Below are 57,671 nucleotides of genomic sequence, written 5' to 3'. Positions count from 1 at the left end.
CTCGACTGCAAAAAAACCGATGAGCTTGGCGCGCTCGCACGAGGTCGCCCGTTTGCCGCCTACACCCTCGACCAACTGCCGGGCAAAACCGTGCGGATGAAGATCGATTTGGCGGCGGAAGAGAGGCCTGCCATCGGCAAGACCTGGGTCAAAGTACCTAACGGCTGGAAGCGCTGCCTGGGCGACAACTTCGAGGACCAATACGCCTTCTGCTTCGGTAACCACACCGATTTCAGCACCTTCCAGATGGTTGATGGCCGCATCTGCACCATCTATCCCGGCTGCACGGAATAAGGAATGTTCCACATGACGTCACTTGAAAAAGGGTTGCACAGCTACCTCACCGGGCCTCGCTTGCGATGCATGGCGGTGCTGGGGAGTTGCTTCGCTCTTATTGTTGGCTGCAAGAGCAGTCCGCCCGACAGCTTCACCTTCACGGCAGATCTGCCGACGGGGTTCGCCTATGAAGCCATCGCCAAATACGTGCCCGCCAAAGGAGAAACCTGCACCGTCCCGGACGGACGAAATACTGCGGTTGGCTACAACCTGAAGTGGCGTGAGCACTACGAGCCGGTTTCAGAAATTGCGCTCCACCGGACGGTCAAAGGTTGTCCGTTGGTGATCTGGAAGATTGATATTGAGATTAGAGCTGCATACGGCAAGGGCTGGAGTGACATCAATGGTGACAGCGCAGTGGTCGCTGTACGCGAGGAACTGGAAGCCCGTTACAAGGGCGCCTTTAACGATGAGGCTGAAAGCAGCTTTTACGGCCAGTGTCAGTGGCTGTTCCGCACCTCGGGCAAGCCTCGCATCCTGCGAAAACTCCTCGACTGCAAAAAAACCGATGAGCTTGGCGCGCTCGCACGAGGTCGCCCGTTTGCCGCCTACACCCTCGATCAACTGCCGGGCAAAACCGTGCGGATGAAGATCGATTTGGCGGCGGAAGAACGGCCTGCCATCGGCAAGACCTGGGTCAAAGTACCTAACGGCTGGAAGCGTTGCCTGGGCGACAACTTCGAAGACCAGGATGCCTTCTGCTTCGGTAACCACACCGATTTCAGCACCTTCCAGATGGTTGATGGCCGCATCTGCACCATCTATCCCGGCTGCACGGAATAAGGAATGTTCCACATGACGTCACTTGATAAGGACCTGCAATCACCGCTCAACAGCCGCCTGCTGAGCTGCCCGGCACAAGGCAACTGGAGCAGTTTTCAACTGGTCGATGAGTTTGGCTCTGGGGAAGCTTATGGAGGATTGGCCTATGTTGCGGTCGATTCGGAGGGGCAACTATTCAATGGATACCTTGATATCAACGGTGTTGGCAAAGTCGACAACTATTGCGCAGGCCCGATTGCGTTGCGTTTCGAACAGGCTTACGAGGCTCAGGAAAAAGTCTATCTACGCGTAATGGAACGCCCCCACTACCCCCTGAAAATCACCGAACTCCAGGTTCGTGCCGAACAAACCCGTTACCGCAATCCGGACGCCACCCGTAACCGCGAACAACCCGTTACGGACGGCGACGAATACATCCAGGTAGAGGTGCGCCATCTGGTCCGGCATGTCGCTCATCTGCCGCCCGAGGTCTATCGCCACTACCCCGCCAACAGCGGCCTGTCAGCGATCATGGGCAAGCATGCACAGGTCGGCGTCGCCCTGGCCTCGCGCAAACACTCGGTGCTGGAAGTGCGTGCATTGCGGGCCTTGCGCCCGATGCTGTCGACGGCGCCGGAGTTCTGCGCACTCAACCTTTACCAACTGGCATTGATGGCCACCCTGAGTTACTGCCCTTTTGGCCAGAAACCCGCCACCGCGCCGATCAAGGAACCCCGGGTCACCTTCCCCACACAACCCAGCGTGGGCAACTGGTTCGCCGATGCCCTGGCCAAGTCCGACGAGTTGTGGCGCGTCGACGCCGCGCAAAGCACAGCCTATTACCCCCTGTATGAAGACGTGGCGTATTCCAGAAGGCTGGAAATCGTGCCGTTCGATCCGGCGCTGTATGAGGTCAATGATCCGGCTCTTGGAGAGGATCAGGAGCACCCAGAGAAGATCCACTTTCTCGACGACAGACTCCTCGGGAAAGAAGCGACCGACACCCAGGCGTTCATCACTCACAATGACGAACTGATCCTGATTGCAGTGCGTGGAACCTTAGAGATCATTCCTGACGGGTTGCGCGATGCCGATGCATTACAAGTGCCGTTCGAAGAAGGAGAGGGTCAGGTCCACCGCGGTTTCTACCAAGCAGCAAAAAAAGCCGCAGCTTTCGCAATTAGCTATCTAGACCGATTCTACGCCGGCCAAAAACTACTCATCTGCGGCCACAGCCTCGGCGGTGCAATCACCCTGCTGCTCGCGGAAATGCTGCGCCGCAGGTCCGAAGACTACAACATCCAGCTCTACACCTACGGCGCCCCCCGCGCCGGCGACACCGTCTTCATCAAAGCCGCTGCCCCGCTGGTGCATTACCGCATGGTCAACCACAACGACCCGGTGCCCAGCGTGCCGGGCAGCTGGATGAACACCAAGACCGGGGTCTACGGGGCGGGCGCGGCGCTGATGTTTACCAATGTGCCGGTCGGTCTGTCGGTATTCGTCGCGGGCATTACCAACTGGACGGGGGAAGCCTATGCCCACCACGGCACCCTGCATCACGCCATGCCGGTGGAGTTCGGGCGTCAGCAGGTGTCTTCGATCCTGTGGGAGCCGGGCTGCGACACCATCACCCAGCACGCCGCGTGCACCGTCGCGCTGCAGCAGAAAAACGGCCTGCCGGATCGTCCGGGCTTGTTACGGCAAATCTTCAACGCCGGGCATCACTCGATGGTCGGCGGCTATGTCCCGGCGTGCTGGGCAGCCTTGCGCCGTTGGCAGCAGGCCCATGAAGCGAATCGCACGCGGGTCACCGACCGCGAGTTCGAATGGGTGGACGAGGCGCTGCTGCGCATTACCCGGCAATTACGCGCCGCCCGCAAGGATCTGCTGGCCCGGCCAGCGGCCTACGTGCGCACTCAGGAGCGTACGATCGAGGCGATCAGCCACGAAGTCAGCCGCATCGAGACCACCCATGGGCGCCTGAGCGCTCTGCGGTACAGACGGGTCAGGGCCACGGACGTCTATGGCCTGTTCGCCGCACAGCCGGAGCTGCTCGCCGAAAGCGTGCAACGCTGGCGCGCGCACCCGGAAAACCTCAAGGAAGAACAACTGGCGCAGGCACCGGACAACGCCAGCAACGATGCGCTGCTGACCTCACTTTACGGGCATACGATTGGCGCACCGCATACGCTCGATATCGACTCGATCATCTAACGCAACCTCACCTTCAACTGACTGCACATTCCCTTGTAGCGAGCCTGCTCGCGAAAGCGTCCTGTCAGCCAACAACGATGCTGGATGAACCGCCGTCTTCGCGAGCAGGCTCGTTCCCACAGGGTTTGTGCAGGCCTAGCCCTGCGGATACCAGACCAGCCGCTCCGCCGCAGGATTGCTTTGCTCCACCGCGAAACCCAGGGCCAGGTAATGCCGGCGCGCATGCGGGTTGCTGGTCCAGACCACCGTCGCCACCGGGCAGCGGATCTGTTGCGCAGCTTTCTGCACGCCTTGCAGCACAGCGCGGCCAAAACCCTGGCCGCGGGCCTGCGGGACGAAGGCCAGGTACAGCACGCGAATCTCGTTGGGGCCGAAATCGGTGCTGAGGGCACCGATCGCCGTGCCGAGTTTTTCCACCACGTAGTGCATGGCGTTGGGGTAGTTGTCGCCCATGCCCTGTTCCTGCACCTGGAACTGCTGGGCGACCACTTGCTGCACCTGTTCCGGCTCGCCGTCGATCCACTGCAGATCCGGCCGCGCGGTTTGATACAGGCTTTGTAGAAACGGCCCGTCGGTTAGCCGCGAAGGTCGCACCACCAATCCTTCTGCCGCCACTGCTGCGTTGTCCGCCATCGTGCTCTCCGTTAGAAACCGCTTTCCCTGACCCCCAGCGCCGCCATCCGGCGCCACGCCACACCGAGCAACGACTCACCGTTGCCCTGCACCACCACCACGCCGCGCAATGGCTGCACCGGCGTCGCTGGCGCATCGACAGCGCTCAGGCGCACGCCGTACTGCGCCTGCACCGGTTCTGCGCGTTGCTGTTGATCGCGGCGCACGGCGATCGGCCCGTGGTGATCGGAGGTCAGCGCCTCCTGATCGACATAGGCCACGCCGTTGCTGTCGATTTCGTTGAGTTGCACGGCGAGCGCCGGGTGCATTGGATCGTCTGCAATGAAGCGCCCGCTGGCCCCCGGTTTGACTCGCCACAATTCGGATTCGGCCAGATAACCGCGCAACCGTGTGCCGTCTTCAACCACTCGCGCCAGCGCATCATGGGTCGACAGCCAGCGCCCGGGCGTCAGGTTCGGCAGCAGATCACGCACACGACCGGCATGCGGGGCACGCAACAGCAGACGTTCACGCTGAGCGCTCAGGCCGCGATATTGCGCCACCGCTTCGGCCAGTTTCTGCTCGATGATACTGGCGTCGGCGGCGGTTTCGCTGCGGCCGGCCTGACGGCGCATGAGCAATTGCTGGATCTGGATTTCCCGGCGGACGATGACCAGTTTCGAGTCGAGATCCGGGGATTCGAGCTCGATCAGCACATCGCCCTGGGCGACCGTTTGCCCGTCTGCAACCTTTACCGATTTCACCCGCGCCGACGCCGGTGCGTGCAGGGCACTGGCGCGCCCGGCCTCAAGCATCGTCGGCAATTCCACCGAACTGCGCCACGGCACAATCAGCACCAGCAACAGCCCGAGCACCGCGAGACTGCTGAGCAGCACCCGTGGACCGTGTGCCTGTTCGCGGCGGCTCCACCACTGGCGCCACTCACTCATGATCGGCAAGAAGATGAACCACACCAGTTCCACCAGCATCAGGAAGATCCCCAACACCTTGAAGAACAGGTGATAGACCGCCAGCGCGATCCCGAAAAACAACGCCGCACGCCACAGCCACGAGCCATACCCCCAGATCAGCAAACGCCGTTGCATCTTCGGCGACCATGGCTCCGGCGCCGGCGCGCCATAACCGAACAAAAATTCGCGCAAACGCCAGCGACATAAGGCGAAGGCCCGGCCCTGAAGGTTGTCGACTTCCCACAGGTCACTGAGCAGAAAATAGCCATCAAAGCGCATGAACGGATTGAGATTGACCACCAGCGTGGTGATCCACGTGGCGCTGGCGAGCATGAACGCCGCCGTGCGTCCCGGGCCGTCGGGCAACAGCGACCAGGCCAGCAGCGCGATACACGCCAGCAGCAGTTCCGCGAGCACCCCGCCAGCGCCGATCAGCAAGCGCGCGCGACGGTCATTGACCCGCCAGGCATCACTGACATCGGTGTAAAACATCGGCAGCAGCACCATGAACGCCACGCCCATGCTCTGCACCCGACACCCGGCGCGCTTGGCCATGAACGCATGGCCGAATTCGTGGCACAGCTTGGCGAAGAACAAGGCCACGCCAAACGCCAATGCACCGCCGAGGCTGAACAGGTGCGGGAAGGTGCCGACAAAACGCTGCCAGTCCCGCGACACCAGAAACACCCCAAGGCCGAGGGTCGCCGGCAAACCGTAGCGCAACAAACGCGGACCGAAGCGCTCCAGCCACGGCCAGGCACGGTTGAGAAACGCGTCGGGGCGCCACAGCGGAATGCGGAAGAACAGGTATTGATGCAGCAGGACTTGCCACAGGCTCTGCTTCTGCGCCAGAGCCTTGAGCCGGTAGCTGGCGCGCTGCTGATCATCCATGGCGCTGATCAAATCGTGCCCACGGAGAAACCCCAGCAACTGCTCAAGCTCATCGCCGTCCAGCGGCAGGCCCGGCTCGCGATTGGCTGCGCGCAAGACTTGCTCGGCGTCGCCCAGCGACCAGTGCCGCAACAGACGCATCGCCGCCGTACCGAGCTTGAAATAGCGACCGCGCACCGGATCGGCGAGGGTCCAGCGCGGTGAACCGTCCAGGGCCGGCGCCGCGGGCGACAGTTGCAGATCGGCACGCAGGCTCGGCAGGTTCATTTACAGGCCCACGCTCTGGCGCAATCCGGCCAGGGGTCGGCGCAACAGATACAGGGCCAGCGGCGCACGATCGCCAAAGATTTTTGCCGTGCCGCGCAGGCCGATGCGCGGTGGCGCGTCAGCGAAACTGGCGTCGAGCCGATACGCCAGTTGCCCGCCCGCTGTCGGCTGCGCCTCGTAGGCCGAGCGCTCCAGCGTGGCGAGATGGCGCTTGAGCGGATCGCTGTCGAGAAACAGTGAGACTTCAGCACCCGGCGCCAGCGCAATCGCATCACCCACTGCCAGTTCGATACGCAGTTCAGCCTGATTCGGGTCGGCGATCTCCATCAGCCGTTCGCCGGTCTGCACCGGTTTGCCGGTCAGGCGCTCGGCATCGGCGAACACCGCAATCCCGTCGCGTTCGGCACGCACTTCGCTGCGCGCCAGTAACTCGCGGGCGTAATCGCGCTCGGCACGTTTTTGCTCGGCACGGGCGGCGAGCAAATCGACCTTGGCGCTCGACTCGGCATCGGCAAACGAACGTTGTGAATTGGATTTCAACTCCGCTTCGGCCACGCCCAAGGCGCGCTCGGCGACATCGGCCTGGGCCTTGAGCGTGGTGCTTTCAAAACGCAGCAGCACGTCGCCGGTTTTCACCGCCTGATTGGGTTTGACCAGAAACTCGGCAATCACCCCATCCAGCGGCGCCGCCACCACACGGCCGCCCAGCGGCACCACTTCGGCCGGGGCCAGCACCGATTGATGCACCGGGATCAGCAAGCCGAGCAGCAGTACCGCGAGCAGCGCCACCTGACGCTTGCGCGTCCAGCGCAGGCGCCACGGCTTGCGCGGTTGCAACGCCAGCCAGGCATGACTGTAGGTGTCGCCGAGTTGCGACAGCAGGACTTGTTCGGAAGGATTCCACGGCACATCGCGGGCCAGCCACAACCCGCCGAACACTTGTCCGTCGCGATCAATCAGCGGCAACCAGAACACTTGCGCGGCGGACAGGCTGCGCCAGTCAGCCTGAATGCTGTCGTTGAGCAGTTCAGGAGCAATCACCCGTGCCTGCTTCAGCACATCCTGTTTGAACAACTGCGCCACGGCCTGTTCGACAAATGCCACGAACGGCGCATTCGGCTCGACGGCGCTGACGCCGGTCACGGCCTGCACTTTGCCGGCGATCAACAGTGCCGCATGACGGAAGCCGAACAGCGACTGACCGTCATTGACCAGGCTGTAGGCCAGTTGCGAGGTATCGTGAGCGGCGCGGGTCTGGCGTTCGAGGTCGAGAAAGCGGGCGAACACCTGTTCGGCGCCGCCGCTCACCGGGGCGTTCACTTCAGCTCCGGGAAACGTGCGGTGCCGCTCATGCCGGCCAACAAGCCTTTCGCTTCCGGCAGTGTTGCTACCAGCAACAGTGTTTGACTGCCTTCGTCGATACGCGCGCCAAGGCGTTTGACCGTGGCAGCGATCGGCTGCCCGGTTTCATCGGGCACGAAACTGAAGGTCTGGCCGGGCTTGAGCTTCGCCATCCAGCGCGATGGCACCAGCAAATGAATTTCGAGGGTGCGGTTATCCACCACATCGAGCAGCGGCGCGCCGGCCGACACGCTCTCAAAGCGCTGCACCTTGCGCTCGACCACCTGCCCGTCGAACGGCGCGATCACGCTGCAGCGTTTGACCTGCACCTGATACACCTGGGATTGCGCCTGGGTCTCGCTGACCTTGGCCTCGGCCCGCGCCACTTCGAAACGCCCGACGGAATTGAGTGCGGCCAGTTGCCTGTTATGCGCCAGTTCTTCACCGGCACCACGGCTGGCCGCCTGCGCCGCATTGAGTTGCGCCTGATAGGCCGAGCAATCGAAACGTGCCAGCGTGTCGCCCTTTTTGAACGACTCACCCTCGCTGAACGGCAACTCGACAATCCGCCCGGACAATTCGCTGGCCAGCACGGCCTGATCCCGTGCGCGCAACACACCGCGCGCCTCACTGCCGGAAGCCTGCGCAGGCGCTCCGTTATCCAGCAGCGGATCGTCTGCACCGGGCGTTTGCGCCTGAACTGCACACGCCACCAAGGTCAATCCCACAACCCAACCACGAAAACGCCGCATAACCGCTACTCCCTGTCGGATGTGCGGAGTCTACGACAGCAGAGGTTAGCGTCAAGCGAAAGGCCAGCATTGCTCTGAAATGTGATGCTGCAAAAGAGCAGACCGGTTCGAGTTTGTTTAAACGCCGCAGGCTCGCGCTCTTGTCCTGCGAAACGTAGAGACGCTTTCGCTCGCGCAGAAAAGAAAGGAACGGTAGACAAAAGCTCTCCAAGAATAAGGTGCGGCGTATTCTCCATCTGTTCCCGCTTCGCGTCCCCACCCCAAAAAAACCTGCGATCAAGCCGGATTATTGGTAGCGACTGCTGCCGGATACACCGACTCCCATCCCCCACCCAGCGCCTTGTACAACCCGACCATGGCCAGCGAAACGCCGGTCGAACTCTCGACCCACTGCTCCTGCGTCGCCAGCAACGCACCTTGCACGGTGAGGACATTGACGAAATCGACCACGCCTTCGACGTATTGCTGTTGCGCGGTGCGCAGGGCGATCTGGTTCTGGCGTACGGCTTCGGCGAGGCTGTCGCGGCGGCGTTGGCTGGCGTTGTAAGCCGTGAGTTGATCGTCGATTTCATGCCAGGCACGCAGCACGGTTTGCTGGTAGGCGATGGCCGCTTCCTGTTGTTGGGCTTCGCGCAGTTGCAGCATGCCGCGCAGGCGTCCGCCGTCGAACAGCGGCAGGCTGAACTGCGGGCCGATGCCGAACGCGCGTGAGCCCCAGGAGCCGAAATCACTCAGTTGCATGGCTTGCGAGCCGACGTTGCCGGACAGGGTGATACGCGGATAGAAATCGCCCTTGGCCACGCCGATGTTGGCGGTGGCCGCGTGCAGGCGCGCTTCGGCCTGGCGGATGTCCGGGCGACGCTCGGCAAGCTGTGACGGCAGGCCGATGGCGACTTGCAGCGGCGACTGCGGCACGGCGGCGTCTGTGGATAACGCCTTGGCCAAGGCTTGTGGCGGTTCGCCGATCAACAGGCTGATCGCATTGATCAGTTGCGACTGGCGCTGTTCAAGCGCGGGCAGACGCGACTCGATGGCCGCGACTTGCGCGGCGGCTTCGGCGACGTCCAGATCGGTCGCCACACCATCGTTCAGGCGCAGTTGCGAGAGTTTCAGGCTGTGCCGGGCGACATCGAGGTTCTGCTCGGTGACCGCGCGAGTGTTCTGCACGCCGCGCAGCTGGATGTAGTTCTGCGCGGTGTCGGCAAGGACCGCCAGCAACACACCGCGACGGTCGTTTTCGGCGACCTCGAGACTGGCGTCGGCGGCTTCGGTTTCGCGGCGCACGCGGCCCCAGACATCCAGTTCCCAGGCGGCGGAGAAACCGGCGTCCCACAGGTTGAAAGCGGAATCGCCGTTGTGCCCGGACGGATCACTCAAGCCTGCGCCGCTGTTGCGTTTGCGTGCGTAACTGCCGGTGGCGGCGGTGTTCGGATAGCGATCCGCACTGATCACCTGGCGGGCAGCGCGGCTTTGTTGCAAGCGGCTGCTGGCCAGTTGCAGGTCGAGGTTGCTCTTCATCGCCCGCTGCGTGAGGGCCGAGAGCTGCGCATCATGGAAAACGTCCCACCAGCGTTCGGTCAGCGGTTCACTGACTGCCTGGCTGGGGGCGGATCTGGCGGGTTTGGCCCAGTCGGCGATTTGTGTGGCTTCGGGCTTGTGGAAGTCCGGGCCGACGGTGCACGCGCTGAGGCTTACTGTGAGCAAGACACTCAAGCCGAGCTGCTGGCAAGCCTGCTCCCACAGCGATCTCTGTTTGAAGCGAGGATCCTGGACAGCCTGCACAATCCCTGTGGGAGCTGGCTTGCCAGCGATGGCGCCAGCCGATTCAACAACATTCATCGCTGAGTCACCTCGCGCTCCGCCGGCGCCGAACTGCGTGTATCAATGCTCGCCTCCACCGACATCCCCACCCGCAAGCGCTCGGCCAATGGCTGGCCCGGTTCCAGCAGGATTTTCACTGGAATCCGCTGCACGACCTTGGTGAAGTTACCCGTGGCGTTGTCCGGTTTAACCGCCGCAAAGGTCACGCCGGTGGCCGGCGCGATGCTCTCGACGCGTCCACTCAGCGCTTCGCCGCCAAGACTGTCGACGTGCACCTGCACGTCCTGCCCGGGCTGCACGTCGGTCAGTTGGGTTTCCTGAAAGTTGGCGACCACATACGCCTGCTTCAACGGCACCACTGCCAGCAACTTGCTGCCCGGCGTCACATAGGCGCCAACGCGCACCGCGCGCTCCCCGACCATGCCGTCCTGCGGGGCGGTGATGCGCGTGTAGGAGAGTTCGAAACTGGCAATTTCCAGCGCTGCCTGCGCATGTTTCAAACTGCCTTCGGCGGCATCGCGCTGCGCCGTCAGAATCTCCACCTGCTTGCGCTCGGCGGCCAGTTTCGCGCTGGCGGTATCGAGCCGTGCGCTCGCCTGATCAATACGGGTACGCGCCTGTTGCGCGTTCTGCACCGTGCCGGCGCCGACACCGGCCAGATGGTTGTAGCGATTGAGTTCCTGCTGCGCGAAAGCCATTTGCGCCTTGGCCGAGACCACCGAGGCCTGGGCCTGGGCGATCACCGAGGTCTGCCGTTCCAGCGTCGCCCTGGCGTTTTGCAATTGGGCGCGGGCGACCAGGGTCTGCGCGTCGGCGGCCTCGGCGGCGGCGCGCAAATCACGGTCATCGATCAACGCCAGCAACTGCCCGGCCTTGACCTGCTGGTTGTCTTCCACCAGCACGTCCTTGATGAACCCGGCCACGCGCGGCACCACCAGGGTGTAGTCGGCAGAGACGAACGCATCATTGGTGTTCTGCTGAGTACGTTTGCCGAACAGGCCTGGCATCGCCAGATACATCAGCACGCCGACCGCCAGTGCGGCAGCCACGGCCACCGCGAGTTTCTGTTTTGCTTGAGTCGTCATAAAAACCTTCTGTTTCAGTACAGCCGTCAGGTCGGTGCGCGCGGCGGGAAGATCCGCGTCGGCAGCCAGAAAATCAGCAGGATCAGCGCCACTGCGACGCCCGCCATGCACACATAGAGGTCGGACGAAGTCAGCACCACGGCCTGTTCGTGCAGGCGATGGGCGAGCCCCGGATCGCTGCGATCAGCCAGAGGCGAATTGCCAAGGCTGTCGATCAACATGGTCGAGTGGAAATGCAGGCGCGCCGTGGTCAGCGCTTCGATCACACCGGTGGCGACCACCGCCGCCAGGCCTTTCACCGTGTTGAACCACGCGGAGGCGAACGGCCCGTCCTGCGGCTGGATGCTGCCGGTGGACAACATCAACAGCGGCAGCACCGACATCGGCTGACCGAAGATCTGCAACCACTGCAGGAGGTAGAAATTGTCGCGAATCCACTCCGAGGTCAGCAGCGAGCCGCCCAGGGAGGACAGCGTCAACAGGCTCAAGCCGATGCCAAGCACCCAGCGACAATCGACCCAGCGCAGGTTGCACAGCGCCGCCACCAGCGGCAGCGCGAGCAACTGCGGCAAAGCGGCGATCAGCATGATCGGCGCGGTCTGCACCGGGCGATAACCTTGTACCTGCGCCAGATAGCTCGACGGAATCAGCACCACGGCCTGCAACACCACCAGCACCCCGGCGAGGGTCATCAGTGCGAACGACAGGTTGCGGATGCCGAGCATCTGCAGCTTGAAAAACGGAATCGGCTGCGACCACTCATTGATCAGAAACGCCACCAGCAACAGCGAGCCGGCGCCGAGCAAACCGCAGATCAGGTCCGACTCGAACCAGTCCAGCCGGTTGCCCTGGAGCAAGCCGATCACCAGCATGCAGATCGCCGGAAAACCTAGCAGCAGGCCCTTCCAGTTGAACGTCTTGAGGCGCTCCAGGCGCAGCGGGTCCTGCGGAATGCCCCAAGCGATCATGGCCATGGCAATCAGGCACGGCACGATGATTTGCCAGAACGTCCATTGCCAGCCGACGTATTCACTCCATAAGCCGGCCAGCGGCGTGCCGAGGCCCGGGCCGAACGTCGCCGTGAGCGCGTAACCGGCCAGGCCATACAGTTTGAAATTGGCCGGCAAAAAGCGCAGGGCCACGGTCATCAGCATCGGCGGCAACGCGCCACCGGCCAGCCCTTGCAAGGTGCGCATCAACAACAGGCTTTCGTAGTCGGGGGCGAACGGGCACAGCAAGCCGAGCAACGTGAACAGACTGATCGCGCCGAGGGTGAAACGGCGCAGCGAAAAGGTCACCGAGCACCACGGTGCGAACGCCATCGCCGCCACCGAGGTCGCGGCGTAGCAGGCGACCAGCCAGGTGCCTTCGTCGTAGCCAATGTTCAGCGCGCCCCGGATATCGGCGAGCGCGACTTTGGTCACCATCTCGTTAAGACCCGAGACCAGCACAGCCAGCAGCACACCGACCAGACCGGTGATGATCCGCGCGCCGAACAGCGGTGGCGTGGCCGCCGTCGCCGGACTGGCCGCAGCGATGGGCGCCGGAGCCGTCAGGGAAGTCATGAATGCACACTCCGGAGGGAAAAATACCGGAGCATCTTAGTCGGGCTTACTACTGACGAAAATTGACTTATTGGCAGGATATAAGTGCGTCAGACACAACTATTTCACTGTAGGCGTGAGCCTGCTCGCGATGGCGCCGTTTCGGTCGATATTTTCGCCGACTGATACACCGCTGTCGCGAGCAGGCTCACGCCTACAGGGTTCGTGTGGTTTTCGGAATCAGGGCTGGGCGGCCAGCCAGGTTTCGTCGCAACAGGCCTTGAGCGTCTCGCGCAGCCAGCGGTGCGCCGGGTCCTTGTCGAAGCGCGGGTGCCAGGCCTGGGTCAGCATCAGCGTCGGCAACGGGATTGGCAGGTCGAATGAGCGCAGCTTCAGACCCAGTCGGCGCACACTCAGCAGCGCTTCCTTGGGCACCGGCAGGATCAGGTCGGAATCAGGCAAGGCAAACATCGCCGCATGGAAGCTCGGCGCGATCACCGCCACCCGCCGCTCCAGCCCCAAGGCGTTCAGCGCAGTATCAATCGGGCCACGGGCAATGCCACGACGCGACATGCTGATGTGGGAGAAACCGGCATAACGCTCGGCGGTGATTTCGCCGTCGAGCAACGGATGGTCCTCACGCACCAGACCGACAAAATGCGTGGAGAACAGGTTCTGCACTTTGACTTCCGGGGTCACCGGCCGGGTATTGCTGACACTCAGGTCGATCCGCCCTTCGCGCAACGCTTCATCGTCGCCGTCGCCTTCCGGGACAAAGCGTAATTCGCAATGCGGGGCCTGCTGGTCGAGGGTGTCGAACAGTTTTCCACCGTACACACCGACGAAAAAGTCGTTGGCGCGGATGCTGAAGCGGCGGCGCAGAGTGCCCAGTTCGACGGCGTCTGCCGAGCGGAACAGCAGCGCGGCGTGTTCGACCACATCGCGCACCTGCTCGCGTAATTCCAGGGCTTTGGGTGTGGGCACCAGGCCACGGCCGGCGCGCACCAGGATCGGATCGCCGATGGCTTCGCGGATGCGCGTCAGCGTGCGGCTCATGGCCGCCGGGCTGAGGTTCATCCGCCGCGCGGCACCGACCACGCTGCCCTCGTCGAGCAAGGCGTCGAGGGCGACCAGCAGGTTCATGTCCGGCAGTTGCATACTGAGCACTCGTGGCTGATCAGGATTGATCTGCGCGCAATGCTAGCAAACATCTTTTAAGTAAGGAGGCGCCCGACAGGACGCCATCGCTGGCAAGCCAGCTCCCACATTGATTCAGGGAGCTCACAAAGTCTACGGCCACCGCAAAACCTGCGGGAGCTGGCTTGCCAGCGATAGGGCCAGCCGCAACGCCACAGAATTACCGCTGCATCCCCCACCGCTTAACGGTCACCCGCTCCAGCGTATCGAAAACCAGATTCTCAACGAGCAACCCGATCAAAATCACCACCGCCAACCCGGCAAACACCTTGTCGGTGTACAGCTCATTGCGATTCTGAAAGATGTACCAGCCCAACCCACCCTTGCCACTGGTCGCACCAAACACCAGTTCTGCCGCGATCAATGTGCGCCAGGCAAACGCCCAGCCAATTTTCAGCCCGGCAAGAATCGACGGCAGCGCCGCCGGGATCAGAATAAACAGCACCAGTCGCAAACCCTTCAAACCGTAATTGCGCCCAGCCATGCGCAGAGTTTCCGAAACGCCGAGAAACCCGGCATAGGTGTTCAGCGCGAGCGCCCACAGCACCGAATGCACCAGCACGAAGATCAGGCTGTTCTGCCCCAGGCCAAACCACAGCAGCGCCAATGGCAATAAGGCAATCGCGGGCAACGGATTGAACATCGAGGTCATCGTGCTCAGCAGATCACGGCCCAACTGCGTCGATACCGCCAACGTGGTCAGGGCAAATGCCAGCACGATGCCGATCAGATAACCCTTGAGCAACACCACCAGCGATATCCACACCTTGGCCAGCAACTCGCCACTGAGCAGGCCGTCGAACAGCGCATGGCTGGTTTGCAGGAAACTCGGCAGCATCAGGTCATTGTTCTGAATCCGCGCGACCACTTCCCACACGACAGCGAGCACAATCAGGATCAGGCCTTTACGCAGCCAGCCCTGTTGCCACAGCTGCGTGCCGAGGGACAACTCGCGCTCGACCGGCACTTCGGTCAGCGGCTCCAACTTGATTTCGAATTCTTCACGCACGGATGATGAATGGCTCATCGGGTAGTCCTCCTGGCCGCTCAATAAGCGATGCGAATGTCGTTGAAGTCGTGGTCACGCTCGGTTTCCGGCGACTGGCCTTCATCGAACAGCAAGCGATGAATGCGCCGCGCCGATTCCTGAAACGCCACGCCGCCAAGGCTTTGCAGATCGTATTGATGGCTGTGCACTTCAGCGCGCACCCGCCCCGGGTGGGGTGACAGCAGCAGGATGCGATTGCCGACCACCAGTGCCTCTTCGATCGAGTGCGTGACGAACAGCAAGGTGAAGCGCACTTCTTCCCAGAGCAGCAGCAATTCTTCCTGCATCTTGCGCCGGGTCAGTGCATCCAGCGCGGCGAACGGCTCGTCCATCAAGAGGATTTTCGGCTGCATCGCCAGCGCCCGGGCAATCGCCACCCGCGCCTTCATGCCGCCGGACAACGTGTGTGGATAAGCATCGGCGAACGCCGCCAGGCCAACTTTTTCCAAATAGTGCAGCGCGCGTTCTTCGGCTTCTTTCTTCTTCAGAGTGCGCGACGCGAGGAGCGGGAACATCACGTTCTGTTTGACGGTTTTCCACGGTGGCAGCTGATCGAATTCCTGAAACACCACAATCCGGTCAGGGCCCGGTGCATCGACGCGCTGGCCTTGCAGACGGATCTCGCCTTCGCACGGTTGAATGAACCCGGCCACCGCTTTGAGCAGGGTCGATTTGCCGCAACCGGACGGGCCGAGCAGCACGTAGCGATCGGCCGGGTCGATTTCAAAACTGACCTGGTGAGTGGCGCGCACCACGCGTTGCGGCGTGCGGTATTCGAGGCTGACGTTGTCCACTGCCAACAACGCTTCGCTGCGAGCGATCGGGTTGCTGGCCGCGTGGCCTTGCAAGGGAGCGTTCATTATTTGATCAATCTCCGGCGAATCAGAAAGGCGCGTCGCCCTGAATGGTCGTGCGATACAGCTTGCGGCGCAGATGCGCAGGGCAACCGGCGGCGAGGTGGATCAGCGAACGGTTGTCCCAGAACACCATGTCGTGGGGCTGCCACTGGTGGCGGTAGATGTTTTGCGGCAGCACGCTGTGGGCATAGAGCTCGGCGAGCAGCTGCTTGCTCTCGTCTTCCGGCAAACCGACGATGCGCGTGGTGAAACCTTCGCTGACAAACAGCGCCTTGCGGCCGTTTTCCGGGTGGGTACGGACGATCGGGTGCACGACTTCGGCGACCTGGGCCAGTTGCTCCGGGGTCAGCGTCGGACGCCAGTTACCTTCGAATTTGGTCTCGCTGTAGCGCGCCGTGTAGGAGTGCGCGGCCGAGCGACCTGCGACCGCTTTGCGCAGCGCTTCAGGCAGGTGGTCCCAGGCTTTGTGCATGTCGGCGAACAAGGTGTCGCCGCCCTCGGACGGCAGTTCTTGCGCGTGCAGCATCGAGCCAAGGCTCGGCAGCTCTTTGTAGGAGAGGTCGGAGTGCCAGAACTTGCCGGCATCGCCGAGGCCGATGTTCTGGCCGTTTTCGACGATGTTGGAAACGATGAGGATTTCCGGGTGATCCGCCAGCAGGAACTGCTTGAGCACGTGGATCTGCAACACGCCGAAACGGCGGCTGAAGTCGATCTGCTGTTGCGGGGTGATGCGCTGGTCGCGGAACACCACAACGTGGTGATCCAGATGCGCGCGGTGAATGCGGGCGAAGTCCTGGTCGTTGACCGGGCGGGTCAGGTCCAGGCCGATGATTTCGGCACCGACGGCACCGCTGAACGGACGAATCTCGAAGGTTTGCGGCGCGGCAGTCGCGGCGCTTGGGGTGGCAGTAGCTGCGGACATCTTTCAATCTCCCACGCACGACGCGCTCACGGGCGCGCTCGTCGATCAGACACTCACGCTGGATTGCGTGTTGGTTCAGGTCGTGCGGCGCGCCGATTGGTCGGCAGGTACGCAGGGGGATGACTTTAAAGCTATAAGAACTGGAAATTAAATACCGTTAATGAATAACGATATGGCGGATGGTGAGGAATGGACTGGATGGTGAGTGACGATTAGTGTCACTTTTGGGCGTAATGCGGCGATTTATCGGACGCCATCGCTGGCAAGCCAGCTCCCACAGGTTCTGATGTCGATCACATGATCGTGTTCCAACCAAGAACTCTGTGGGAGCTGGCTTGCCAGCGATGAAGCCGGTCAGGCCACTAGAGAATCAACGTTCGTGCAACGCCTCGGCTCGCGCCCGGATGATCGGCTTGAGCAGGTAACTCAACACCGACTTCTTGCCGGTGATGATGTCCACCGACGCGACCATCCCAGGAATGATCAACAGCGGTTTCTCATCGGTACCCAAGTGGCTGCGCTCGGTGCGCACCTTGATGATGTAGTAGGTGGTTTTCTTGTCTTCGTCGGTGATGGTGTCGGCACCGATCTGTTCCAGCTTGGCTTTCAACCCGCCATAGATGGTGTAGTCATAGGCGGTGAACTTGACGATCGCTTCCTGCCCCGGGTGCAGGAAGGCAATGTCCTGCGGACGGATCTTGGCTTCGACCAGCAAGGTGTCATCCAGCGGTACGATTTCGACCATGTCGCTGCCCGGCTGAATCACCCCGCCGATGGTGTTGACCAGCAACTTGTTGACGATGCCGCGCACGGGCGAGGTAACCAGCGTCCGGCTGACCCGATCCTCCAGCGCCTTGCCGGTGGCCTGGGCCTTGTTCAGGTCGGTGCGCGCTTCATTGAGCTGGGTGAGCGCATCGCTGCGGAACTTGCCGCGCGTCTCGTCGATCTTGCGCTGCACTTCCTTGATCGCCGATTCCGCACGCGGGATTGCCAGGGTGGTGGCGTCGAGCTGACCACGGGTTTCCACCTCGGCACGCTTGAGGCGCAAGACTTCTACCGGGGACACCGCGCCCTGCGCCACCAGCGGCTCGGACATGTTGATTTCCTGACGTTGCAAGCCCAGTTGCTGACGATACTGCGCCTGCTTGGAGCTGAACTCGCGCAGCTCTTGCTGACGCTGGATCAACTGCTCCTGCAAACCACCGATCTCGTCGTGCAGTTGCTGGCGGCGGCTGATGTACAGCGACTCTTCGCTTTTCGCCTGGCCCGGCACGGCTTTGAGCACGTCTTCAGGGAAATTCAGCGGACGGTCATCGACCTCGGCACTCAGACGCTCGACGCGCAGCAGCATCGACAGCCGATCGGCCTCGGTTTCGCCGACGTTGGAGGCAAATCGCGTATCGTCGAGGCGAATCAGCGGTGCACCGGCTTCGACAATCTGGCCTTCCTTGACGAACAGCTCGGAGACGATCCCGCCCTCCAGGTTCTGGATTTTCTGGATCTTCGACGACGGAATCGCCTTGCCGTCGCCCTTGGTCACTTCGTCGATCACGGCGAAGTTGGCCCACAGCAGCAGGAAGATAAAGAAGCCGATGATCGCCCAGATGGTCAGACGCACGACGCGTGGGGCGTCTTCGATCAGCGCTTTGTTGACCTCCGGCAGCGGCTGGCCCTGCAACGAAGCAGAGCCCTTGAAGTAGCGACGGATCGAATCCTTGACACCCGACTTAAGCAACACTGATCTGCCCCTTCTTCAACGCTTCCATCACCGCCGCTTTCGGACCGTCAGCGAGAATCTGCCCACGGTCGACCACCAACAGGCGATCCACCAGCGACAGCAGCGACGCCCGGTGCGTCACCAGCACCACGGTCTTGTTTTCTATCACCGCCGCGAGGCGTTGCTTGAGGCGTTCTTCGCCAGTGTTGTCCATGGCGCTGGTGGGCTCGTCCATCAACAGGATCGGTGGATTGAGCAACAGTGCCCGCGCAAGGGCGACGTTCTGCCGCTGGCCGCCGGACAGGTTTTGTCCGCGCTCGCCGACTTGCAGTTCATAACCTTGCGGGTGCAGACGGGCGAACTCGTGGACACCGGCCAGTTCGGCGGCTTGCAGCACCAGTTCGTCCTCGACATAACGTGCGCCGGACACCAGGTTGTCGCGCAGGGTGCCGGACAGCAGCTGGATGTCCTGCGGCACGTAGCCGATGTTGTAGCGCAGTTCGCTGACGTCGATCTGACGGATATCCACACCGTCGACCAGCAACGCGCCGTCGTCCGGCTGATACAGGCCCACCAGCAGTTTCGCCAGCGAACTCTTGCCCGAGCCGCTGCGGCCAATGATGCCGATCTTCTCGCCGGGACGGATCACCAGGTTGATGTTCTTCAGCGCCGGGTTCTGTTGTTCCGGGTAGGTGAAGTTGAGTTGGCGGCATTCGATCGCGCCCTGCAGGACCTTGCGGCTCAGCGGGCGTTCTTCGAAATTGCGCTCCTGTGGCAACTCCATCATCTGATCGACCGAGGTCATGGTCACCCGCGCCTGCTGGTAACGCGTCAGCAGGCCGGACAGCGAGGCCAGCGGGCTGAGGGCGCGGCCACTGAGCATGTAGCAGGCAATCAGACCGCCCATGCTCAGGTTGCCGGCGATGATCTGGTAGACGCCGAAGACGATCATGATCACCCCGGCCAGTTGCTGGATCAGAAGGGTGATGTTCATCGCCAGACCGGAGAGCATTTTCACTCGCAGTTCGAGGCGGCTGAGGGTGCCGATGGTCTGTTCCCACTGGTATTGGCGTTCGCTTTCGGCGTTGTTGACCTTGACTGCGTCGAGGCCGGCGAGGGTTTCGATCAGGCTCGACTGGCGCTCGGCACCGAGGGCCATGGTGCGCTCCATCGTCGCGACCAGCGGCTTCTGCAAGGCATAGCCGATCAGCAGGGCAATCGGGAACGCCAGCACCGGAATCCACACCAGGTGCCCGCCGAGAATGGCGATGACGATGAAGATCAGGATGGTAAACGGCAGGTCGATCAGGCTGGTCAGGGTCAGCGAAGCGAGGAAGTCGCGCAGGCTCTGAAACTCATGGATGTTCTGCGCAAAGCTGCCGACCCGCGCCGGGCGGTATTTCATCGCCATGCCGACAATGCGTTCGAACAGCGTGGCGGAGATGATCAGGTCGGTTTTCTTCCCGGCCAGGTCCAGGCACAGACTGCGCAGGCTCTTGAGGATCAGGTCGAAAATGTAGGCCCCGGTGATGCCCAGTGCGAGCACCCACAGGGTCGCTTCGGCCTGGTTCGGCACCACGCGGTCGTAGACGTTCATCACGAACAGCGGCGCGGCCATGGCGATGATGTTGATCAGGAAACTGGCGGCGATCGCATCGGCGTACAGCCAGCGCGAACGCTTGAGGGTATCGCGGAACCACGAGCGTGCACGCGGGATCAGCGTGCCGTGGTTGACGTCGAATTTGTGCTGCGGCTGGGCGAAGAAGACTTTGCCGGTGTAGTCGTCGGCCAGCAGTTCGCGGCTGACCACCGATTCGCCGCCGTCGCTTTCGCTGAGCAGCACCCTGGCTTCGTTCTCGCCTTGCCAGCCGAGCAGGACGGCGCTGCGGCCGTCCTTGAGCAGCAACAGTGCCGGCATGGCGATCGCCGGAATTTCTTCCAGCTTGCGTTGCAGTACCCGGCCCTGGAGCCCGGCGCGAGCGGCGGCGCGGGGCAGCAACTCGACGCTCAGGCGTTGCTTGGGCAGCGGCAGGCCGGTGGTCAGCATCGCCGCGCTGGCGGGTTTCTGGTGCAGCATGCAAAGGGCGAGCAGACCGTCCAGTAACGGATCGTCGTGCAACGCGCGTGGATCATGACTGAGTTGAACTCGACTGACTTCTGATTCCACGCTCGACACTCTTTGACTGTTGAAAAGGGATAACTCAATTCATCCCAGGCAGCTGGACCTTGGGCTTCACGTCGTTCTGCACAACGGATGCCAATGGCGCGACCACTCCCTGGCTTCTGAGCAACTCGCCCATGGTCGCCTTGATTCGATACTGAGTAAATAACTGAATGTTTTTGATTTCAGCCAGACGCCGCGAAGCGGTGAACAACTCGTTTTCGCTGTCGAGCAAGTCAAGCAGAGTACGCTCGCCGAGGCTGAACTGACGCTGGTAAGCGGTGCGCACCGAGGTGCTGTGGTCGACGTACTGCTGAGCGATCGGCACCTGAGCATTGGCGTTGTTCAAGGCATTCCAGGCCAGACCGAGTTCTTCGTTCAACTGACGCAGGGCGTTGTTGCGGATGTCCAGCGCCTGGTTCGACAGGTACGACTTGGATTCCAGGTCGGCCTTGTTGCTGCCGCCCGAATAGAGGTTGAAGCGCATGCGCAGCATGGCCTGCCACTCGTTGTTGTGACCGTTCTGGCCGTCCAGATCGTTGTCGGCGGTGCGACCCAGTTCGGCGTCGAAACGCGGGTAGAAGGTCGACTTGGCGGTTTCGTACTGCTTCTCGGCGGCGGCGATGTCCGACTCGGCCGAACGCAGGATCGGGCTGTTCTCCAGCATCTGTGCGCGGGCTTCATTGAGGTTGGCCGGCATCATCGCCATGAACGGTGCCGGGCGCTCCAACTGATCGGGCATCTGGCCGACGGCGCTGAGGAAGTTGGTCTCGGAGTCGGCGAGGTTGGTCTGTTCGGTGATCAGGTTGTTACGCGCCTGGGCCATCCGCGCTTCGGCCTGATCGAGGTCGGCGCCGCTGCCGACGCCACGCTGGGTGCGCAACTGGATCTGGTCATAGATGCGCTGGTGGCTCTTGAGGTTTTCCTCGGCCAGACGCACGAATTCGCGACGGGTCAGCACGTCCAGATACACCTGGGCGACGGTCAGCGCGGTGCGCTCGGAAGTGCCGAGCAACGAGTAGGCGCGGGAGTTGACGGTGGCTTGTTGACGCCCGACTTCGCTGGATGTCGCAAAACCGTCGAAGACCATTTGCGAGAGACGTAAACTTGACTCGCTGCGGTTCAGGGTCTCCCAGTGATTGCCACCGCCGTTGGCGCGGGTGGTCACGCTGTCGGTGCCCTCACGACCATAACCGCCGAGCAGATCGACCTTGGGCAGGTATCCACCTTTTGCTGCCTTTAACTGATAATCCGCGGCCAAACGACTGTTGACCCCTGCCTGGATTTCCGGATGGACATCCAGTGCCTGCTGCATGGCTTCTGGTAAGGATTGTGCTTGTACAAACGAGGCGGCGAGAGCGAAGGGTACGGCGAAAAGCAGTGGCGAACGCATGATAGGAATTTCCCAGAACTTCTTGTCTTGAATCACAGCAAAACGTGGCGCTGCGTCGGATGATGGCAACCAGATTGACCGTATGTCGGAAAGTTCAAAACAGGAACTGGATCACACGCTAAAGGACAGGTCGCCGCGGAAATATCAATGTGACATTAGTGGGGCGATTGTTTAGGATGGCACCCATAAGGTCAATAGTTTGGCATAAAGTTAATCGCGAAAGAATATAGCCAAATTATTGACGAAAACATGCGTCAATCTTGATTCGCAAATTTTAAAAGTACGTCCAGACTGAATCGGCGCCCAAGCCATCAGGTGTATGGAAGTCAACTGAACGTGACACCCGGAGAGTCTTCAATGAGCAGTGTTGTTGCCATCGTCAAAAGCATTGTCGGTCAGGTATTCGTGGTGTCCCCAGAGGGCGTACGCCGCGTACTCGTTGAAGGCGATCGACTGTTTGTCGGCGATCAGATTGACACTGGCCTCTCTGGCGCCGTGTCGCTGGAACTGGCTGATGGCCGCACCCTGGACCTGGGCCGCGAAACCCAGTGGAGCGCCAACGCGCCCGACTCCAGCACTGACCTGGCCGAAGCCACCGCGCAGGCCGCACCCTCTGTAGCCGAGTTGCAGCAGGCCATCGCCGCCGGTGCCGACCCGACCACCGCCCTTGAAGCCACCGCTGCCGGCGCCACCGCCGCAGGCACTGGCGGTGCCGCTGGTGGCGGCCACAGTTTCGTGATGCTCGACGCCACCGCTGGCCGCGTCGACCCGACCATCGGCTTCCCGACGGCGGGCATCAATGCCGGCGCACAAGCGGCGCAGAACATCACCGGCGGCCAGACCACCGACACCACCACCAACGCCCTGCGTGAGTCGACCCTGAGCCTCAGCGCCACGCCGACCATCACCGAAGCCGGCGGCGTGCTGGTGTACACCGCAACCCTGACCCAGGCGCCGCTGACCGACCTGACCATTACCCTGTCCAACGGCTCGGTGATCGTGATTCCGGCTGGCTCTACCACCGGCACCGTCAACGTGCCACTGGCACCGAACGACACCGTTTATAACGACCCGACCCAGATCGACGTGACCGTCACCGGCACCACTGGCGGTAACGGCATCACCGTGACCCCGCCGACCACCCCGGCCACGACCCAGGTCACTGACACCATCGACACCACCACCGTCACGCTGACCGCTGGCAACAGCGTCACCGAAGGCGGCCAGATCACCTACACCGCGACGCTGACCAACCCGGCGCAGACGCCGGTGACCGTCACCCTGTCGAACGGTTCGACCATCACCATCGAAGCCGGCCAGACCACTGGCACCGTCAACGTGCCGACTGCGGCCAACGACGTTTACAACAATGGCAGCACCGTCAGCACCACCATCACCGGTGCTACCGGCGGCAATTTCGAAAACCTGGTGCCGAACACGACGCCAGCGACCACCACCATTACCGATTCGATCGACGACACCAACCTGTCGCTGACAGCCACCGGCACCGTGGCTGAAGGCGGTTCGATTGTTTACACCGCAACCCTGACCAACCCGGCCGGCACGCCAGTCACTGTGACCCTGAGCAACGGCTCGGTAATCACCATCGAAGCGGGCAAGACTACCGGCACCGTGACCGTTCCGGCGCCAGCCGATGACGTCTATAAAGACGCCGGCAAAGTCGAAGTCACCATCAAGGACGCCACCGGCGGCAACTTCGAAAACCTGGTGCCGAGCACCACACCAGCCGTTACCGAAGTAACTGACACCATCGACACCTCGACCGTGAAACTCACGGCTGACACCACTGTGGCTGAAGGTGGCACCGTCACCTACACCGCCACCGTCGGCGCGCCGGTCACCGGCTCGCCTGTCATCGTGACTTTGGCCAACGGTCAGAGCATCACCATCGAAGTCGGCAAAACCAGCGGCACCGTGACCACCACCGCGCCTAACGATGCGTTGGCCGGCAATGCGCCGCTGACCAACTCGATCACCGGTGTTTCCGGTGGTAATTACGAAGATCTGGTCGCCGACAAGACCCCGGTTTCGACCACTGTTACCGACGTCGCCGATACCACCAACCTGTCGCTGAGCGCGACCGGTTCCGTGGCCGAGGGTGGTTCGATCGTTTACACCGCGACCCTGACCAATCCGGCCGGCACGCCTGTCACCGTGACCCTGTCGAATGGCTCGGTAATCACCATCGAAGCCGGCAAGACCACTGGCACCGTGACCGTTCCTGCGCCTGCCGATGACGTCTATAAAGACGCCGGCAAAGTCGAAGTGACGATCAAGGACGCCACCGGCGGCAACTTCGAGAATCTGGTGCCAAGCACCACGCCAGCCGTTACCGAAGTCACCGACACCATCGACACCTCGACCGTGAAACTCACGGCTGACACCTCGGTCGCTGAAGGTGGCACCGTCACCTACACCGCCACTGTTGGCGCGCCGGTCACCGGTTCGCCGGTGGTCGTGACGCTGGCCAATGGTCAGAGCATTACCATCGAAGTCGGCAAAACCAGCGGCACCGTGACCACTACTGCACCGAACGATGCGCTGACCGGTCAGGCGCCGATCACCAACGCGATCACGGGCGTGAGCGGCGGCAATTACGAAGACCTCGTTGCCGACAAAACTCCGGTCAGCACCACCGTCACCGACACCACTGACACCACCGACCTGACGCTGAGCGCGACGGGGACCGTGGCCGAGGGCGGTTCGATTGTTTACACCGCAACCTTGACCAACGCCGCTGGCTCGCCAGTCACCGTGACTCTGTCGAACGGTTCGGTAATCACCATCGAAGCCGGCAAAACCACCGGCACCGTGACCGTTCCTGCGCCAGCTGATGACGTCTACAAAGACGCCGGCAAAGTCGAAGTGACCATCAAGGACGCCACTGGCGGCAACTTCGAGAACCTCGTTCCGAGCACCGTTCCAGCCGTCACCGACGTGACCGATACCGTCGACACCACCACCGTCAAACTGACTGCCACCGAGTCGGCGGCTGAAGGTGGCACCGTCACCTACACCGCCACCGTTGGCGCGCCAGTCACCGGTTCGCCTGTCGTCGTGACCCTGGCCAACGGCCAGAACATCACCATCGAAGTCGGCAAAACCACCGGCACCGTGACCACCACTGCGCCGAACGATGCGCTGACCGGCCACACCCCGCTGACCAACGCGATCACCGACGTTTCCGGCGGCAATTACGAAAACCTCGTGGCCGACAAGACCCCGGTCAGCACCACCGTCACCGACACTACTGACACCACCGACCTGACGCTGAGCGCGACCGGCACCGTGGCTGAAGGCGGCTCGATCGTCTACACCGCAACCCTGACCAACGCTGCTGGCTCGCCAGTGACCGTGACCCTGTCGAACGGTTCGGTAATCACTATCGAAGCCGGCAAAACCACCGGCACCGTGACCGTTCCGGCGCCAGCCGATGACGTCTACAAAGACGCCGGCAAAGTCGAAGTCACCATCAAGGACGCCACTGGCGGCAACTTCGAGAACCTCGTTCCGAGCACCGTTCCAGCCGTCACCGACGTGACCGATACCGTCGACACCACCACCGTCAAACTGACCGCTACCGAGTCGGCGGCTGAAGGTGGCACCGTTACTTACACTGCCACTGTTGGCGCGCCAGTCACCGGCTCGCCTGTCGTCGTGACCTTGGCCAACGGCCAGAACATCACCATCGAAGTCGGCAAAACCACCGGCACCGTGACCACCACCGCGCCTAACGATGCGTTGACCGGCCACACCCCGCTGACCAATGCGATCACTGACGTAAGCGGCGGTAACTACGAGAGTCTGGTCGCCGACAAAACCCCGGTTTCGACCACGGTCACTGACACTGTCGACACTACCAACCTGTCGCTCACTGCGACCGGCACCGTGGCTGAAGGCGGGTCGATCGTTTACACCGCAACCCTGACCAACCCGGCCGGCACCCCGGTAACCGTGACTCTGTCGAACGGTTCGGTAATCACCATCGAAGCGGGCAAAACCACCGGCACCGTGACCGTTCCTGCACCAGCCGATGACGTCTACAAGGACGCCGGCAAAGTCGAAGTGACCATCAAGGACGCCACCGGCGGCGACTTCGAGAACCTCGTTCCGAGCACCGTTCCTGCAGTGACCGAGGTCACCGACACCATCGACACCTCGACGGTCAAACTGACCGCCACCGAGACTGCCGCTGAAGGTGGCACCGTCACCTATACCGCTACTGTCGGCGCACCCGTCACCGGTTCGCCTGTCGTCGTGACCTTGGCCAACGGCCAGAACATCACCATCGAAGTGGGTAAAACCACCGGCACCGTGACCACCACCGCGCCGAACGATGCGCTGACTGGCCACGCGCCTCTGACCAACGCGATCACCGACGTTTCCGGCGGCAATTACGAAAACCTCGTGGCCGACAAAACCCCGGTCAGCACCACCGTCACCGACACTACTGACACCACCGACCTGACGCTGAGCGCGACCGGCACCCTGGCTGAAGGCGGTTCGATCGTTTACACCGCGACGCTGACCAACCCGGCTGGCTCGCCGGTGACTGTGACCCTGTCGAACGGTTCGGTGATCACCATCGAAGCGGGCAAAACCACCGGCACCGTGACCGTTCCTGCACCAGCCGATGACGTCTACAAGGACGCAGGCAAGGTCGAAGTCACTATCAAAGACGCCACCGGCGGCAACTTCGAGAATCTGGTACCGAGCACTGTTCCAGCCGTCACCGAAGTGACTGACACCATCGACACCTCGACCGTGAAGCTGACGGCCGACACCACTGTGGCTGAAGGCGGCACCGTCACCTATACCGCTACTGTCGGCGCGCCGGTCACCGGTTCGCCGGTCGTGGTGACCCTGGCCAATGGTCAGAGCATTACCATCGAAGTCGGCAAAACCACCGGCACCGTGACCTTCACCGCGCCGAACGATGCGCTGACCGGTCAGGCGTCGCTGGGTAATTCGATCACGGGTGTAAGCGGCGGTAACTACGAAAACCTGGTGGCCGACAAGACCCCGGTTTCGACCACGGTCACTGACACCGTCGACACCACTGACCTCTCGCTCAGCGCCACCAACTCGGTCGCCGAGGGCGGTTCGATCATCTACACCGCGACGCTGACCAATCCGGCCGGCACCCCGATGACCGTGACTCTGTCGAACGGCTCGGTGATCACCATCGAAGCGGGCAAGACCACCGGCACCGTGACCGTTCCTGCGCCAGCCGATGACGTCTACAAGGACGCCGGCAAAGTCGAAGTCACTATCAAAGACGCCACCGGCGGCAACTTCGAGAACCTGGTGCCGAGCACCACGCCAGCCGTGACCGAAGTCACCGATACCGTCGATACCACCACCGTCAAACTGACCGCCACCGAGTCGGCGGCTGAAGGTGGCACCGTCACCTACACCGCCACCGTTGGCGCGCCAGTCACCGGTTCGCCTGTCGTCGTGACCCTGGCCAACGGCCAGAACATCACCATCGAAGTGGGTAAAACCACCGGCACCGTGACCACCACCGCGCCGAACGATGCGCTGACCGGCCACGCGCCTCTGACCAACGCGATCACCGACGTTTCCGGCGGTAATTACGAAAACCTCGTGGCTGACAAAACCCCGGTCAGCACCACCGTCACCGACACCACTGACACCACCGACCTGACGCTGAGCGCGACCGGCACCGTGGCTGAAGGCGGGTCGATCGTTTACACCGCAACCCTGACCAACCCGGCCGGTACCCCGGTAACCGTGACTCTGTCGAACGGTTCGGTAATCACCATCGAAGCCGGCAAAACCACTGGCACCGTGACCGTTCCTGCACCTGCCGATGACGTCTATAAAGACGCCGGCAAAGTGGAAGTGACGATCAAGGACGCGACTGGCGGCAACTTCGAAAATTTGGTGCCGAGTACCACGCCAGCGGTGACCGAAGTCACTGACACCATCGACACCTCGACGGTCAAACTGACCGCCACCGAGTCGGCCGCTGAAGGTGGCACGGTCACCTACACCGCTACTGTTGGCGCACCGGTCACCGGTTCGCCGGTGGTCGTGACCCTGGCCAACGGCCAGAACATCACCATCGAAGTCGGCAAAACCACCGGCACTGTGACCACCACCGCGCCGAACGATGCGCTGACTGGCCACGCGCCGCTGACCAACGCGATCACCGACGTTTCCGGCGGCAATTACGAAAACCTCGTGGCCGACAAAACCCCGGTCAGCACCACCGTCACCGACACGGTCGACACCACCAACCTGTCGCTGAGCGCCACCGGTTCGGTGAACGAAGGCGGCCAGATCACCTACACCGCGACCCTGACCAATGCTGCTGGCTCGCCGGTCACCGTGACTCTGTCGAATGGTGCCGTGATCACCATCGACGCCGGCAAAACCACCGGCACCGTCACCGTCGACGCACCGAAAGACGACGTCTACAAAGATGCCGGCACGGTTGAAGCGACTATCAAAGGCGCGACTGGCGGCGACTTCGAAAACCTGGTCACCAGCACAGCGCCAGCGGTCACTACCGTCAACGACACTATCGACACCTCCACCGTGTCGCTGACCGCCACGGCGAACGTCGCTGAAGGCGAAACCGTGGTCTACACCGCAACCGTGACCGCGCCAGTGACTGGCTCGCCGGTTGTCGTGACCCTGTCCAACGGCCAGACCATCACCATCGCTGTCGGTGAAACCACCGGCTCGGTGAACTTCGTTGCACCGAACAGCCCTCTGGCCGGCGGCAGCTCGCTGAGCGTGACCATCGACGGCGCCACTGGCGGCAATTTCGAAAAACTGGCGGTCGACGGCAAGTCCGCCGACACCACGGTTTCGGACACCACCGACACCACCAACCTGAACCTGACCGCGACCGATTCGGTGGCTGAAGGCGGGTCGATCGTTTACACCGCGACCCTGACCAACCCGGCCGGCACCCCGGTAACCGTGACTCTGTCGAACGGTTCGGTGATCACCATCGAAGCGGGCAAAACCAGCGGCACCGTGACCGTTCCTGCGCCAGCCGACGACGTTTACAAAGACGCCGGTAAAGTCGAAGTCACGATCAAGGAGGCAACGGGCGGCAACTTCGAGAATCTGGTGCCAAGCACCGTGCCGGCCGTGACCAACGTCACCGACACCATCGACACCACCACCGTCAAACTCACCGCGACCGAGTCGGCGGCTGAGGGCGGCACCGTAACCTACACCGCGACCGTGGGCGCGCCGGTGACCGGTTCGCCAGTTGTCGTGACTTTGGCCAATGGTCAAACCATCACCATCGGTGTCGGCCAGACCACCGGCACCGCGACCACCACCGCACCGAACGATGCGTTGACTGGCCATGCTCCGCTGACCAATGCGATCACTGACGTAACAGGTGGCAACTTCGAGAACCTGGTGGCCGACAAGACCCCGGTATCGACCACGGTCACTGACACTGTCGACACTACCAATCTGTCGCTCAGCGCGACCGGCTCGGTGGCTGAAGGTGGCTCGATCGTCTACACCGCAACCCTGACCAACGCTGCTGGCTCGCCAGTGACCGTGACCCTGTCGAACGGCGCGGTAATCACTATCGAAGCCGGTAAAACTACTGGCGCCGTGACTGTTCCTGCGCCAGCCGACGACGTTTACAAAGACGCTGGCAAAGTCGAAGCGACCATCAGCACCGCCACCGGTGGCAACTTCGAAAACCTGGTACCGAGCACTGTTCCAGCCGTCACCGAAGTCACCGATACCATCGACACCTCGACCGTAAAACTGACGGCCGATACCTCCGTGGCTGAAGGCGGCACTGTTACTTACACCGCGACTGTTGGCGCTCCAGTAACCGGCTCGCCTGTCGTGGTGACCCTGGCCAACGGCCAGAACATCACCATCGAAGTCGGTAAAACCACCGGCACCGTGACCACCACTGCACCGAACGATGCACTGACCGGCCAGGCGCCGCTGACCAACTCGATCACCGGCGTGACCGGCGGCAACTACGAAAATCTCGTGGCCGACAAAACACCGGTCAGCACCACCGTGACCGACACCGTCGACACCACTAATCTGTCGCTCAGCGCTACCAATTCGGTCGCTGAAGGCGGTTCGATTGTTTACACCGCGACCCTGACCAACGCCGCTGGCTCGCCAGTCACCGTGACCCTGTCGAACGGCGCGGTAATCACCATCGAAGCCGGTAAAACCACTGGCACCGTGACTGTCCCGGCACCAGCCGACGACGTTTACAAAGACGCTGGCAAAGTCGAAGCGACCATTTCGACCGCCACCGGTGGCAACTTCGAGAACCTGGTGCCAAGCACCGTACCGGCAGTGACCAACGTCACCGACACCATCGACACCACCACCGTCAAACTGACAGCGACAGAGTCGACTGCTGAGGGTGGCAATGTCACCTACACCGCGACTGTCGGCGCACCGGTAACCGGCTCGCCAGTTGTCGTGACTTTGGCCAATGGTCAAACCATCACCATTGGTGTCGGCCAGACCACCGGCACCGCGACCACTACCGCACCAAACGACGTATTGACTGGCCACGCTCCGCTGACCAACTCGATCACTGACGTAACAGGTGGCAACTTCGAGAACCTGGTGGCCGACAAGACCCCGGTTTCGACCAATGTCACCGACACCGTCGACACGACCAATCTGTCGCTCAGCGCTACCAATTCGGTCGCTGAAGGCGGTTCGATTGTTTACACCGCAACCCTGACCAACGCTGCTGGCTCGCCAGTGACCGTGACCCTGTCGAATGGCGCGGTAATCACCATCGAAGCCGGTAAAACCACCGGCACCGTGACCGTCCCGGCACCGGCTGACGACGTCTACAAAGACGCCGGCACCGTACAGGCGACCATCAGCACCGCCACCGGTGGCAACTTCGAAAACCTGGTCACCAGCACAACGCCGGCCGTGACCAGCGTCACCGATACCATCGACACCACCACGGTGAAACTGACCGCAACCGCCACGGCCGCTGAAGGCGGCAACGTCGTCTACACCGCCACCGTCGGCGCACCAGTAACCGGTTCGCCAGTCGTGGTAACCCTGGCCAACGGTCAGACCATCACCATCGGCGTTGGCCAGACCACCGGCACCGCGACCACTACCGCACCAAACGACGTATTGACCGGTCACGCACCGCTGACCAACGCGATCACCAACGTCAGCGGCGGTAACTACGAAAACCTCGTGGCGGACAAGACGCCAGTCAGCACAAACGTGACCGACACCGTCGACACCACCAACCTGTCGCTGTCCGCGACTGGCACCGTGGCCGAGGGCGGTTCGATTGTTTACACCGCAACGTTGACCAACGCTGCTGGCTCGCCAGTCACCGTGACCCTGTCCAACGGCGCCGTGATCACCATCGACGCCGGCAAAACCACCGGCACCGTGACCGTTCCTGCGCCAGCCGACGACGTTTACAAAGACGCCGGCAAAGTCGAAGCAACCATTTCGACCGCCACCGGTGGCAACTTCGAGAACCTGGTGCCGAGCACTGTTCCGGCCGTCACCGAAGTCGCCGATACCATCGACACCTCGACCGTCAAACTGACGGCCGATACCTCCGTGGCTGAAGGCGGTACCGTTACTTACACCGCCACTGTTGGCGCTCCAGTAACCGGCTCGCCTGTCACTGTGACCTTAGCCAACGGTCAGAACATCACCATCGAAGTCGGTAAAACCACCGGCACCGTGACCACCACTGCGCCGAACGATGCACTGACCGGCCAGGCGCCGCTGACCAACTCGATCACCGGCGTGACTGGCGGCAACTACGAAAATCTGGTCGCCGACAAAACCCCGGTTTCGACCACGGTCACTGACACTGTCGACACTACCAACCTGTCGCTCAGCGCGACCGGCTCGGTGGCTGAAGGCGGTTCGATTGTTTATACCGCTACCCTGACCAACGCTGCTGGCTCGCCAGTGACCGTGACCCTGTCGAACGGCGCGGTAATCACTATCGAAGCCGGTAAAACCACTGGCACCGTGACCGTCCCGGCCCCGGCTGATGACGTTTACAAAGACGCAGGCAAAGTCGAAGCGACGATTTCGACCGCCACCGGTGGCAACTTCGAGAACCTGGTACCGAGCACTGTTCCAGCCGTCACCGAAGTCACCGATACCATCGACACCTCGACCGTCAAACTGACGGCCGATACCTCCGTGGCTGAAGGCGGTACCGTTACTTACACCGCCACTGTTGGCGCTCCAGTAACCGGCTCGCCTGTCACTGTGACCTTAGCCAACGGTCAGAACATCACCATCGAAGTCGGTAAAACCACCGGCACCGTGACCACCACTGCGCCGAACGATGCACTGACCGGCCAGGCGCCGCTGACCAACTCGATCACCGGCGTGACTGGCGGCAACTACGAAAATCTGGTCGCCGACAAAACCCCGGTTTCGACCACGGTCACTGACACTGTCGACACTACCAACCTGTCGCTCAGCGCGACCGGCTCGGTGGCTGAAGGCGGTTCGATTGTTTACACCGCAACCCTGACCAACGCTGCTGGCTCGCCAGTGACCGTGACGCTGTCCAACGGCGCGGTAATCACCATCGACGCCGGTAAAACCACCGGCACCGTGACCGTCCCGGCACCGGCTGATGACGTTTACAAAGACGCCGGCAAAGTCGAAGCAACCATTTCGACTGCCACCGGTGGCAACTTCGAAAACCTGGTACCGAGCACTGTTCCAGCCGTCACCGAAGTCACCGATACCATCGACACCTCGACCGTCAAACTGACGGCTGATACGTCGGTAGCTGAAGGCGGCACCGTCACTTACACCGCGACTGTTGGCGCACCGGTAACCGGTTCGCCAGTTGTCGTGACTTTGGCCAACGGTCAGACGATCACCATTGGAGTTGGCCAGACCACCGGTACCGCGACCACCACGGCGCCAAACGACGTATTGACCGGTCACGCACCGCTGACCAACGCGATCACCAACGTCAGCGGCGGTAACTACGAAAACCTCGTGGCGGACAAGACTCCGGTCAGCACTACGGTGACCGACACTGTCGACACGACCAATCTGTCGCTCAGCGCTACCAATTCGGTCGCTGAAGGCGGTTCGATTGTTTACACCGCGACCCTGACCAACGCCGCTGGCTCGCCAGTGACCGTGACCCTGTCGAACGGCGCGGTAATCACCATCGACGCCGGTAAAACCACCGGCACCGTGACCGTCCCGGCTCCGGCTGACGACGTCTACAAAGACGCCGGCACCGTACAGGCGACCATCAGCACCGCCACCGGTGGCAACTTCGAAAACCTGGTGCCAAGCACCGTACCGGCAGTGACCAACGTCACCGACACCATCGACACCACCACCGTCAAACTGACAGCGACAGAGTCGACTGCTGAGGGTGGCAATGTCACCTACACCGCGACTGTCGGCGCACCGGTAACCGGCTCGCCAGTTGTCGTGACTTTGGCCAACGGTCAGACGATCACCATTGGAGTTGGCCAGACCACCGGTACCGCGACCACCACGGCGCCAAACGACGCATTGACTGGCCACGCGCCGCTGACCAACTCGATCACTGACGTAACAGGTGGCAACTTCGAGAACCTGGTGGCCGACAAGACCCCGGTTTCGACCAATGTCACCGACACTGTCGACACGACCAATCTGTCGCTCAGCGCTACCAATTCGGTCGCTGAAGGCGGTTCGATTGTCTACACCGCGACCCTGACCAACGCTGCTGGCTCGCCAGTCACCGTGACCCTGTCCAACGGCGCCGTGATCACCATCGACGCCGGCAAAACCACCGGCACCGTGACCGTCCCGGCCCCGGCTGATGACGTCTACAAAGACGCCGGCAAAGTCGAAGCGACGATTTCGACCGCGACCGGTGGCAACTTCGAGAACCTGGTGCCGAGCACTGTTCCGGCCGTCACCGAAGTCGCCGATACCATCGACACCTCGACCGTAAAACTGACGGCCGATACCTCCGTGGCTGAAGGCGGCACTGTTACTTACACCGCGACTGTTGGCGCTCCAGTGACCGGCTCGCCTGTCGTGGTGACCCTGGCCAACGGCCAGAACATCACCATCGAAGTCGGTAAAACCACCGGCACCGTGACCACCACTGCACCGAACGATGCACTGACCGGCCAGGCGCCGCTGACCAACTCGATCACCGGCGTGACCGGCGGCAACTACGAAAATCTCGTGGCCGACAAAACACCGGTCAGCACCACCGTGACCGACACCGTCGACACCACTAATCTGTCGCTCAGCGCTACCAATTCGGTCGCTGAAGGCGGTTCGATTGTTTACACCGCGACCCTGACCAACGCCGCTGGCTCGCCAGTCACCGTGACCCTGTCGAACGGCGCGGTAATCACCATCGAAGCCGGTAAAACCACTGGCACCGTGACTGTCCCGGCACCAGCCGACGACGTTTACAAAGACGCTGGCAAAGTCGAAGCGACCATTTCGACCGCCACCGGTGGCAACTTCGAGAACCTGGTGCCAAGCACCGTACCGGCAGTGACCAACGTCACCGACACCATCGACACCACCACCGTCAAACTGACAGCGACAGAGTCGACTGCTGAGGGTGGCAATGTCACCTACACCGCGACTGTCGGCGCACCGGTAACCGGCTCGCCAGTTGTCGTGACTTTGGCCAACGGTCAGACCATCACCATCGGCGTCGGTCAGACCACCGGTACCGCGACCACCACCGCACCGAACGATGCGTTGACCGGCCATGCTCCGCTGACCAACTCGATCACTGACGTAACAGGTGGCAACTTCGAGAACCTGGTGGCCGACAAGACCCCGGTTTCGACCAATGTCACCGACACTGTCGACACGACCAATCTGTCGCTCAGCGCTACCAATTCGGTCGCTGAAGGCGGTTCGATTGTCTACACCGCGACCCTGACCAACGCTGCTGGCTCGCCAGTCACCGTGACCCTGTCCAACGGCGCCGTGATCACCATCGACGCCGGCAAAACCACCGGCACCGTGACCGTCCCGGCACCGACTGACGACGTTTACAAAGACGCCGGCACCGTACAGGCGACAATCAACACCGCCACCGGTGGCAACTTCGAAAACCTGGTGCCGAGCACTGTTCCGGCCGTCACCAGCGTCACCGATACCATCGACACCACCACCGTGAAACTGACGGCAACGGCCACGGCGGCAGAGGGCGGCAACGTCGTCTACACCGCCACCGTCGGCGCACCAGTAACCGGTTCGCCAGTCGTGGTAACCCTGGCCAACGGTCAGACCATCACCATCGGCGTCGGTCAGACCACCGGTACCGCGACCACCACCGCACCGAACGATGCGTTGACTGGCCATGCTCCGCTGACCAACGCGATCACCGACGTCAGCGGCGGTAACTACGAAAACCTCGTGGCGGACAAGACGCCGGTCAGCACCACCGTGACCGACACCGTCGACACCACCAACCTGTCGCTGTCCGCGACTGGCACCGTGGCCGAGGGCGGTTCGATTGTCTACACCGCGACCCTGACCAACGCTGCTGGCTCGCCAGTCACCGTGACCCTGTCCAACGGCGCCGTGATCACCATCGACGCCGGCAAAACCACCGGCACCGTGACCGTTCCTGCGCCAGCCGACGACGTTTACAAAGACGCCGGCACCGTACAGGCGACCATCAGCACCGCCACCGGTGGCAACTTCGAGAATCTGGTGCCGAGCACGACGCCGGCCGTGACCAGCGTTACCGATACCATCGACACCACCACCGTGAAACTGACGGCCACCGAGTCGGCGGCTGAAGGCGGCAACGTTGTTTACACCGCGACTGTCGGCGCACCAGTAACCGGCTCGCCAGTTGTCGTGACTTTGGCCAATGGTCAAACCATCACCATTGGTGTCGGCCAGACCACCGGCACCGCGACCACTACCGCACCAAACGACGTATTGACTGGCCACGCTCCGCTGACCAACTCGATCACTGACGTAACAGGTGGCAACTTCGAGAACCTGGTGGCCGACAAGACCCCGGTTTCGACCAATGTCACCGACACCGTCGACACGACCAATCTGTCGCTCAGCGCTACCAATTCGGTCGCTGAAGGCGGTTCGATTGTTTACACCGCGACCCTGACCAACGCTGCTGGCTCGCCAGTGACCGTGACGCTGTCCAACGGCGCCGTGATCACCATCGAAGCGGGCAAAACCACCGGCACCGTGACCGTTCCTGCGCCAGCCGACGACGTTTACAAAGACGCTGGCAAAGTCGAAGCAACCATTTCGACTGCCACCGGTGGCAACTTCGAAAACCTGGTGCCGAGCACAACGCCGGCCGTGACCAGCGTTACCGATACCATCGACACCACCACGGTGAAACTGACCGCGACCGCCACTGCTGCTGAAGGCGGCAACGTCGTCTACACCGCAACCGTCGGCGCACCAGTAACCGGTTCGCCAGTCGTGGTAACCCTGGCCAACGGTCAGACCATCACCATCGGCGTTGGCCAGACCACCGGCACCGCAACCACTACCGCACCAAACGACGTATTGACCGGTCACGCACCGCTGACCAACGCGATCACCAACGTCAGCGGCGGTAACTACGAAAACCTCGTGGCGGACAAGACGCCGGTCAGCACTACGGTGACCGACACTGTCGACACGACCAATCTGTCGCTCAGCGCTACCAATTCGGTCGCTGAAGGCGGTTCGATTGTCTACACCGCGACCCTGACCAACGCCGCCGGCTCGCCAGTGACCGTGACGCTGTCCAACGGCGCCGTGATCACCATCGAAGCGGGCAAAACCACCGGCACCGTGACCGTCCCGGCACCGGCTGACGACGTCTATAAAGACGCCGGCACCGTGCAAGCGACCATCAGCACCGCCACTGGTGGCAGCTTCGAAAACCTGGTGCCGAGCACTGTTCCAGCCGTCACCAGCGTCACCGATACCATCGACACAACCACCGTGAAACTGACGGCAACGGCCACGGCGGCAGAGGGCGGCAACGTCGTCTACACCGCCACTGTCGGTGCTCCAGTAACCGGTTCGCCAGTCGTGGTAACCCTGGCCAACGGCCAGACCATCACCATTGGCGTTGGCCAGACCACCGGCACCGCGGCCACCACCGCACCGAACGATGCGTTGACCGGCCATGCGCCGCTGACCAATTCGATCACCAACGTGAGCGGTGGTAACTACGAAAATCTGGTCGCAGACAAAACCCCGGTCAGCACGACTGTGACCGACACCGTCGACACCACCAACTTGACGCTGTCCGCGACCGGCACCGTGGCCGAGGGTGGCCAGATCACCTACACCGCAACCCTGAGCAACGCCGCTGGCTCGCCAGTCACCGTGACCCTGAGCAACGGTTCGGTCATCACCATCGACGCCGGCAAAACCAGCGGCACCGTGACCGTTCCAGCGCCAGCCGACGACGTCTACAAAGACGCCGGCAACGTCCAGGCAACGATCAAAACCGCCACTGGCGGCAGTTTCGAAAACCTGGTCACCAGCACAACGCCGGCCGTGACCAGCGTCACCGACACCATCGACACCACCACGGTGAAACTGACCGCGACCGGTACAGCGGCTGAAGGCGGCAACGTCGTCTACACCGCCACCGTCGGTGCTCCCGTGACTGGCTCGCCAGTTGTGGTAACCCTGTCGAACGGTCAGACCATCACCATCGGCGTTGGCCAGACCACCGGCACCGCAACCACTACCGCACCGAACGATGCGTTGACTGGCCATGCACCGCTGACCAACTCGATCACCAACGTGAGCGGTGGTAACTACGAAAATCTGGTCGCCGACAAAACCCCGGTCAGCACTACCGTGACCGACACCGTCGACACCACTAACCTGTCGCTGAGCGCGACCCCGGCGGTGAACGAAGGTGGCCAGATCACCTACACCGCAACCCTGAGCAACGCCGCCGGCTCGCCGGTGACCGTGACCCTGAGCAACGGCTCGGTGATCACCATCGACGCTGGCAAAACCTCCGGCACCGTGACCGTTCCGGCTCCGGCTGACGACGTCTACAAAGACGCCGGCACCGTGCAGGCGACCATCACCGGTACCAGCGGCGGCGGCTTTGAAAACCTGGTCACCAGCACGACACCGGCCGTGACCAGCGTCGCCGACACCATCGACACCACCACCGTCAGCATCACTGGCAGCAGCTCGGTGACCGAAGGCCAGACCGCCAGCTACACGGTCAGCCTGAACCACCCGGCGCAAACCGAAGTGACCCTGAAAATCGTCTACAGCGGCACCGCCGCCGACGGTTCGGACTTCACTGGCGTGTACACCGTGAAGATCCCGGCGGGCGCCAGCAGCGCGCAGTTCAACGTCGCGACCATTGATGACAAGATCACCGAAGGCACCGAAAACTTCGTGGTCAAGATCGACTCGGCCACCGGCGGCAACTTCGAGAACCTGGCCGTCAGCAGCACCAACGGCAGCGTCAGCACCTCGATCATCGACAACGATGCGCCACCGGTCATCGACCTCGACGCCAACAACTCCAGCGGCGCCACTGGTGCCGACTACAAGGTGACGTTCACCGAAAACACCCCGGGCGCCGGCGTGTCGATTGCCGACACTGACCTGACCATCACCGACCCGGACAGCACCATGCTCACTGGCGCGACCATTGTGCTGACCAACCGTCAGGACGGCGATGCGCTGAACCTGGGCAACAGCGTCAATGGCATCACCATCAATGCCAACAGCACCAACGGCACGGTGACCCTGACCCTGTCAGGTAATGCGACGCTCGCCGACTACATGCAGGCGATCAAGAACATCAGCTTCACCAACGGCAGTGAAAACCCGAGCACCGTGCCGCGGATCATTACCGTGACCGTGACCGATGGCGGCAACTACTCCAACACGGCGACCACCACGGTCAACGTGGTGGCGGTCAACGATGCGCCGGTCGCAGCCCCGGTCAACGTCACTGGCACCGAAGACACGCCGCTGATCCTCGGCTGGTCGACCTTCGGTGTGACCGACGTCGACAGCCCGGCCAGCAGCCTCGGCATCAAAATCACCCAACTGCCGGGCGAAGGCAAACTGCAGTATCTGGACGGTTCGACCTGGAAAGACGTCGCCAACAACCAGACCTTCAGCAAGGCTGACATCGACGCCGGCAAACTGCGCTTCATGCCGGATGCCAACGAATCGGGCGTCAACGGTTACGGCGGTACCGGCGTGGGCAACAACCAGGCCGACTACGCGCAGATCAAGTTCCAGCCAACCGACGGCCAACTGCTGGGCAACACCGGCACCGTGAAGATCGACATCACGCCTGTGGCCGATGCCCCGACCGTGAGCGTGGCCGACAACAGCGTGAATTCCACCGGGCTGGTCAAGGAAGTCTGGACCGGCCTGTCGGGTCTGGGCACCAGCGGCGCAGGCGCGGACTCGACCACGTTGAAAACCGTCATCGACGGCGCTGGCACCCCGAACTCCAGCGGCACCGTGACCAACGTGCAGTCGGACGGCAGCGTGACCGCCGGCACCGCGTCGAAAACCTCGGGCCTGATCTACCTGGAAGCCGGCAAGACCTACAGCTTCAGCGGTGTGGCCGACGACAGCCTGCTGATCACCATCGGCGGCAAGAGCGTGGCGTCGGGTACTTGGGGGGCGGGTGGTGCGATCAGCGGTTCGTTCACCCCGACCACCAGCGGTTACTACACCCTGGACATCTACCACCACAACCAGAGCGGCCCGGGCAGCTATGACGTGAACCTGTCGGTCAACGGCAGTACGCCAATCGACCTGAGCAGCGCCGGCGTGCCGATCTACACCGGCGTGCAGGATCTGGTGAACGCCGGCGTGACCGTCTCCGATCTGCACGGCACTAACGGCGAAGGTTATTACGACGGCTACAAGCTCAACACCGGCGCTGAAGGCACCACGGTGAAACTGTCGGCGATCAACACCGCCCTGACCGACACCGACGGCTCGGAAACCCTGAGCGTGAAGATCAGCGGTGCGCCGGTCGGCTCGGTGCTCTCCGACGGTAACGGCCACAGCTTCACCGTCACCGCGAGCAACGGCGAAGCCAACGTCACCGGCTGGAACCTGGGCAGCCTGACCGTAACCCCGCCGACCTACTACAACGGCCAGTTCAACCTGACCGTGACCTCGACCTCCACCGAGATGGTCGGCGGTTCGGCCAGCAGCACCGCGACCATTCCGGTCACCGTGGTGCCGGCGGTTTACACCGCGTCGGTGGCGACCTCGGGTGATGACACCTTCAACGGCACCGATGGCAACGACATCATGGTCGCCGACATCGGCGGTCTTACCGTGGTGCCGGGCACCAACTACAACATCGCGTTCATGGTCGACAGCTCGGGCAGCATGAGCACCTCGTCGATCAACGCTGCCAAGGACTCTCTGACCTCGGTGTTCAACACCCTCAAGCAGAGCCTGGGCGGCAGCAACTCAGGGACGGTGAACATCTTCCTGGTGGACTTCGATACCCAGGTCAACAAGTCGGTGTCGGTGAACCTCAACGATCCGAACGCACTGACCAAGCTCAAAGCCGTGCTCGACTCGATGTCGTCCGGCGGCGGCACCAACTACGAAGACGTGTTCAAGACCACGGCCAACTTCTTCCAGAGCGCGGAAGCCGTGGCCAACACCGGGGCGAAGAACCTTACGTACTTCATCACTGATGGCCAGCCGACCTACTACCAGAGCGGCGAGCAGACCAACCCGACGCTGTACGGCAACGTGAAGTTCGACAGTGTGGTAACGACCAGCAACTACAAACTGGGCGACACCTTCAGCACCTACATCGACAGCACGCATTACCTGAGCATCAGTGCCAACGGCAGTGCGCAGCTGCAGGTCTACACCAGCCGTTACGGCTGGACCGCGACCAACCTGGGCACCGTTCATGCCCAAGGCGACGGGACCTACGAGTTGTCGAGCCTGGCGGGTACCGGTAACAGCACCACATCGGCTACCACCGATAACTCCAGCAGCAGCTTCACCTTGCTCAGCGGTCTGTCGAACGTCGAAGCCATCGGTATCAACAGTGGTGTCAGCCTCAACGACCTGAAACCGTATGACTCGGATCACTCGCCGCAAACCAACATCGACCCGAAAGACCTGGCCAACTCAATCATCGGCCATACCGAAGCGACGCTGCCGGGCAACGACACCGTCAGCGGTGGCGACGGCAACGACATCCTGTTCGGCGATCTGGTGAGCTTCAACGGCATTGCCGGTGAGGGTTATCAGGCGATGCAGGCGTTCGTAGCGCAGCAGACCGGCGTCGACGTCAGCAAGGTCACTACCAGCAACGTGCACCAGTACATCACCGAGCACTATCAGGCGTTCGATGTGTCTGGCGCGCATGACGGCAACGACACCCTGCTGGGTGGCGCGGGCAATGACATCCTGTTCGGTTCGGGCGGCAACGACCTGCTCGATGGCGGCAAGGGCAATGACATTCTGCTCGGCGGCACTGGCAACGACACGCTGATCGGCGGTCAGGGCAACGACATCCTGATCGGTGGTTCCGGCGCCGACACCTTCGTCTGGAAGGCTGGCGACACCGGCAACGACGTGATCAAGGACTTCAATGCCAATGAAGGCGACCGCATCGACCTGCGCGATCTGCTGCAGGGCGAGACCGGCAGCACCATCGACAACTTCCTGAAAATCACCACGGTCGACGGCGTGTCGTCGCTGCAAGTCAGCTCGGCGGGCAAGTTCAACTCGGCCGATGCCGCCGCCGCGACACCGGACGTGACGATCAAACTGGAAGGCAACAACTGGTCGAGCGCCAACATCCATAACCTGATTGCCGGCAGCGACCCGACCATCAAGGTCGACCACAACAACAGCTGATGCGTGAACAAAACGGCCGCCCTCAGGGGCGGCCGTCGCGTTTACCTGCACCGTACCGGTGACGATCTCGTCGTCGCACCGCATACTTGCCCGCAGTTGGCTATGCTGCTGACAGCATGACGCTGGTTCATTTCCGAGGGATGCTCAATGTTTTACGTGCAACGCGATGCGCAAGGTCAGTTGATTCGCGTGGAAGCCGCGGCCTACGCCGAGGCCACGGAAACGCTGCCGGCCGACCACCATGAAATCCAGGCGTGGTACGCCAACGAAGCGGTGGAAAACAGCCTCAAACAGCTCAAGCAGAGCGACTTTGAAATGATTCGGGTACTCGACGACCTGATTCAGGTGCTGACCCAGAAAGGCGTGATCCGCGTCACCGACCTGCCGCCGGCAGCCCAGGCCAAACTGATGGACCGGACCCAGGCGCGTGAAGCATTGGGCGGGTTGAGTCAGTTGATCGATGAGGATGAGGGCGGGTTGATCTGATCCCCCCGTAATCAAAAGCCTACCCTCACCCCGAGGGAGAGGGAGCCGACCAAGGTTTCAGGCGTATACATCGACCTGAGAAATCGAGTCGATGACCGATTCAGCGGACATCGTTCACGTCGGCGTCTCCCCCAATCAGTCCCCTCTCCCTCTGGGAGAGGGCTAAGGTGAGGGCGGGTTTGCAATGACTCACCGCCAAGGCTTCGGCTCACCCAACAACTGTCCCTGCACCCCATACAAGCCCATCTCGCGAATCACCGACAACTCCCCTTCAGTCTCCACCCGCTCGGCAATCAACGGCAGGTCGATGCTGTGCGCCGCGCTCTGGATCGCCTCGATAAACAGGCGCTTGTCGCTCTCCTGATCGATCGCGCGAATGTAACTGCCATCAATTTTCAGGTACGCCAGCCCCAGCCGCGCCAAGTTGCCGATCATGCTGAAGCGCCCGCCGAAACGTTGCAGGCTCAGGGAGAAGCCGAGTTCCCGCAGACGTCGGGTCAACTGTTCCAGCACGGCTTGTTCGGGCAACTGTTCTTCACCGATTTCCAGGGTCAGCCGCTCGCCCAGATTGGAATGTGCGCGCAGAATCTCGAACACCTTATTCAAGGCCTGCGGGTCGCCCAGGGTCGCTGAAGACAGGTTCAGTGCCAGCGAGTCTTCATGCGTCTTCATCTGCTCGAGCACGCGCTCAAGCATCAAGCGGTCCAGCCGCGCCGTCCAGCCGAAGCGCTCAAGCCAGGGCAGAAAGCGACCGGCGGGGATAGTCTGGCCCTGGTCATCGAGCAGGCGCGACAGCACCTTGTAATGCAACACCAGTTGCGTGTCCTGCGCGGCCACCACCGGTTGGAAATACAGTTCGAAGCGCTGCTGACTCAAGGCCTGATCGAGCAAGCGATGCCAGGCGTGGTGATCGTCGCCGACATCCGCCACCAGGCTATGGTCGATACACGCCCAGTTCTGCTCGCCCTGCCCTTCGGCCTGCGCCAGCGCCTGATCGCCGAGGGTCAGCACCGCTTGCGGTGAATCGCCGTGAGCGAACGGGGCGAGGCCGATAGAGGCCACGGCCGGCACATCGGTGGCGCCAGTGGCGTGCAGGCTGCTCAAGGCACTGTCGAGGTTCTGCGCCAGTTGCAGCGCTTCTTCGCGCACCAGCCCCGGTGCCAGCACGGCGAATTCGCCACCGCGAATGCGAGTGACGAGGTTCTGGGTTTCCGGGTATCTGGCGCACTCGCGGGACAGTTGTTCGCCAACAGCTTTCAACAGTTCATCGGTGCGCTGCCCGCCCAGTCGCTGGTTGAGTCCGGCCAGATCCTTGACCCGCAACAACAGCAGATAACCGGAACTGGCCTGCTCCGGGTTGCTCACCCGGTTATGCAGCTGCATCTCGAAATAACGTCGGTTGGCCAGCCCCGTGAGGTTGTCCTGATACGACTCGGCGCGCAGCTTTTCACTGCGTTCGGCCTGCTCCTGGAACAGTGCTTTAAGCTTCTCGACCATCTGGTTCATCGCCTGCACCACCCGTCGCAGTTCAGGGGTACGCGGCAGTTCCGGCAGGCTGAGGAATTCGCGGCGGGCGATGGCGTGGGACTGCTGGACCATGTAATCCAGCGGTTTCAATTGCCGGCGCAGCAGCAACGCGCCGAGCACCGCACTCACCGCGCCACAGATCAGCAGCCAACCCAGACTGCCCAGCGCGCTCTGCCACAGCTTGGCCACGGCGAACATCGGGTGGCTGACCACCTCGACCCGCGCCGCCTGCTCCCAGCCACGGCTGACCAGCGCATCGCCACCGGCCGGTTCCAGGCCGATCAGTTTGACGAACCAGTCCGGCACATTGGTAACGGCCGGTATGCCACTGCGCTCGACGATAGTCTTGTCGGTCTTCAGATCAACCACGCGGATGCTCGCGTAGTAACCGCTGTCGAAAATCGAGCTGACCAGCAGCTCGACCATCGCCGGGTCGTCGATATTCGGTGTCAGCGACAACGCCAGCGCCGTGGCGGCGTCCTGAGCGTGGGAGCGCAACTGATTGACGTACTGGGTGCGCGAGCTCTCCAGACTGACCATGAAGCTGCCCGTGAAGGCGACCACCAGGAACAGACAGATAGCGATCAACAGCTGTTTGAACAAAGACATCTGAGCGCGTGCTCCTAGTTAGTCGTCTCGACCGGAAAACCTTCGGCCTGCATTTTCTTCAGCACATCCTGCCAGCGCGACAGGCGTTTGGTGTCACCCACCTTCTTGTTGCCCTTGGCGCCCGGCAGGTACAGACCTTCGGCATTGAAAGAGTAGACCGGCAACAGGTCGGTTCGCTGGGACGCCGGCTGGATCGGATCGATCAAGCTGTCGAGCACCAGCGGCATGGCGTCGGGGGTGGCATAGTACGTCAGCACCATGTGCGCGCGATTCTGGCGCAGTGCCTTGACGTAGGTGATGCGCAGCTTGTCACTGGAAACGCCGAGATGGCGCAGGCTGAAATACTTGGCGATCGCATAGTCTTCGCAGTCGCCGGCGCCCTTCCATAAGGCTTCGATCGGTGTCTCCCAATAATCGACCTCGTGCCACAGGTCGATGTCTTCTACATAACGCACCTGTTTGTTGAAAAACAGGTTCACCACCTTGAGCTTTTCCATCTCGCTGACCTGTTTCTGCGTGGCCAGCAGGTTTTGCCAGGCGTCGATCCGCTGCTGTCCGGCGCCCAGCGGCCCGTACAGCGCCGTGGCTTTGCGGCTGATCGCGGAAAAATCCCAATCGGCATGCAGGCCGCCCAGCATGACGCCGGCCAGCAGCAGTGCGCAGCCTAGCCAGCGCAGTGTCCGGGGGATTGCGAAACGTACCGCCACAGCAGGTTTCCAGAGAGCAGGGAGGAAAGCGTTTGATGGTGAAGCTTAGCCCGGCAAAAAACAATGGCACCATGAGATCATCGCCGGCACGCTAAACTTCACCAATGACAGGGTGCCTCTATGCGGTTTGACATCCGGTAGAGCAATCACTAGTGTCATTTGGATCCAAATTAAGTCGACAGACAGGGTGCGTAGTCGTGACACAGAAGCCCAAACCACTGCAGAGCATCAAAGTCGATGGGCCGATCCCCGCGCACCTGGCCCGCTCGATCATCGAAGAAACCCTGCGCGCCGCCATCCTCGATGGGCGCCTGCCCTGCGGCACCGCCCTGCGCCAGCAGGATCTGGCCGATCTGTTCGGCGTCAGCCGCATGCCCGTGCGCGAAGCCTTGCGCCAGCTCGAAGCGCAGGAATTGCTGAGTGTCACCGCCCACAAAGGCGCAGTGGTAGCCCCACTGATCCAGGGCGATGCGACCGAAACCTACGAGTTGCGAATCCTCCTCGAAACCGCCGCATTGCGGCAGTCGATTCCGCGACTGAGCGCCGCCGACTGCCAACGCGCGGCCGGTTATATCGAAGAACTCGAAGCCCAGCACGATTACACCGAAATCGGTCGGCTCAACCGGTTGTTCCACATGGCGCTGTATAGCAAGGCCCCAAACCGCCGTCTGTTGCGTCTGGTGGAAGACGGCCTCAACGAAGAAGAGCGTTTCCTGCGTTTCAATCTGGAAGCGATGGGCCTGGGCAAACTGTCCCAGGAAGACCATCGCCAGTTGCTCGAAGCGGCGCAGGATCGCAATGTCGAGCTCTCGGTAAAACTGCTCGAGCAGCATCTCAACCGCGGTGTCGAGGTCATTACCCGCTACCTCGCCAGCCCCGCCGCACAAAACCGCAAAGCCGTGCGCTGAATCCGCAACGCCGGGATCAGGCCCCGTGCCTGCCCGGCGAATAACTCGCTTACAAATCCCCGCCCCGATCTGCTGCGCAGCCGCTGGCAAACCCCTGCCTTCCCTCTACCCTCCGTGCGCCGGTCAGCCTGACTCGGTGGTGAAACGGTAATAGCCGTCGCGCTGATTTACCCTCACTCTTGAACGGCCAACCCCATAAAGAACGGGCGACGCACCGCATCGTCGGCGCCGTCCCCGCACCAGGAACCTACGGAAGGAGCCTTGTCACGGGAAAAAGGAAGTCCAGGCGCCGGTCCCGGCCAATTTCCGCCCCTTTAAATCAATCAATTCATTTCATTAAGAAAGTTGCTTCGAGTGAGGCATTCACTCTTGTTAATCAATTTTGGCCAATATTGACCGAAAGGAGCAACTACGCCCAAATAAAACTTCAGCCAAAAGTTTTATTGGCACTGCTCATACTTGAAAAACAGCAAACTTAAAATAATTAAAAATACACTTGTTAAATACTTTCCCGGTGTATTAGTTTTTCTTCGCCGAGTTTGAACTTCGGCACTCACCCCGGAGTCTCGCCCCAATTCATAAGGGCGGCTCACCGGGACCAGCGCTAAAACCGTAGATAACGCCTGACGCTTATTCACCGGCAATTGTGGCTTCGCCCGACATCCAGGAAACAACTAACTGCGGCGCTATTGATTGCACAGTTGAAAGAGACGTTGCACTTCATATCAATGATAAAGGACATCATGATGCCCACTAAGAACCAACTCGCCCTGAAGAAAGCCGAACTCAGTATTCACCCGATCTTTTCCGAGATCACTTCACTGTCGGTCTTGCGTCGTTTCATGGAAACCCACGTCTTTGCCGTGTGGGACTTCATGTCACTGACCAAGCGCCTGCAGCAGGAGCTGACTTGCACGCGCTTGCCCTGGCTACCGCCGCGTGACCCTCACGCGGCGCGGCTGATCAACGAAATCGTCCTCGGCGAAGAATCGGACGATCGCCTGGCCGAAGGTCACTACAGCCACTTCGAGTTGTACCTGGATGCGATGCGCGAAATCGGCGCGAGCACCACGGCGGTGGAGCGCTTCGTCGCGCTGCAGCAGGAAGGCGTGAGCTACGACATTGCGCTGCAAAGCGTCGCGGTCGACCCGGCCGCCGCGCAGTTTGTTCGCGACACCCTGCGCACCGCCTTGCATGCACCGGGGCACAGTGTTGCGGCGGCGTTTCTGCATGGTCGCGAAAGCGTTATCCCGACCATGTTCCAGCGCATCCTCGACGACTGGGGCATCGGTATCGAGCAGGCGCCGACCTTTCGCTATTACCTGGAACGGCACATCGAAGTCGACTCCGAGGATCACGGCCCGGCGGCCGAGCAGTTGCTGGAACGTCTGGTTGATGGCGATCCTCAGCGTGAGGCCGAGGTCTACGCCAGTGCCATCGCTGCCGTGGAAAGCCGCATCGCCCTGTGGGACGGCCTGCGCCTGAGCATGCGCGAGCCGTTGGCGGAGGTGGCCCAATGAACGCCGCTGATTACCAATCCTTCGCCGACGCCTGGGAGAGTCGCGCGACCATTCGCACCCGTCCGCGCCGTGTGCTGGAAAACGACGAGCGTCTGATCTATCCGCTCAGCCGCCAGCCGCTGGTGCTCAGCGAAACCTTTCTGCGTGAATGCCCGCAGCAGCGCGATTTCGCCCTGGTGCAGACGCTGTACAAATTCATCAACGACGTGGTGATTTTCGAGACCGAAATCGTCGACAAGACCGCGCGCAGTATCGCCAAGAATCGCTTTGCCGTGGGCTTTCCTTTCGCCTGTCGCTACGACGCGATGACCGTGGTGGTCGACGAGGATTACCACGCTCTGGTGGCGATGGATTTCATGCAGCAAACGGTGGCCATGACCGGCATCGAACCGATTCAGCTGCCCGATGAAATCGAGCTGAGCCGGGCGATTCCTGCCGCCGTCGCACTGGCGCCGGAGCACTTGCGCAGCGCCGTGGAGCTGATCTGCGTGGCCATCGCCGAAAACACCGTGACCGGCGATGTCGCCGCGTTCGCCCGCGATGACACGGTCAAGCCGTCGATCAAGGGACTGATGGCCGATCACCTGCTCGACGAGGGCCGTCATTCGAGTTTCTGGGCGCGGATGGTGCGCATTTATTGGCACACCGCCAGCGCGGCAGATCGCGACGTCATCGCGCAGATCCTGCCGGTGTTTATCGGCCATTACCTGACCAATGACATCCAGAAATCCTTCGACCTGCGCCTGATCAATGCGCTGCCAGTCAGCGAGGCCACACGACGCTCGCTCAGGGACGAAATGGCCGGACTGGCATTCCCGATCAATCGCCACCATCCGTTGGTGGGCAACATCGTCAAGTTCTTCCACAACAGCTCGCTGCTCGACACGCCTTGCGTGCAGCACGCCCTGCGCGACTACCTGGTTTGATGAGGAGGCCGACATGAAACGTCTCGACATTTTGCTGATGGGCGCCAGTCAGGCCATGACCGACCTGGCGCTGGAACTCGAACAACACGGTCATACCTTGCAGCGCAGCGGTGCCACGCACTCGAAGGTGGATTTGATCATCGACGATGGCTTTATTGCCGCCGGCGACTTTTGTCGCATCCCGCACCTGCATCTGCGTTTGGGTGTCGGTGCACAGAGCCGGTCAGGTCTGCCGACACTCGACCTGCTGTGCTTTCTCGGCTCGACGCTGATCAGCCGTGTGCCGATTGGCGACGAGCCGTCCGGCAACGGTCAGGCACTGCGCCAGCGCGTGCTGGCGCAGGTGGTGGACGAAGTCGCGCTGCTGGTCAGCCGTTTCTCCCGTGACGCCGACTATCTGAAGGACGTTGCCTCTGTGAGCGCACCGGATTTCGAACGTCTGGAGAACCTGCTGTTTCTCGACAGCCTGGCGTACGTCCATCGACTCAACGACACGGCCAATCCGGCGTTGCTGGCGCAAGCGCGGATGCCGGTGATCGAGCGTCTGCAACACAGCCTGATCAAGCATGCCGATCGGCCGGCGCTGCACCTCGCCGAACAGGCGATCAGTTACCGCCAGTTGCACGCCCACGCCCAAGCGATCCAGCAGCGATTGCAGCCACTGCTCGCCGCGCATCCGCAACCATGGATCGTCGGCATCTGTCTGTCGAAAAGTCCGGCGTTGTTCGCCTCGATTCTGGCGACGCTGGGCAGCGGCGCGGTGTACTTGCCGCTGGAGCCGAGACATCCGTTGCAGCGTCAGCAATACATTCTGCAGAACGCCGGCGCCGTGTTGTTGCTGCATGACGGCGAGCATCCGCTCAGCGAAACCATGGCCGGGCTGGATGTCAGCCAGATCGACACGGCGCACGTTGATCCGCACCTGCCGTTGATGCGCCAGCGCCCGGCACTCGACGCACCGTGCATGGCCTTGTACACCTCAGGCACCACCGGGCATCCGAAGGGTGTACTGCTGAGCCAGGCCAACCTCGCCCACTTCACCGCGTGGTACGCCGATTACGTGCAACTGCGGGCCGAAAGCCGGGTGCTGCAGTTCTCCTCGATGAGTTTCGATTCGTCGCTGATCGACATCTTCCCGACCCTGCTCGAAGGTGCCGAACTGGTGGTACCCGACGACACGCAACGGCGTGATCCGCTGCAACTGGTGGCACTGATCCGGCGCCGCCAACTGACCCACGCCTTCCTGCCGCCGGCCCTGCTGAGCATCCTGCCGCTCGAGCAACTGGAGGGCGTGCAAGTGATGACCGGCGGCGATGTTTGCGAGCCGTTCGTCATCGAGCAACTGACCCGCCAGGGCACCTTGCACAACCTCTACGGCCCCACCGAAGCCACGGTGTTGATCACCGCGCGGCAGCTCAGAACCGGCGACAGCAACCGCACCCTCGGCGCGCCGATCGCCAACAGTCAGGTGCTGATTCTCGATGACGAACTGCAGCCGGTGCCGGAGAACACGGTCGGCGAGTTGTTCATCGTCGGCCCCGGCGTCTGCCTCGGTTATCTGAACAATCCACAGCAGACCGCCGAGCGTTATCTACAGCTGGACCTACCGGATGGCACTCAACTGCGCGCCTATCGCAGCGGCGATATGGCCAAGTGGGGCGCGCACGGCATCGAACTGTGCGGGCGCCGCGACAATCAGGTGAAGATCCGTGGTTTTCGGGTCGAGCCGGAAGAGATCGAACGCTGCCTGCGCGAGAGCCAGTTGTACCGACAGATCGCGGTGGTGATCGACAGCCAGCGGCGGATTCTGGCGTTCCTCGCCCAGCCGCAATCGGAGGTCGCTCGTGAAGCGCTGAAGGCTCACGCGCAACAATTCCTCCCGGACTACATGCAACCAGTGGCGTGGACGGAACTGCCAGGCATGCCCTTCGCCAGTAACGGCAAGGTTGATCGCAAAGCCTTGCTGGAGCTGCCGGTGAGCGTGCAGGACGGCGGCCCGAAATGCCTGCCGGCAAATGCCGACGAAGCCTTGCTGCTGGAGATCTGGGCAGAGTTGCTGGAACTGCCCACCGGTGACATTTCCACCGACGAGAGTTTCTTCAACCTTGGTGGCCACTCGATTCTGTTGTCGCGGATGTTGCTGCGTTTGCGGGAAGAGTTTGGCCGCAGCATTTCGATCAATCGCTTCATTGAACTGCCAACGATCAGCAAACTCGCCACACTGGTGCGCGGTACCGATGACAGCGCCGTGCTCAGCGCCCAAGCCATGGCCGACGCCGAGCGACCGCTGGATATCGAGCCGTTGCCGATCAGCCGCATGGGCGATGTGCATAAGGTCATCGTTACCGGCGCCAACAGTTTTGTCGGCGTACACATCGTCGAAGCACTGCTGGGTTGGGGTGCCAGCGAAGTCGCATGCCTGGTGCGCGACGGCGGCGGGCAAACGGCGGCGCAACGCTTCGCCCACGCCTTGCGCGAGAACCGTCTCGATCATCTGGACCTGAGTCGGGTAAGGGTTTACGCGGCCGACATCACTCGACCGCAACTGGGCCTGGCTGAAGCGGATTATCAGCGCCTGGATCGCGAATTCGGCGCGCTCGTGCACAACGCCGCCAACGTCAATCACGTGCTTGATTACGAGTCGCTGGCAGCAGACAACGTCGAGCCGGTTTTCCAGTTGCTGCGCCTGTGCGAAGGGCAGAGCAAAAAGGTCTTCAACTTTGTTTCGACGCTCTCGGCGTCCAGCACCGTCGATGACGCGGGTCAGGTCCTGGAGCTGCCCGCAGCGCCGACGCCACCGATCTACATTCGCAACGGCTACAACCTGTCGAAGTGGGTGGGCGAACGCATCCTTGAACGGGCGCGCGAACGCGGTGTGCGGATCAATCTGTATCGCCCCGGAAACATCAGCTTCAACAGCTTGAGCGGCGTCTGTCAGCCGCATAAAAACCGTTTGATGCTGATGCTCAAGGGGTCGATCCAGCTCGGTCAGGTACCCGCCTTTGCGCTGAATTTCGACCTGATGCCGGTGGACTTTCTCGCCCGCTTCATCGCCTTCCACGCCAGCCGTTATTGCGCCGAACGCGCGGTGTTCAACCTGCACAACCCCGAGCCACTGAGTTGGGACGCCTACGTCGCTTCGTTCCGCGAAACCGGCAGCGAGTTCTCGCTGGTCAGCGTCGCCGACTGGCAACAGCAACTGAGCCGGGTCGATGCCGACAACGCGCTGTTCGGCGTGCTCGGTTTTTACCTCAACGGTTTCGAGGAAGACATTGGCGACATCTCCCTGATCGGCCACGCCAATGCTGAGGCCGGCGTGCAGCAGATGGGCGCGCACTACCCGGAAAAATCCCCGGCGCTGCTGCGCCGCGGCTGCGATTACCTGAAAGAAATCAACTTCATCTGATCCATCAACAAGGAGCTACACCATGAGCACTCTGCAACCCGACACCCTGATCAAAAACCCCCACGGCTGCCACGTCGTATCGTCGGTGGAAGTGCCGGCAGACGCCACACAGGTCTGGGCCGTGGTCGGCGACTTTGGCGGTTTCGAGCGGTTTATTCCGGCGTTGTCGCACATCGAAATGACTGGCGAAGGCGTGGCTTCGCTGCGCAAGAAATTCTTCAAAGATGGCAACGTGGTGGTCGAGCAACTCAACTCCCGCGATGAGCAGGCGCGGAGCATGACCTGGACGACGATTTACAACACCCTGGGCGTGGCCAATCTATGGGCGGCGATGAATGTGGAATCGCTGGGGGCGGGAAAAGCACGGGCGACCTGGACGATCATTGCCGAGCCGGCCAGCGGCGGTGAGGAGGCGCTACCGGGGTTCAAGGACTTTGTGCAGGGGTTTGCCGATGATGCAATGGGGAATGTGCTGAAGCTGTTTGTTTAAGGCTTTGCACAGGCGGTGAGTGAACCACCGCTTTCGCTGGCAAGCCAGCCCCCACAGGATTCGAGTCGTTCACACATATTGTGTTCGCCAAAAATTCTGTGGGGGCGGGCTTGCCCGCGATTGAACGATAACACGGTCTGACGGGTGGTCAGATCTTGAAACTGTCGACCAACTGCTTCAACCGGTTGGCCTGCTGCGACAACGCATCACAATCCTTCAACGTTTCGTTGAGGTTGGCCACGCTCTGCTGGTTCAACAGGTTGATCTGATTGACGTCAACGTTGAGGGTCTCCACCACAGCCGTCTGCTCCTCGGTCGCGGCGGCCACCGACTGGTTCATGCCGTCGATTTCACCGATACGCTGGGTCACGCTGACCAGACGCAAGCCGGCCTGGTTGGCCACCTCAACACTCTGCTCGCTGGATGCCTGACTGGCATTCATGGTGGTCACCGCTTCACGGGAGCCGACCTGCAGCGACGTGATCATCTTGTGGATTTCTTCTGCCGACTCCTGGGTGCGATGGGCAAGGTTGCGCACCTCGTCCGCCACCACCGCAAAACCACGGCCAGCCTCACCGGCCCGCGCGGCTTCGATAGCCGCGTTGAGTGCCAGCAGGTTGGTCTGCTGCGAAATGCCTTTGATCACATCGAGAATGTGGCCGATGTTGTCGGTGCTGGCGTTCAGGGTTTCGATCTGCGTGCACGACAGGCTGATTTTCTGCGACAGCTCGGTCATCGCCTGAATGGTCTGCTCCACCACCTGACGACCGTCATCGGCCTGTTCGCTGGCGCCGCTGGCGTGCTGCGAAGCATCGGCCGCGTTGCGGGCGATTTCCTGGGTGGCGGCGCCCAACTGGTTGATCGCGGCAGCGACGCTGTTGGTGCGCGCACTTTGTTCGTCGGAACCGACAATGGACGCATTGGACGACGCCATTACCCGCTGCGACAGGTCGTGTACGTGACGGGTTGCCGACGACACTTCGGAAATCGACGCGTGAATCCGTTCAACGAACTGGTTGAACGCACTGCCCAGTTCGCCAAATTCGTCTTTGCTCTCAACCACCAGACGACGGGTCAGATCGCCTTCGCCCTGAGCGATGTCCTGCATTGCGCGACCCATGGTGGTCAACGGACGCATCAACACATTGATCAACAGGCTCAACAGCAGTGCAATCGCGGCCACCGCCACAAACATTGCGATCAGTGCCGAGGTACGGAACTGACTGAGGGCTGCGTAGGCTTTATCGTGATCAATCGACAGACCGATGTACCACTGCGCATTCGGCAGGTCGCTGACCGGGGTGAACGACAGGATGCGTTCCTGACCGTTGAGCACCACGTTCTGATTGCCCTTCTCGATGCGCACACCGGCATTCGGGTAGATGTCTTTCAGGTTTTTCATCACCTGATCTTTATCCGGGCTGACGATTACCTGACCGTCGGCGCTGACCAGGAACGCGTGACCGAGGCCACCGAAGTCCACCGAGTTGATGATCTTTACCAGGGTTTCCAGGCTCAAGTCACCACCGACCACACCGAGCAATTCGCCGTTCTTTTTTACCGGCATGGCGATGGTCACCACCAGACCACCGACAGCGGCCATGTACGGCGGCGTCAGCATGGTTTTATCGGCGGCGACGGCTTGCTTGTACCAAGGGCGCTGGCGCGGGTCGTAACCGTCCGGCATCTTCGCGTCAGGGCGTTGGGTGAATACACCATTGGCCTGGCCGACGTAAGTGAACTGGAAGTTGGAGGTGAAGGCCGGCTGATCGACCAGACCGGGGAAGTCAGCGTCCTTGCCCTGGTGGGCAACGTTTTGCGCAAGGTTTTCCAATACCAGAATCCGCCCGCTCATCCAGTTCTGCACGCTGCTGGCAGTCAGGTCGCCCGCCTGCTGTACGGAGGACTGGAGGTTCTGGCGAATGGTGTTTCGCTGCAGATAGTCGTTGTAGAGGGTGAACAGAGCGAACGCCAGGACCACGACGCCCGAAGCGGCCAACAGGATTTTATGGCTGAACTTGAGATTCATTTCATGGGACTTCTTATGCCAAAAGTGGGGATGCGTTCCGGATGCAACATTCCATGTACAGAGCAGGCAGCGTTCTTCTTGGCCGCTCTACTTTGGTGCACGCATGTCTCACCAGTCTTTCGGCACGGTTCAGAGAAATCTTAGGGTTGTATGGGAAATGGACGGCATTTAGGTCAGATTCCCGCCGAACGGCGCACTAGAGCGTTTGCCGCACCTTGCGATGAGCGTTGACCGGGCGACAAATGAACATTCTTTGATCGCCTGATCTTGGCAGGCTCTTAAACGACAAAACCCCTGTCTGCGTTAGCAGACAGGGGTTCTGAAATTTAATCTTGACGATGACCTACTCTCACATGGGGAAACCCCACACTACCATCGGCGATGCATCGTTTCACTTCTGAGTTCGGGATGGGATCAGGTGGTTCCAACGCTCTATGGTCGTCAAGAAATTCGGGTACTGACTCGCGACCATCTGGCCTCGCTTCAGCAAATCGGGTATGTGATACAGGTGTCTTGTGAGTTGCGCGAACTTTCGGTTCGTTTCGTCTTCACACACCGCAATCTGGTCTCTTCGACGCAAATTGCTTGGGTGTTATATGGTCAAGCCTCACGGGCAATTAGTATTGGTTAGCTCAACGCCTCACAGCGCTTACACACCCAACCTATCAACGTCGTAGTCTTCGACGGCCCTTCAGGGAACTCAAGGTTCCAGTGAGATCTCATCTTGAGGCAAGTTTCCCGCTTAGATGCTTTCAGCGGTTATCTTTCCCGAACATAGCTACCCGGCAATGCCACTGGCGTGACAACCGGAACACCAGAGGTTCGTCCACTCCGGTCCTCTCGTACTAGGAGCAGCCCCTCTCAAATCTCAAACGTCCACGGCAGATAGGGACCGAACTGTCTCACGACGTTCTAAACCCAGCTCGCGTACCACTTTAAATGGCGAACAGCCATACCCTTGGGACCGGCTTCAGCCCCAGGATGTGATGAGCCGACATCGAGGTGCCAAACACCGCCGTCGATATGAACTCTTGGGCGGTATCAGCCTGTTATCCCCGGAGTACCTTTTATCCGTTGAGCGATGGCCCTTCCATACAGAACCACCGGATCACTAAGACCTACTTTCGTACCTGCTCGACGTGTCTGTCTCGCAGTCAAGCGCGCTTTTGCCTTTATACTCTACGACCGATTTCCGACCGGTCTGAGCGCACCTTCGTACTCCTCCGTTACTCTTTAGGAGGAGACCGCCCCAGTCAAACTACCCACCATACACTGTCCTCGATCCGGATAACGGACCTGAGTTAGAACCTCAAAGTTGCCAGGGTGGTATTTCAAGGATGGCTCCACGCGAACTGGCGTCCACGCTTCAAAGCCTCCCACCTATCCTACACAAGCAAATTCAAAGTCCAGTGCAAAGCTATAGTAAAGGTTCACGGGGTCTTTCCGTCTAGCCGCGGATACACTGCATCTTCACAGCGATTTCAATTTCACTGAGTCTCGGGTGGAGACAGCGCCGCCATCGTTACGCCATTCGTGCAGGTCGGAACTTACCCGACAAGGAATTTCGCTACCTTAGGACCGTTATAGTTACGGCCGCCGTTTACCGGGGCTTCGATCAAGAGCTTCGCGTTAGCTAACCCCATCAATTAACCTTCCGGCACCGGGCAGGCGTCACACCCTATACGTCCACTTTCGTGTTTGCAGAGTGCTGTGTTTTTAATAAACAGTCGCAGCGGCCTGGTATCTTCGACCGGCATGAGCTTACGGAGCAAGTCCTTCACCCTCACCGGCGCACCTTCTCCCGAAGTTACGGTGCCATTTTGCCTAGTTCCTTCACCCGAGTTCTCTCAAGCGCCTTGGTATTCTCTACCCAACCACCTGTGTCGGTTTGGGGTACGGTTCCTGGTTATCTGAAGCTTAGAAGCTTTTCTTGGAAGCATGGCATCAACCACTTCGTCACCTGAAAGGTAACTCGTCATCAGCTCTCGGCCTTAGAATCCCGGATTTACCTAAGATTCCAGCCTACCACCTTAAACTTGGACAACCAACGCCAAGCTGGCCTAGCCTTCTCCGTCCCTCCATCGCAATAACCAGAAGTACAGGAATATTAACCTGTTTTCCATCGACTACGCTTTTCAGCCTCGCCTTAGGGACCGACTAACCCTGCGTCGATTAACGTTGCGCAGGAAACCTTGGTCTTTCGGCGTGGGTGTTTTTCACACCCATTGTCGTTACTCATGTCAGCATTCGCACTTCTGATACCTCCAGCAAGCTTCTCAACTCACCTTCACAGGCTTACAGAACGCTCCTCTACCGCATCATCCGAAGATGATACCCGTAGCTTCGGTGTATGGTTTGAGCCCCGTTACATCTTCCGCGCAGGCCGACTCGACTAGTGAGCTATTACGCTTTCTTTAAAGGGTGGCTGCTTCTAAGCCAACCTCCTAGCTGTCTAAGCCTTCCCACATCGTTTCCCACTTAACCATAACTTTGGGACCTTAGCTGACGGTCTGGGTTGTTTCCCTTTTCACGACGGACGTTAGCACCCGCCGTGTGTCTCCCATGCTCGGCACTTGTAGGTATTCGGAGTTTGCATCGGTTTGGTAAGTCGGGATGACCCCCTAGCCGAAACAGTGCTCTACCCCCTACAGTGATACATGAGGCGCTACCTAAATAGCTTTCGAGGAGAACCAGCTATCTCCGAGCTTGATTAGCCTTTCACTCCGATCCACAGGTCATCCGCTAACTTTTCAACGGTAGTCGGTTCGGTCCTCCAGTCAGTGTTACCTAACCTTCAACCTGCCCATGGATAGATCGCCCGGTTTCGGGTCTATTCCCAGCGACTAGACGCCCTATTAAGACTCGCTTTCGCTACGCCTCCCCTATTCGGTTAAGCTCGCCACTGAAAATAAGTCGCTGACCCATTATACAAAAGGTACGCAGTCACAGAACAAAGTCTGCTCCCACTGCTTGTACGCATACGGTTTCAGGATCTATTTCACTCCCCTCTCCGGGGTTCTTTTCGCCTTTCCCTCACGGTACTAGTTCACTATCGGTCAGTCAGTAGTATTTAGCCTTGGAGGATGGTCCCCCCATATTCAGACAAAGTTTCTCGTGCTCCGTCCTACTCGATTTCATGACTAAGAGATTTTCGCGTACAGGGCTATCACCCACTATGGCCGCACTTTCCAGAGCGTTCCGCTAATCTCAAAGCCACTTAAGGGCTAGTCCCCGTTCGCTCGCCACTACTAAGGGAATCTCGGTTGATTTCTT

27 protein-coding genes, 2 rRNA genes and 1 pseudogene (2 of these 30 running past the window's edge) are annotated in these 57,671 nt (G+C 61.2%); 11 read left to right on the top strand and 19 right to left on the bottom strand.

The features are described 5' to 3' along the window. From HV782_RS01790 to HV782_RS01780, 3 genes are all read left to right on the top strand, one after another. On the top strand, positions 1–294 hold the end of the coding sequence (locus HV782_RS01790) for a hypothetical protein (protein WP_225931049.1). Its footprint begins 480 nt before the window's first position; the window shows 294 of its 774 coding nt (coding positions 481–774); its start codon lies beyond the left edge, outside the window; its stop codon occupies positions 292–294. Between the two features lie 69 nt (positions 295–363). Beyond that, complete coding sequence (locus HV782_RS01785) at positions 364–1,119, top strand: hypothetical protein (protein WP_186748105.1); 756 nt, start codon at positions 364–366, stop codon at positions 1,117–1,119. Positions 1,120–1,131: 12 nt separating this feature from the next. After that, positions 1,132–3,315 (top strand): lipase family protein, encoded by a 2,184-nt coding sequence (locus tag HV782_RS01780; protein WP_186748085.1) that lies wholly within the window; start codon positions 1,132–1,134, stop codon positions 3,313–3,315. A gap of 135 nt (positions 3,316–3,450) precedes the next feature. On the opposite strand, the gene HV782_RS01775 is transcribed toward HV782_RS01780, so the two are convergent. From HV782_RS01775 to HV782_RS01710, 14 genes are all read right to left on the bottom strand, one after another. Beyond that, on the bottom strand, positions 3,451–3,948 hold the full coding sequence (locus tag HV782_RS01775; protein ID WP_186748084.1) for a GNAT family N-acetyltransferase: 498 nt from the start codon (positions 3,946–3,948) through the stop codon (positions 3,451–3,453). Positions 3,949–3,959: 11 nt separating this feature from the next. Beyond that, the gene (locus tag HV782_RS01770; protein ID WP_186748083.1) at positions 3,960–6,056 is read right to left on the bottom strand and encodes an efflux RND transporter periplasmic adaptor subunit; all 2,097 of its coding nucleotides are present in this window, start codon (positions 6,054–6,056) and stop codon (positions 3,960–3,962) included. Next, on the bottom strand, positions 6,057–7,376 hold the full coding sequence (locus HV782_RS01765) for an efflux RND transporter periplasmic adaptor subunit (RefSeq protein ID WP_186748082.1): 1,320 nt from the start codon (positions 7,374–7,376) through the stop codon (positions 6,057–6,059). Then, positions 7,373–8,149 carry an efflux RND transporter periplasmic adaptor subunit gene (locus HV782_RS01760; RefSeq protein WP_123470355.1) on the bottom strand — a complete coding sequence of 259 codons (777 nt, stop codon included), beginning with the start codon at positions 8,147–8,149 and terminating at the stop codon, positions 7,373–7,375. The genes HV782_RS01765 and HV782_RS01760 overlap by 4 nt, the downstream gene beginning before the upstream one ends. 276 nt (positions 8,150–8,425) lie before the next feature. Beyond that, positions 8,426–9,988, bottom strand: coding sequence for an efflux transporter outer membrane subunit (locus HV782_RS01755; RefSeq protein ID WP_186748081.1), 1,563 nt, complete (start codon positions 9,986–9,988; stop codon positions 8,426–8,428). Further along, entirely contained in the window at positions 9,985–11,055 is a 1,071-nt protein-coding gene (locus HV782_RS01750; protein ID WP_186748080.1) for an HlyD family secretion protein, read from the bottom strand. The genes HV782_RS01755 and HV782_RS01750 overlap by 4 nt, the downstream gene beginning before the upstream one ends. A 26-nt stretch (positions 11,056–11,081) precedes the next feature. Beyond that, complete coding sequence (locus tag HV782_RS01745; protein WP_186748079.1) at positions 11,082–12,620, bottom strand: MFS transporter; 1,539 nt, start codon at positions 12,618–12,620, stop codon at positions 11,082–11,084. Positions 12,621–12,839: 219 nt separating this feature from the next. Next, entirely contained in the window at positions 12,840–13,757 is a 918-nt protein-coding gene (locus HV782_RS01740; protein WP_186748078.1) for a LysR family transcriptional regulator, read from the bottom strand. Between the two features lie 199 nt (positions 13,758–13,956). After that, the gene (locus HV782_RS01735; protein ID WP_128615455.1) at positions 13,957–14,823 is read right to left on the bottom strand and encodes an ABC transporter permease; all 867 of its coding nucleotides are present in this window, start codon (positions 14,821–14,823) and stop codon (positions 13,957–13,959) included. 20 nt (positions 14,824–14,843) lie between these two features. Then, positions 14,844–15,704 carry an ABC transporter ATP-binding protein gene (locus HV782_RS01730; protein ID WP_186748077.1) on the bottom strand — a complete coding sequence of 287 codons (861 nt, stop codon included), beginning with the start codon at positions 15,702–15,704 and terminating at the stop codon, positions 14,844–14,846. 22 nt (positions 15,705–15,726) lie between these two features. Continuing rightward, a complete protein-coding gene (locus HV782_RS01725; protein WP_123470344.1) occupies positions 15,727–16,623 on the bottom strand; it encodes a TauD/TfdA dioxygenase family protein in 897 nt (298 codons plus the stop codon). A 370-nt stretch (positions 16,624–16,993) separates the two neighbouring features. Then, positions 16,994–18,361 (bottom strand): HlyD family type I secretion periplasmic adaptor subunit, encoded by a 1,368-nt coding sequence (locus HV782_RS01720; protein WP_128615453.1) that lies wholly within the window; start codon positions 18,359–18,361, stop codon positions 16,994–16,996. Further along, positions 18,351–20,507, bottom strand: a complete 2,157-nt coding sequence (locus HV782_RS01715; RefSeq protein WP_123470339.1) for a type I secretion system permease/ATPase — start codon at positions 20,505–20,507, stop codon at positions 18,351–18,353. The genes HV782_RS01720 and HV782_RS01715 overlap by 11 nt, the downstream gene beginning before the upstream one ends. A gap of 34 nt (positions 20,508–20,541) precedes the next feature. After that, positions 20,542–21,894: a TolC family outer membrane protein gene (locus tag HV782_RS01710; RefSeq protein ID WP_123470337.1), complete on the bottom strand. Its 1,353-nt coding sequence runs from the start codon at positions 21,892–21,894 to the stop codon at positions 20,542–20,544. Positions 21,895–22,251: 357 nt separating this feature from the next. Between HV782_RS01710 and HV782_RS28860 the strand changes: the two are divergent. From HV782_RS28860 to HV782_RS01700, 3 genes and pseudogenes are all read left to right on the top strand, one after another. Further along, positions 22,252–26,052: pseudogene (locus HV782_RS28860) on the top strand (retention module-containing protein); the annotation flags it as partial. After that, the gene (locus HV782_RS01705; protein WP_437180216.1) at positions 26,044–41,790 is read left to right on the top strand and encodes an immunoglobulin-like domain-containing protein; all 15,747 of its coding nucleotides are present in this window, start codon (positions 26,044–26,046) and stop codon (positions 41,788–41,790) included. The pseudogene HV782_RS28860 and the gene HV782_RS01705, both read left to right, overlap by 9 nt. A 147-nt stretch (positions 41,791–41,937) precedes the next feature. Next, complete coding sequence (locus HV782_RS01700; protein WP_038369138.1) at positions 41,938–42,276, top strand: hypothetical protein; 339 nt, start codon at positions 41,938–41,940, stop codon at positions 42,274–42,276. A 189-nt stretch (positions 42,277–42,465) separates the two neighbouring features. Here HV782_RS01700 and lapD read toward each other — a convergent pair whose 3' ends face one another. Further along, positions 42,466–44,412, bottom strand: a complete 1,947-nt coding sequence (gene lapD, locus HV782_RS01695; RefSeq protein WP_186748672.1) for a cyclic di-GMP receptor LapD — start codon at positions 44,410–44,412, stop codon at positions 42,466–42,468. Positions 44,413–44,426: 14 nt separating this feature from the next. Continuing rightward, the gene (gene lapG, locus HV782_RS01690) at positions 44,427–45,119 is read right to left on the bottom strand and encodes a cysteine protease LapG (protein WP_064117407.1); all 693 of its coding nucleotides are present in this window, start codon (positions 45,117–45,119) and stop codon (positions 44,427–44,429) included. A 197-nt stretch (positions 45,120–45,316) separates the two neighbouring features. On the opposite strand from lapG, the gene HV782_RS01685 reads away from it, so the two are divergent. The 5 genes from HV782_RS01685 (at position 45,317) to HV782_RS01665 (ending at position 52,369) form a co-directional block, all read left to right on the top strand. Beyond that, positions 45,317–46,027, top strand: coding sequence for a GntR family transcriptional regulator (locus HV782_RS01685; RefSeq protein WP_123470331.1), 711 nt, complete (start codon positions 45,317–45,319; stop codon positions 46,025–46,027). Between the two features lie 743 nt (positions 46,028–46,770). Further along, positions 46,771–47,547, top strand: a complete 777-nt coding sequence (locus tag HV782_RS01680) for a DUF3050 domain-containing protein (protein WP_123470329.1) — start codon at positions 46,771–46,773, stop codon at positions 47,545–47,547. Then, entirely contained in the window at positions 47,544–48,473 is a 930-nt protein-coding gene (locus tag HV782_RS01675; RefSeq protein WP_128616474.1) for a diiron oxygenase, read from the top strand. Before HV782_RS01680 ends, HV782_RS01675 begins: the two co-directional genes overlap by 4 nt. 13 nt (positions 48,474–48,486) lie before the next feature. Continuing rightward, entirely contained in the window at positions 48,487–51,879 is a 3,393-nt protein-coding gene (locus HV782_RS01670; protein ID WP_186748671.1) for an amino acid adenylation domain-containing protein, read from the top strand. Positions 51,880–51,901: 22 nt separating this feature from the next. Next, positions 51,902–52,369, top strand: coding sequence for an SRPBCC family protein (locus HV782_RS01665; RefSeq protein WP_123470325.1), 468 nt, complete (start codon positions 51,902–51,904; stop codon positions 52,367–52,369). Positions 52,370–52,517: 148 nt separating this feature from the next. Here the strand turns inward: HV782_RS01665 and HV782_RS01660 are convergent, their stop codons facing one another. The 3 genes from HV782_RS01660 to HV782_RS01650 form a co-directional block, all read right to left on the bottom strand. Continuing rightward, positions 52,518–54,398, bottom strand: coding sequence for a methyl-accepting chemotaxis protein (locus HV782_RS01660; protein ID WP_123470324.1), 1,881 nt, complete (start codon positions 54,396–54,398; stop codon positions 52,518–52,520). A gap of 330 nt (positions 54,399–54,728) precedes the next feature. Next, positions 54,729–54,844 (bottom strand): 5S ribosomal RNA (rrf, locus tag HV782_RS01655). Between the two features lie 150 nt (positions 54,845–54,994). Next, a 23S ribosomal RNA gene (locus HV782_RS01650) occupies positions 54,995–57,671 on the bottom strand; it runs 217 nt beyond the window's last position.

The organism is Pseudomonas monsensis, assembly GCF_014268495.2.
In the GTDB taxonomy this organism is placed as follows: domain Bacteria; phylum Pseudomonadota; class Gammaproteobacteria; order Pseudomonadales; family Pseudomonadaceae; genus Aquipseudomonas; species Aquipseudomonas monsensis.
The sequence above is the reverse complement of the archived record's forward strand: the minus strand, read 5'-3'. Positions and strand labels throughout refer to the sequence as shown.

What these genes read in the sequence shown, in the direction of transcription:
- HV782_RS01785 (WP_186748105.1), top strand. Translation starts at nt 364, where the DNA reads ATGGCGGTGCTGGGGAGTTGCTTCGCTCTTATTGTTGGCTGCAAGAGC.
- HV782_RS01780 (WP_186748085.1), top strand. Translation starts at nt 1,132, where the DNA reads ATGACGTCACTTGATAAGGACCTGCAATCACCGCTCAACAGCCGCCTG.
- HV782_RS01775 (WP_186748084.1), bottom strand. Translation starts at nt 3,948, where the DNA reads ATGGCGGACAACGCAGCAGTGGCGGCAGAAGGATTGGTGGTGCGACCT.
- HV782_RS01770 (WP_186748083.1), bottom strand. Translation starts at nt 6,056, where the DNA reads ATGAACCTGCCGAGCCTGCGTGCCGATCTGCAACTGTCGCCCGCGGCG.
- HV782_RS01760 (WP_123470355.1), bottom strand. Translation starts at nt 8,149, where the DNA reads ATGCGGCGTTTTCGTGGTTGGGTTGTGGGATTGACCTTGGTGGCGTGT.
- HV782_RS01755 (WP_186748081.1), bottom strand. Translation starts at nt 9,988, where the DNA reads ATGAATGTTGTTGAATCGGCTGGCGCCATCGCTGGCAAGCCAGCTCCC.
- HV782_RS01750 (WP_186748080.1), bottom strand. Translation starts at nt 11,055, where the DNA reads ATGACGACTCAAGCAAAACAGAAACTCGCGGTGGCCGTGGCTGCCGCA.
- HV782_RS01745 (WP_186748079.1), bottom strand. Translation starts at nt 12,620, where the DNA reads ATGACTTCCCTGACGGCTCCGGCGCCCATCGCTGCGGCCAGTCCGGCG.
- HV782_RS01740 (WP_186748078.1), bottom strand. Translation starts at nt 13,757, where the DNA reads ATGCAACTGCCGGACATGAACCTGCTGGTCGCCCTCGACGCCTTGCTC.
- HV782_RS01735 (WP_128615455.1), bottom strand. Translation starts at nt 14,823, where the DNA reads ATGAGCCATTCATCATCCGTGCGTGAAGAATTCGAAATCAAGTTGGAG.
- HV782_RS01730 (WP_186748077.1), bottom strand. Translation starts at nt 15,704, where the DNA reads ATGAACGCTCCCTTGCAAGGCCACGCGGCCAGCAACCCGATCGCTCGC.
- HV782_RS01725 (WP_123470344.1), bottom strand. Translation starts at nt 16,623, where the DNA reads ATGTCCGCAGCTACTGCCACCCCAAGCGCCGCGACTGCCGCGCCGCAA.
- HV782_RS01710 (WP_123470337.1), bottom strand. Translation starts at nt 21,894, where the DNA reads ATGCGTTCGCCACTGCTTTTCGCCGTACCCTTCGCTCTCGCCGCCTCG.
- HV782_RS01700 (WP_038369138.1), top strand. Translation starts at nt 41,938, where the DNA reads ATGTTTTACGTGCAACGCGATGCGCAAGGTCAGTTGATTCGCGTGGAA.
- lapD (WP_186748672.1), bottom strand. Translation starts at nt 44,412, where the DNA reads ATGTCTTTGTTCAAACAGCTGTTGATCGCTATCTGTCTGTTCCTGGTG.
- HV782_RS01680 (WP_123470329.1), top strand. Translation starts at nt 46,771, where the DNA reads ATGATGCCCACTAAGAACCAACTCGCCCTGAAGAAAGCCGAACTCAGT.
- HV782_RS01675 (WP_128616474.1), top strand. Translation starts at nt 47,544, where the DNA reads ATGAACGCCGCTGATTACCAATCCTTCGCCGACGCCTGGGAGAGTCGC.
- HV782_RS01670 (WP_186748671.1), top strand. Translation starts at nt 48,487, where the DNA reads ATGAAACGTCTCGACATTTTGCTGATGGGCGCCAGTCAGGCCATGACC.
- HV782_RS01665 (WP_123470325.1), top strand. Translation starts at nt 51,902, where the DNA reads ATGAGCACTCTGCAACCCGACACCCTGATCAAAAACCCCCACGGCTGC.
- HV782_RS01660 (WP_123470324.1), bottom strand. Translation starts at nt 54,398, where the DNA reads ATGAATCTCAAGTTCAGCCATAAAATCCTGTTGGCCGCTTCGGGCGTC.